General features: G+C 57.9%; 51 protein-coding genes and 1 pseudogene (1 of these 52 running past the window's edge). 19 read left to right on the top strand and 33 right to left on the bottom strand.

The window, feature by feature from the left end; genetic code table 11:
• The 11 genes and pseudogenes from EKK30_RS15885 to EKK30_RS15935 all read right to left on the bottom strand — a co-directional run.
• Positions 1-821 (bottom strand): alpha/beta fold hydrolase (locus EKK30_RS15885; RefSeq protein ID WP_290986539.1); only part of this gene is annotated, 821 nt, incomplete at its 3' end.
• A 400-nt stretch (positions 822-1,221) separates the two neighbouring features.
• Entirely contained in the window at positions 1,222-2,712 is a 1,491-nt protein-coding gene (locus EKK30_RS15890) for an FAD/NAD(P)-binding protein (protein ID WP_290986540.1), read from the bottom strand.
• A gap of 28 nt (positions 2,713-2,740) precedes the next feature.
• Positions 2,741-3,997 (bottom strand): SfnB family sulfur acquisition oxidoreductase, encoded by a 1,257-nt coding sequence (locus EKK30_RS15895; RefSeq protein ID WP_290986542.1) that lies wholly within the window; start codon positions 3,995-3,997, stop codon positions 2,741-2,743.
• A gap of 14 nt (positions 3,998-4,011) precedes the next feature.
• Complete coding sequence (locus EKK30_RS15900) at positions 4,012-4,848, bottom strand: ABC transporter ATP-binding protein (protein ID WP_290986642.1); 837 nt, start codon at positions 4,846-4,848, stop codon at positions 4,012-4,014.
• A 65-nt stretch (positions 4,849-4,913) separates the two neighbouring features.
• The gene (locus EKK30_RS15905) at positions 4,914-6,290 is read right to left on the bottom strand and encodes an ABC transporter substrate-binding protein (RefSeq protein ID WP_290986543.1); all 1,377 of its coding nucleotides are present in this window, start codon (positions 6,288-6,290) and stop codon (positions 4,914-4,916) included.
• 38 nt (positions 6,291-6,328) lie between these two features.
• The gene (locus EKK30_RS15910; protein ID WP_290986544.1) at positions 6,329-7,393 is read right to left on the bottom strand and encodes a branched-chain amino acid ABC transporter permease; all 1,065 of its coding nucleotides are present in this window, start codon (positions 7,391-7,393) and stop codon (positions 6,329-6,331) included.
• A gap of 2 nt (positions 7,394-7,395) precedes the next feature.
• The gene (locus tag EKK30_RS15915; RefSeq protein ID WP_290986545.1) at positions 7,396-8,292 is read right to left on the bottom strand and encodes a branched-chain amino acid ABC transporter permease; all 897 of its coding nucleotides are present in this window, start codon (positions 8,290-8,292) and stop codon (positions 7,396-7,398) included.
• On the bottom strand, positions 8,289-9,113 hold the full coding sequence (locus EKK30_RS15920) for an ABC transporter ATP-binding protein (RefSeq protein ID WP_290986644.1): 825 nt from the start codon (positions 9,111-9,113) through the stop codon (positions 8,289-8,291). The genes EKK30_RS15915 and EKK30_RS15920 overlap by 4 nt, the downstream gene beginning before the upstream one ends.
• 130 nt (positions 9,114-9,243) lie before the next feature.
• A complete protein-coding gene (gene sfnG, locus EKK30_RS15925) occupies positions 9,244-10,359 on the bottom strand; it encodes a dimethylsulfone monooxygenase SfnG (protein WP_290986645.1) in 1,116 nt (371 codons plus the stop codon).
• 177 nt (positions 10,360-10,536) lie between these two features.
• Positions 10,537-11,004: pseudogene (locus EKK30_RS15930) on the bottom strand (NAD(P)H-dependent oxidoreductase); the annotation flags it as partial.
• 451 nt (positions 11,005-11,455) lie between these two features.
• A complete protein-coding gene (locus EKK30_RS15935; RefSeq protein ID WP_290986546.1) occupies positions 11,456-12,733 on the bottom strand; it encodes a porin in 1,278 nt (425 codons plus the stop codon).
• 399 nt (positions 12,734-13,132) lie between these two features.
• On the opposite strand from EKK30_RS15935, the gene ssuD reads away from it, so the two are divergent.
• Positions 13,133-14,302, top strand: a complete 1,170-nt coding sequence (gene ssuD, locus EKK30_RS15940; protein ID WP_290986548.1) for an FMNH2-dependent alkanesulfonate monooxygenase — start codon at positions 13,133-13,135, stop codon at positions 14,300-14,302.
• A gap of 43 nt (positions 14,303-14,345) precedes the next feature.
• On the opposite strand, the gene EKK30_RS15945 is transcribed toward ssuD, so the two are convergent.
• The gene (locus EKK30_RS15945) at positions 14,346-15,287 is read right to left on the bottom strand and encodes a CysB family HTH-type transcriptional regulator (RefSeq protein WP_290986549.1); all 942 of its coding nucleotides are present in this window, start codon (positions 15,285-15,287) and stop codon (positions 14,346-14,348) included.
• A gap of 235 nt (positions 15,288-15,522) precedes the next feature.
• Here EKK30_RS15945 and EKK30_RS15950 point away from each other — a divergent pair, with 235 nt between their 5' ends.
• The 3 genes from EKK30_RS15950 to EKK30_RS15960 all read left to right on the top strand — a co-directional run bounded on the left by EKK30_RS15950 (position 15,523) and on the right by EKK30_RS15960 (position 17,059).
• Positions 15,523-15,699 carry a hypothetical protein gene (locus EKK30_RS15950; protein WP_290986550.1) on the top strand — a complete coding sequence of 59 codons (177 nt, stop codon included), beginning with the start codon at positions 15,523-15,525 and terminating at the stop codon, positions 15,697-15,699.
• Between the two features lie 250 nt (positions 15,700-15,949).
• Positions 15,950-16,507, top strand: a complete 558-nt coding sequence (locus EKK30_RS15955) for a DUF2726 domain-containing protein (protein ID WP_290986551.1) — start codon at positions 15,950-15,952, stop codon at positions 16,505-16,507.
• Between the two features lie 249 nt (positions 16,508-16,756).
• On the top strand, positions 16,757-17,059 hold the full coding sequence (locus EKK30_RS15960; RefSeq protein WP_290986552.1) for a hypothetical protein: 303 nt from the start codon (positions 16,757-16,759) through the stop codon (positions 17,057-17,059).
• A gap of 259 nt (positions 17,060-17,318) precedes the next feature.
• Here EKK30_RS15960 and EKK30_RS15965 read toward each other — a convergent pair whose 3' ends face one another.
• Positions 17,319-18,641 carry a DUF3754 domain-containing protein gene (locus tag EKK30_RS15965; RefSeq protein WP_290986553.1) on the bottom strand — a complete coding sequence of 441 codons (1,323 nt, stop codon included), beginning with the start codon at positions 18,639-18,641 and terminating at the stop codon, positions 17,319-17,321.
• Positions 18,642-18,816: 175 nt separating this feature from the next.
• On the opposite strand from EKK30_RS15965, the gene EKK30_RS15970 reads away from it, so the two are divergent.
• The 3 genes from EKK30_RS15970 to EKK30_RS15980 all read left to right on the top strand — a co-directional run bounded on the left by EKK30_RS15970 (position 18,817) and on the right by EKK30_RS15980 (position 22,358).
• The gene (locus EKK30_RS15970; protein WP_290986554.1) at positions 18,817-19,479 is read left to right on the top strand and encodes a transglutaminase-like cysteine peptidase; all 663 of its coding nucleotides are present in this window, start codon (positions 18,817-18,819) and stop codon (positions 19,477-19,479) included.
• 774 nt (positions 19,480-20,253) lie between these two features.
• Positions 20,254-22,089 (top strand): AI-2E family transporter, encoded by a 1,836-nt coding sequence (locus tag EKK30_RS15975; protein WP_290986555.1) that lies wholly within the window; start codon positions 20,254-20,256, stop codon positions 22,087-22,089.
• A 77-nt stretch (positions 22,090-22,166) separates the two neighbouring features.
• Positions 22,167-22,358, top strand: coding sequence for a CsbD family protein (locus EKK30_RS15980; RefSeq protein ID WP_290986556.1), 192 nt, complete (start codon positions 22,167-22,169; stop codon positions 22,356-22,358).
• A 332-nt stretch (positions 22,359-22,690) separates the two neighbouring features.
• On the opposite strand, the gene EKK30_RS15985 is transcribed toward EKK30_RS15980, so the two are convergent.
• From EKK30_RS15985 to EKK30_RS15995, 3 genes are all read right to left on the bottom strand, one after another.
• The gene (locus EKK30_RS15985; RefSeq protein ID WP_290986557.1) at positions 22,691-22,918 is read right to left on the bottom strand and encodes a hypothetical protein; all 228 of its coding nucleotides are present in this window, start codon (positions 22,916-22,918) and stop codon (positions 22,691-22,693) included.
• Between the two features lie 153 nt (positions 22,919-23,071).
• Positions 23,072-23,431, bottom strand: a complete 360-nt coding sequence (locus EKK30_RS15990) for a PRC-barrel domain-containing protein (RefSeq protein ID WP_290986558.1) — start codon at positions 23,429-23,431, stop codon at positions 23,072-23,074.
• 59 nt (positions 23,432-23,490) lie between these two features.
• Complete coding sequence (locus tag EKK30_RS15995; RefSeq protein WP_290986559.1) at positions 23,491-23,871, bottom strand: PRC-barrel domain-containing protein; 381 nt, start codon at positions 23,869-23,871, stop codon at positions 23,491-23,493.
• A 394-nt stretch (positions 23,872-24,265) separates the two neighbouring features.
• On the opposite strand from EKK30_RS15995, the gene EKK30_RS16000 reads away from it, so the two are divergent.
• Positions 24,266-24,577: a hypothetical protein gene (locus EKK30_RS16000; RefSeq protein WP_290986560.1), complete on the top strand. Its 312-nt coding sequence runs from the start codon at positions 24,266-24,268 to the stop codon at positions 24,575-24,577.
• Positions 24,578-24,635: 58 nt separating this feature from the next.
• Here the strand turns inward: EKK30_RS16000 and EKK30_RS16005 are convergent, their stop codons facing one another.
• The 3 genes from EKK30_RS16005 to EKK30_RS16015 all read right to left on the bottom strand — a co-directional run bounded on the left by EKK30_RS16005 (position 24,636) and on the right by EKK30_RS16015 (position 25,928).
• The gene (locus EKK30_RS16005) at positions 24,636-24,767 is read right to left on the bottom strand and encodes a hypothetical protein (RefSeq protein ID WP_290986561.1); all 132 of its coding nucleotides are present in this window, start codon (positions 24,765-24,767) and stop codon (positions 24,636-24,638) included.
• Between the two features lie 144 nt (positions 24,768-24,911).
• Entirely contained in the window at positions 24,912-25,157 is a 246-nt protein-coding gene (locus EKK30_RS16010; protein WP_290986562.1) for a hypothetical protein, read from the bottom strand.
• A gap of 78 nt (positions 25,158-25,235) precedes the next feature.
• Positions 25,236-25,928: a Crp/Fnr family transcriptional regulator gene (locus tag EKK30_RS16015; protein ID WP_290986563.1), complete on the bottom strand. Its 693-nt coding sequence runs from the start codon at positions 25,926-25,928 to the stop codon at positions 25,236-25,238.
• A 298-nt stretch (positions 25,929-26,226) separates the two neighbouring features.
• Here EKK30_RS16015 and EKK30_RS16020 point away from each other — a divergent pair, with 298 nt between their 5' ends.
• Complete coding sequence (locus EKK30_RS16020) at positions 26,227-27,339, top strand: putative zinc-binding peptidase (RefSeq protein ID WP_290986564.1); 1,113 nt, start codon at positions 26,227-26,229, stop codon at positions 27,337-27,339.
• 21 nt (positions 27,340-27,360) lie between these two features.
• On the opposite strand, the gene EKK30_RS16025 is transcribed toward EKK30_RS16020, so the two are convergent.
• Entirely contained in the window at positions 27,361-29,331 is a 1,971-nt protein-coding gene (locus EKK30_RS16025) for a glycosyltransferase (RefSeq protein WP_290986565.1), read from the bottom strand.
• Positions 29,332-29,341: 10 nt separating this feature from the next.
• Entirely contained in the window at positions 29,342-30,790 is a 1,449-nt protein-coding gene (locus EKK30_RS16030) for an HlyD family efflux transporter periplasmic adaptor subunit (protein WP_290986566.1), read from the bottom strand.
• Between the two features lie 530 nt (positions 30,791-31,320).
• Between EKK30_RS16030 and EKK30_RS16035 the strand changes: the two genes are divergently transcribed.
• The 3 genes from EKK30_RS16035 to EKK30_RS16045 all read left to right on the top strand — a co-directional run bounded on the left by EKK30_RS16035 (position 31,321) and on the right by EKK30_RS16045 (position 35,674).
• Positions 31,321-33,942, top strand: coding sequence for a TonB-dependent receptor (locus EKK30_RS16035; RefSeq protein ID WP_290986567.1), 2,622 nt, complete (start codon positions 31,321-31,323; stop codon positions 33,940-33,942).
• Between the two features lie 512 nt (positions 33,943-34,454).
• Positions 34,455-35,135 (top strand): DUF2076 domain-containing protein, encoded by a 681-nt coding sequence (locus EKK30_RS16040; RefSeq protein ID WP_290986568.1) that lies wholly within the window; start codon positions 34,455-34,457, stop codon positions 35,133-35,135.
• A gap of 308 nt (positions 35,136-35,443) precedes the next feature.
• On the top strand, positions 35,444-35,674 hold the full coding sequence (locus EKK30_RS16045; protein ID WP_290986569.1) for a general stress protein: 231 nt from the start codon (positions 35,444-35,446) through the stop codon (positions 35,672-35,674).
• A 48-nt stretch (positions 35,675-35,722) separates the two neighbouring features.
• Here EKK30_RS16045 and EKK30_RS16050 read toward each other — a convergent pair whose 3' ends face one another.
• Both EKK30_RS16050 and EKK30_RS16055 read right to left on the bottom strand, forming a co-directional pair.
• A complete protein-coding gene (locus EKK30_RS16050; protein ID WP_290986570.1) occupies positions 35,723-36,136 on the bottom strand; it encodes a diacylglycerol kinase in 414 nt (137 codons plus the stop codon).
• A gap of 102 nt (positions 36,137-36,238) precedes the next feature.
• Positions 36,239-37,657, bottom strand: a complete 1,419-nt coding sequence (locus tag EKK30_RS16055; RefSeq protein WP_290986571.1) for a coniferyl aldehyde dehydrogenase — start codon at positions 37,655-37,657, stop codon at positions 36,239-36,241.
• 153 nt (positions 37,658-37,810) lie between these two features.
• On the opposite strand from EKK30_RS16055, the gene EKK30_RS16060 reads away from it, so the two are divergent.
• Positions 37,811-38,356 carry a TetR/AcrR family transcriptional regulator gene (locus EKK30_RS16060; RefSeq protein WP_290986572.1) on the top strand — a complete coding sequence of 182 codons (546 nt, stop codon included), beginning with the start codon at positions 37,811-37,813 and terminating at the stop codon, positions 38,354-38,356.
• Positions 38,357-38,388: 32 nt separating this feature from the next.
• On the opposite strand, the gene EKK30_RS16065 is transcribed toward EKK30_RS16060, so the two are convergent.
• The 5 genes from EKK30_RS16065 to EKK30_RS16085 form a co-directional block, all read right to left on the bottom strand.
• Positions 38,389-39,639 carry a response regulator gene (locus EKK30_RS16065; protein WP_290986573.1) on the bottom strand — a complete coding sequence of 417 codons (1,251 nt, stop codon included), beginning with the start codon at positions 39,637-39,639 and terminating at the stop codon, positions 38,389-38,391.
• Positions 39,620-42,262, bottom strand: a complete 2,643-nt coding sequence (locus tag EKK30_RS16070) for an ATP-binding protein (RefSeq protein ID WP_290986574.1) — start codon at positions 42,260-42,262, stop codon at positions 39,620-39,622. The genes EKK30_RS16065 and EKK30_RS16070 overlap by 20 nt, the downstream gene beginning before the upstream one ends.
• Positions 42,263-42,265: 3 nt before the next feature.
• Positions 42,266-43,663: a class I SAM-dependent methyltransferase gene (locus EKK30_RS16075; protein WP_290986575.1), complete on the bottom strand. Its 1,398-nt coding sequence runs from the start codon at positions 43,661-43,663 to the stop codon at positions 42,266-42,268.
• Between the two features lie 132 nt (positions 43,664-43,795).
• On the bottom strand, positions 43,796-44,926 hold the full coding sequence (locus tag EKK30_RS16080) for a response regulator (RefSeq protein WP_290986576.1): 1,131 nt from the start codon (positions 44,924-44,926) through the stop codon (positions 43,796-43,798).
• 284 nt (positions 44,927-45,210) lie between these two features.
• Complete coding sequence (locus EKK30_RS16085) at positions 45,211-46,611, bottom strand: glutamine synthetase family protein (RefSeq protein WP_290986577.1); 1,401 nt, start codon at positions 46,609-46,611, stop codon at positions 45,211-45,213.
• Positions 46,612-47,086: 475 nt separating this feature from the next.
• Between EKK30_RS16085 and EKK30_RS16090 the strand changes: the two genes are divergently transcribed.
• The 5 genes from EKK30_RS16090 to EKK30_RS16110 all read left to right on the top strand — a co-directional run bounded on the left by EKK30_RS16090 (position 47,087) and on the right by EKK30_RS16110 (position 52,563).
• Positions 47,087-48,205, top strand: coding sequence for a polyamine ABC transporter substrate-binding protein (locus EKK30_RS16090; RefSeq protein ID WP_290986578.1), 1,119 nt, complete (start codon positions 47,087-47,089; stop codon positions 48,203-48,205).
• Between the two features lie 97 nt (positions 48,206-48,302).
• The gene (locus EKK30_RS16095) at positions 48,303-49,499 is read left to right on the top strand and encodes an ABC transporter ATP-binding protein (RefSeq protein ID WP_290986579.1); all 1,197 of its coding nucleotides are present in this window, start codon (positions 48,303-48,305) and stop codon (positions 49,497-49,499) included.
• A 7-nt stretch (positions 49,500-49,506) separates the two neighbouring features.
• Positions 49,507-50,409, top strand: a complete 903-nt coding sequence (locus EKK30_RS16100; protein ID WP_290986580.1) for an ABC transporter permease — start codon at positions 49,507-49,509, stop codon at positions 50,407-50,409.
• A complete protein-coding gene (locus EKK30_RS16105; protein ID WP_290986581.1) occupies positions 50,406-51,230 on the top strand; it encodes an ABC transporter permease subunit in 825 nt (274 codons plus the stop codon). The genes EKK30_RS16100 and EKK30_RS16105 overlap by 4 nt, the downstream gene beginning before the upstream one ends.
• Before the next feature lie 55 nt (positions 51,231-51,285).
• Positions 51,286-52,563 (top strand): FAD-binding oxidoreductase, encoded by a 1,278-nt coding sequence (locus tag EKK30_RS16110; protein ID WP_290986582.1) that lies wholly within the window; start codon positions 51,286-51,288, stop codon positions 52,561-52,563.
• A gap of 9 nt (positions 52,564-52,572) precedes the next feature.
• Here EKK30_RS16110 and EKK30_RS16115 read toward each other — a convergent pair whose 3' ends face one another.
• The 4 genes from EKK30_RS16115 to EKK30_RS16130 form a co-directional block, all read right to left on the bottom strand.
• Positions 52,573-53,214: an NrsF family protein gene (locus EKK30_RS16115; RefSeq protein WP_290986583.1), complete on the bottom strand. Its 642-nt coding sequence runs from the start codon at positions 53,212-53,214 to the stop codon at positions 52,573-52,575.
• Positions 53,211-53,768: a sigma-70 family RNA polymerase sigma factor gene (locus tag EKK30_RS16120; RefSeq protein ID WP_290986584.1), complete on the bottom strand. Its 558-nt coding sequence runs from the start codon at positions 53,766-53,768 to the stop codon at positions 53,211-53,213. Before EKK30_RS16120 ends, EKK30_RS16115 begins: the two co-directional genes overlap by 4 nt.
• Before the next feature lie 168 nt (positions 53,769-53,936).
• Positions 53,937-54,323: a DUF3307 domain-containing protein gene (locus EKK30_RS16125; protein WP_290986586.1), complete on the bottom strand. Its 387-nt coding sequence runs from the start codon at positions 54,321-54,323 to the stop codon at positions 53,937-53,939.
• A 180-nt stretch (positions 54,324-54,503) separates the two neighbouring features.
• Positions 54,504-56,636, bottom strand: coding sequence for a molybdopterin oxidoreductase family protein (locus EKK30_RS16130; protein WP_290986587.1), 2,133 nt, complete (start codon positions 56,634-56,636; stop codon positions 54,504-54,506).
• Between the two features lie 435 nt (positions 56,637-57,071).
• Here EKK30_RS16130 and EKK30_RS16135 point away from each other — a divergent pair, with 435 nt between their 5' ends.
• Entirely contained in the window at positions 57,072-57,263 is a 192-nt protein-coding gene (locus EKK30_RS16135; protein ID WP_290986588.1) for a hypothetical protein, read from the top strand.
• A 9-nt stretch (positions 57,264-57,272) separates the two neighbouring features.
• On the opposite strand, the gene EKK30_RS16140 is transcribed toward EKK30_RS16135, so the two are convergent.
• Positions 57,273-57,671 carry the end of a lysine-2,3-aminomutase-like protein gene (locus tag EKK30_RS16140; RefSeq protein ID WP_290986589.1) on the bottom strand. 672 nt of this gene lie beyond the right edge of the window, so only the last 399 of its 1,071 coding nucleotides appear in the window; its start codon lies beyond the right edge, outside the window; the stop codon is at positions 57,273-57,275.

A 57,671-nucleotide genomic window follows, 5' to 3' on the forward strand; every position in this document is an offset into this window, starting at 1 on the left:
AGGACTATTCCCGCAAGCAGCAAAACAATCCAGCCGCCGGTACTCGCCACCGGGGCATCGCTGGTTCTATGAAAGACACGGTCAAGCCAATCGCGCGCCTCGCGCAGCGCTGCCTGCGAATAGAGCACTGTGACATGCTCGACATGCGGGGCGACCGCCGCCCGGCGACCAGTATCTTTGGCCGGGTCGCCTATTGTTTCGCCCTCGTTGGCCGCTGGTTCGGCGAGACGGACATTCTTCAGCGCATCCTGGCGCAGATAAGTTTCCCAGGCGCCGGAGATTACTAGGAGATTTCGGGGTGCTGTGGGCGTCACGGCATCGGAAAACATCGAGATTGCGATCGTCGCAGCAACGCGCGGATCTTCCTCGGCGCGTCGCACGATGATGTCGGACGCCATCGAATGCCCCAGCAAAGCAACGCGACCGTCCACCTCTGGAAGGTCTAGCGCGACATCTGTAATGCGCCCGATTTCGCGCACTAGAATTCGAGTGGTGCCGTCGGGACGCGTTACGTCACCGGACATGGGCGTGGGGTTCCGGCCGTGACCGTCAAAGTCGAATGTGACGGCGATATAGCCCGCTTGCGCGAGTGTCAGTGCATACGCTTGCATCAGCTGCTGAGAACCGGCGAAGCCATGCGCGATGATCACCGCCGGAGCTTTTGTGATCTCCGCACGACGATAGATGGTCGCTGGGGTCTGACCGACCGACATTTGCGTAATCACGAGCCCTTGCCGCGCGCTCTCAAGACCCCACAGCCCAAGGGCGATCAGTACCAGACTTGCGAGCGCCACTAGCGAGCGCGATGCTGTTTCCGTCAATTGGTGTCCCGTTCACCCTTCCTATCGCATCGATCATAGCTGAAGCGGGAGCGACTTGACGACTGAACGTACGCTTTAGAGTAGGCCAGAATGGGGATTCCGTCAGAACTAAGTGGGGCACGGCTGCCGCGCTCGATGCGGCGACTGGCATTTATTGTTTCGAAGAGTCGGTTCCCAGCCAAGGGATGATGACTGCAGCGTTTATACAACTGAACCAACAATAGAGCGGTGAACAATCGCAAATCGGGCGATGAACTTGGCGTCTCTGGCGCTGGCGTTCCCGAGACTACTTGGAGGCTTCGAACGGCAGGTATCTCGAGCAAAGGCGTGGTCATCTCCACCCATAGCTCAGCGGCTGAAGCTTCGACGATCAATATCTGACCGTCATCCTCCGCTAAAATCAGCGCGCCTTGGCAAACTGCTCGGGCATGGGTTGGCCAACCATCCGCATCCGGTCGAGTTCCTGGATGACCTGATTGGCTATCTCTTGAGCGTAGCTCGTCACCTGCGGAAGTCCCATCAATTCGCCGAAGGTTGCGCGCGCCAAAGGCCCGGCGATCAGCAGACTGCTGACCGCCTGACCTTCGCGCGAAATAGCGCGGCCTTGCCGATCGCAGAATATGCCAAGCCCCAAACCATCCGCCCTGATCCACCCAGCGGATGCGAGCGAGTTGAGGTGCGGCTCCACTTCCACGGCCCGGCTGTGTGCTGGGCCCGTCGTGACGATGACGTAATCAGTCCGATGTTCCTCCAGAGCGCGTTTCCCCCGAGTGCGGAGCTGCAAGAGGATGTGATCGGCATTGGCTTCGGCGGCAGTTACCGACGCCGCGCGGGATGTGAACGTGCCTTCCGACCGGCGTCGCGCGATGACGCGTTGCACCTGCGGCGCGATTCGAAAGCGGTGAACATCCCAGTAAGGCCGGAGATGCTGGACGATTTTTCGCCGCTCGGTCTCCGGCAACTTCGGCCAAAAGGCGCTAGCTTGAGCCCGTACCTGATCAATCACGGCCTGCCACTGCAAATCGAGCGCGTCGGCCTCGCGGATCGTCGTGCGGATTTTCCGCAGGAGATCTAACGCGGAGTAGGGCGCGCTTTGGTCGAACTGTCCGAAGGGCTGATAGGGCACCGTTGCGTGCGGCCGAGACAACAGTCCACGACGTGAGATGGCAGTGATCGTGCCTCGATGGCCTCTCCGATCGAGCGACGCGACGGTATCGGCCATCGTGAGGCCCGTTCCGATGATCGTCACGCGCGCTTCCGGTTCAATTCCGCTGAGCGGCGAAACCGTCATCGCGTCGGAGATGATGAGCCGCGGATCATCCTTGAGGCCGTCGGCCAAAATCGGCGGTACTTCCGGTGCCGGGTGCGTCGTCGCGATAACGACGATATCGGCCAAAAGCGTTCGGCCCGATGCGGTTTGCAGAGACCAGTGGGAGCCCGCCCTTGCTATCGCGCGCACACTATCCCGTACATGTGCGATGCGACCGCTTGCGATCCAGGGCTTGAGGTGATCGAAGACATACCTGCCAAAGACGATCCGTCGCGCGTAGACCTCGCCGTTGCTGGATACAGCTTCGGGGTCATCCGCAATCGCGTGCGTTCGGGAAATCCAATCCACGAAGTGACGATCTTCCGCCGGGATGAGACTCATCTTCGCGGCGGGTACGTTGATCCGGTGTGCTGGATCGGGGGTACTGTAAGCGAGGCCCGCTCCGATTGTGGCACGAGGCTCCAATACCGTCAGCGTCGCGCTCGCATGGCGTCTCGCCAAATGGAACGCGACGGCGGCGCCGGATAGGCCGCCGCCGATGATGGCCACCGATGGATAGCTGTTATTGCCCATGCATTCCGCGCCGTTATCGGGAGCAGGCCTTGAAACGGGGTGATCCATGATCACCCCGCGCCGCAATCAATTCAGCTCAGCTCCATGCGTGGAGTGGCGGCTTGACGCCGTTGAGCGCATGGTTGCCGACGATTGCGTATTTCCAGCGAACGGGATCATGGAGTGTGTGCGTGCGCGCATTTCGCCAATGACGATCGAGGTTATGTTCCGCCAGTACAGACCGTGTGCCGCTGAGCTCGAAGAGCTTGTTCGATGCGTCGATCGCCAGCTCGGTGCTGAATATCTTTGATTCGGCGACCGCGATTTGTGCTGCGGCGACCGTTTCTGCATTGGGTTCCCGCACGGCAAGATCGACCGCGATGCCCGCGCGCTCCAGCAGAGCTTCTGTGGCGCTGAGGCGCACCTTCAGCTGGCCAATCGCTTGAATGACGTAAGGATCATCGGAATTGCGCTCAAGACCGCTGTCGATCCAGGGCCGTGACTTCGTTTTGATGAACGTGATGGCGTCGAGGATTGCGGCCTCGGCGATACCGGTGTCGACTGCGGCCTGGATGATCTGGAAGGTCGGGCCATCGGCTGTGGGATGATCGTATCCTTTATAACCTGGAATGAGGTGTGTCTTGGGTACTTTGACGTTATCGATGAGGACGGTGCCGCTCAGCGTTGTGCGCTGTCCGAATGCAGACCAGTCATCAATAACCGTCAGTCCCGGGGCGCCGCGATCGGCGATCGCGTACCACGCGCGACCCTGGTCATCGATGGCCACGATGGGGACCAAGTGCGCGAGAAGGGCGCCTGTGGAATAGAACTTCTTTCCGGTGACAACGACGTGATCTCCAGCGTCTACGAACTTCGTCTCAAATTCAGCGGCCCGCTTCGATCCAAACTCGGAGAAAGCGTTGCCCAATCGCGTTCCGCTCAGAACTTCGGCGAATAGCAGTCGCTGCTGTTCCTCACTCGCGGTCGTACGAATGGCCGCGATGACGCCCAAATGGTTTTGTGGGATTTGCGCGAGCGAGGGGTCCGCGGTCGCAATAATCTGGATGACTTTCGCCAGCGTCGCGTAAGAAACTTCCGGGCCGCCGAATTGCTTCGGTACATTGATCGACCATAGCCCGCTTTGCGAGAAGGTATCGAGTTCCTCTACCGGCCATTTCCGCTCGCGATCCCGCTCGGATGCGCCGGTAGCAAGATAAGCTGCGATGCGTTTTGCGACGGCGATCGCTTCGGCATCGTCCTTGATGACGTAAGCGCGATCCTTGGGGCGAGGCACGGGAGGAACGCCTTTCAGCGCTTGAGGATCCGCGGGTGGGTTGACGAGAGCGAGGTTCATGAATGTCTCCAATGTTATTCGGCTGCGATTGTCTGAAGCTCGTCAGATGTCGAGACGGCGCTAGGCTGCTGCGGTCCTGCTTCGCGTTTAATTCCCGTGGAGACGTTGGAGCCGAGATAGAACTCCTTGACGTAGTCTCCTCGCCGAAGTGCGTCGGCGGTATCTGATAAAACATCTGTGCCGTTCTCGATGACGGTCGCCTGGTCGGCATAGCGGAGCGCGATAGCGGCGTTCTGTTCGGCCATCAAAATGGTGAGCCCGTCGTTTCGATTGAGCGCTCTGAGCGTTTCGAAGATCCCCTTGACGACAATTGGCGCAAGCCCCATCGATGGTTCATCGAGAATAAGTAAGCGCGGTCGGGACATTAGTGCTCGCCCAATGGCTACCATCTGCTGCTCGCCGCCGGATGTCAGTCCTGCCGCGATCTTCCGCTTCGGAAGGAGCGATGGGAAGAGGGCGTAGATCCGTTCGAGGTCGGCAGATAGCTCGGATCGCCGTGAACCGCGCGCGAGACCGCCCACAATCAGGTTTTCTTCGACATTGAGCGATTTGAAGACGTGGCGGCCTTCAAGAACAGATGCGAGGCCAGCCTGAACGAGCGTTGATGGCGGCATCTTGAGGACATCCAACCCGTCAAACACTATTCGTCCCGAGGTGACGGAGCCTCGCTGTGCGCCGAGAAGGTTTGCGATCGCTCGCAGCGTCGTCGTTTTGCCGGCTCCGTTGGCGCCAAGCAGCGCGCGCACCTCGCCGGTGCGAACCGACAGACTTACCCCGTGCAAAGCGGCGACAGAATGATTGTAGATCGCGAAGATCCGATCCACGCTGAGCAGCTGATCGAAATTCGACATCGCACCCTCCTTCAGGACGATCGCCGCTCCTTGGCCGCGCCAAGGATTGGCGATCGCAAAGGTTGTCAATTCTTGGTGCTCTCGCCTTTGACGTCGATCGACGTAACTTTGTCGGCGTCGCCCGCAGAGCGGATTTTGAGGCCCTTTTCCTTGGCATAGGCCTCGGAGGACTTTTCGATGATCGGCCGCAGCAGCTTCCAATCAGGCGCGATCCAATCGGAGACCACCTTCCACTTTTTGCCGTCCCATTGCTGGAACGTCACGCGACCATCCCCTTCGTGATTGTCCCAAGTGACGTTGATCGAATGAAAGAGACCCTTAGCGCCCAAGTCCGCAACGCGCTTTTCGTCAAGGTGCAGATGTTCAAAGCCCCAGCGAACTTCATCGCCGGTAAGCGTGCGCTTTCCGAATTTCTCCTGAGCGATGCGGACGGCTTCGACGTTGAGGATGCCATTCACGATACCGAGATTATGATAGACGCTGCCGATCCGCTTCTTGTCTTCGAGATTGCCTTTACCGCTGTCGTAAAGGGTTTTTACGATCTCCTGGAGAACGGGATATTCGGCACCCGAGGCTTGCGTCGTTATCGCCGTATAGCCGACAGCGGCATCGCCTGCCGGTATGACGTCCTCTTCCGAATTGGACCAGACGTTGCCGATAATGTGGTCGGCCGGGAACCCGGTTTTCTGCGCAGTCTTCAGCGCCACGGGGTTCATAACGCCCCAACCGCGCAGGACTACATAATCCGGTTTCGCCTGGCGTATGGTCAGCCATTGCGCCTGCTGTTCGTTGCCGGGATGCGGCACCTCAATCTGCTGGACGGTAAAGCCCAACTTCTTGCTCAACAGTTCGTAGATCGGGATCGTCTCCTTGCCGTAAGGCGAGCCGTGGTAAAGGACCACGATCTTCTTGCCCTTCAAATTGGCCTCGCCGCCTTCCTTAGCGGCGATGTAATTGATGATTCCGGAGGTCTCGCTGTAAGGGTTGAGAAGGAGCGGGAATACATAGGGAAAGACGCGACCGTCGGTTGAATCCGTTCGCCCGTGATTGATCGTGATAAGCGGAACCTTGTCTTGCGTGATACGGTCGATCATCGCGTAAGCGATACCCACCGACAACGGATTCCAAGCGGCGATATTTGCGTGGCTCTTTAAACGCTCGTAGCACTCTACGCCGCGTTCGACTTCGTACTGCGTTTCGCACTCATCCCACGTCAGCTTGATGCCGTTGACGCCGCCGTCACGGCTGTTGATCAAGTTGAAATAATCGATGGTCCCGCCGAAGAAACCTGTGCCACCGGCGGCGTAAGGGCCGACGCGGTAGCTCTGGAGCGGAAAAAATTGTTCATCGGCGGAAGCGCTCGTCGTCAGCGCGCCAGCGAAAAGCGTGAGAGAAGCAGCGAGTCCGGATAGGAAAGAAGTTTTCTTGCGATGACGTTCCATGCGAGGTGCCCTTCGTTTAAATGCGAGGTGGAGAGTTTTCATGCGGTGACTTCCCGTGCTGGTCGGCGGCTGGTCAAGGCGCCGAAGAAGCGGTTGCGCGCTCGAATCCAAAGCGCCGCCAGGCCATCCGGTTCTACGATCAGGAAGACGATGATGAGCGCGCCGATAAGAATGCGCTGGCTCATATCCAGGACGCCCGAGTTGAAATAGCCGCCAAGAAGAAGAGTGCCGATCCGGGACAACACCAGCGGTAGTACAACGATAAGAGCCGCTCCCAGGAACGCGCCTCGCAGTGTCGCCAGTCCGCCGATGATGATGATGAAGAGGATCTCGAATGAACGGTCGAGGTTGAAGCCGTGAGGCTCGACTGTCCTGAGGTAGGCGAAGGCCCATAGGATGCCCGCAATGCCAATGATGAACGATGACACGGCGGCCGCGAGAAGTTTGGTCTTGAACACCGGCACGCCAATGATGCGCGCAGCGGTTTCATTGTCCCGTACGGCAATGAAGTTCCGTCCGGTCTGTGTGTTGACGAGCCGTGCTGCGAAGGCACTCAGGAGTAAGACGACGGTAAGCGCGAAGTAATAGCGCCCGCTCGGACCTGAGAAAGGTACACCGAAAATGACGATGGGCGGCGCATCGATCACGCCCGACGAATTGTAGTTGGAGAACCAGTCGAATTTGGTCAGTGCCCATTCGACAAAGAACTGAGCCGCGAGCGTTGATAGTGCAAGGTAGAAACCCTTGAGGCGCAGGCTCGGTAATCCGAAGACAACGCCAAAACCGGCCGCGGTCAGTCCTGCGAACAAAACGCTCAGGATAAAGGGAAGGCCATCTATTCGAAGATTGAAATTGTAAGCCGCGAAGGCGCCGACTGCCATGAATGCCGCCGATCCGAGCGAAACCTGGCCCGCGTAGCCCGTCAGCAAGTTCAGTCCAACAGCCGCAAGGCTCAGAGCAAGGAACGGCGCGAGTATGGCGTCATAAACGTAATCAGAGGCCAATAACGGGACGATGCCATAGGCCACGACACCGATGCCAAGGAGATAGCCCCAAGCTGGCAAAAGCCCTCGCGACTGTTGAGCGTCATATGCGTTCGTCATTGTCAGGCCCTCTCGACAAGCCGTTGTCCAAAGAGCCCCTGGGGCCGAATGAGAAGCACGCCGAGCGCAAAAACGTACGCACACCAGCTTTCGATGCCGCCTCCGACGTAGCCGCCGAGATAAACTTCCGCGAGTTTCTCTGTTGCGCCGATCAGTAACCCGCCAACGATGGCGCCGGGAATGGAGTCAAAGCCGCCGAGCACGAGGACAGGCAACGCCTTCAACACGACGAGGGACAAGGAGAATTGCACGCCGAGACGCGCGCCCCATAGTAGCCCGGCAATCAGAGCGACGAACCCCGCCGCGATCCACACGGCCGACCAGATCACCGGCAGTCGCAGTCCCACTGCAAGCGCGGCGAACTGGTCGTCCGCGACCGCACGAAATGCGAGGCCTATGCGCGTTCGCTGGAAGACGAAGGCAAGCAGAGCGACCATTCCGGCCGCCACCGCCGCCGCGAAAAGATCGAAAGAACTGATGAGAACGCCGTGGATGATGAAGGGCTTGTCATCGATTCCGAGTTCGAGCCCGTGAACCTGCGTTCCCCACAAGAGCTGGGCGCTACCTTCGAGCACGTATGCAAGGCCGAGCGTTGCCATGAAGAGGGTGATCGGCGGCTTGTTCACAAGCGGTCTTAGAACGGTACGTTCGATAGCAATACCAAGTAGGGCCATCACCGCGAGCGTGACGAGGAAGGCGAGAGCGAACGGGACACCCTTCTCGACCAGACTGACAAACGTCAGCGCCGCGAACAGGAGCATCGCTCCTTGCGCAAAATTGAATACGCCAGATGTCTTGTAGACCAGCACGAAGCCGATCGCGACGAGGGCGTACATAACCCCGGACAAGAGGCCGCCAACGAGAACTTCGACGAAGAATGCCGGATCGAAATTCGTCATTGGGCCGGCGCTCCTGCATCATCTTCATGAGCGACTCCGAGATAAGCGTCGATGACGCGCTGATCGTTGCGGACGTCTTCGGGGCTGCCGTCGGCGATCTTGCGGCCGTAATCGAGAACAGCGATCCTGTCGGAAATTCCCATGACGACACCGATATCGTGCTCGATCAGAATGATTGTCGCGTTGAAGTCATCCCTCGCAGAAAGGACGAATTGCGCCATGTCCTGCTTCTCGGCGCTCGTCATTCCGGCCATGGGCTCATCGAGGAGAAGAAGCTTCGGTTGGGCGACGAGCGCGCGCGCGAGTTCGACGCGCTTTTGCAGGCCATATGGCAATGTGCCGACGGGGCGCTCTCGAATGGCTTCGAGATGCAAGGCGGTAATCACCGTATCCGCGCGTTCGCGGGAGTCCCGCTCCTCTGCTGGCGAGCGCCCGACGCCAAGAACTTGCTCGATAAACGTTGAGCGGACCGTCGACGAGCGCCCCGTGACGATGTTTTCGAAGACCGTCAATCCCTTGAAAAGCGCGAGGTTCTGATACGTTCGAGCAATGCCGAGCTTGGCGGCCCGGCTCGCCGGAACCGCGGAGAACACCTGGCCATCGATCGCAATCGTGCCGCGCTGGGGGCGATAGAGCCCACTGATCAGGTTGATGAGAGAGCTTTTGCCGGCTCCATTCGGTCCGATGATCGCGCGAATCTCGCCGGGGAAGACATCGAGATCGATGTCCGAGACGGCTTTGATGCCTCCAAAGCTAAGCGTCAGGCCGCGCAGGGATAGAACAGTTCGGGCTTTCTGGGCGTCGAAGGCTGGGGCTAACAGCGCTCCGGCGTCCGAGGTCACCTGCGTGTTCCGATCGTCGGCCGCGGCGAGACTACCTGCATAGGCGAACGCGCTCACCGATGCCTCCGTATCCGGCACAGCCTCAGGAAGGGTGGCTCTGACATCGTGCTCATTCCGCGGCCTGAAAGTGGGGAGTTCCGCGAGCCTCCAACTCGCGGACTAGTGGAATGACGTCGCGACCGAAGGATTCGACATCCTCTTGGAAATGCAGGAAGCCGAGCAGGACGAGATCGACGCCGATGTTCTTCAACTCGACAATGCGCTCCGCAATCTGAGTCGGCGTTCCGATGAGATTGGTTCTGAAGCCATCGTTATATTGAACGAGATCATCGAAGGTGGATGTGGACCAATTGCCTTCTCCTTCCGGAGAAGCCTTGCCGGCGTTCTTCACTTCGTGCCCAAAGGCATGAACGGCTTCCGGGTTGGCTTTCGCTATGATCTCGGCGACAACTGCACGAGCCTCTTGCTCTGTTTTACGAACAATGCCGAAGGCGTTGACGCCGATCTTAACGCTTCGACCATGTTCCCGGGCCTTGGCGCGAATATCGTCGACCTGCTTCTTGATCTCTTCGGGCGTGTTTCCGTTTGTGAAGTACCAGTCAGATACCCGGGCCGCCATGTCGCGCGCTGCGCGTGAGCTTCCGCCCTGGAAAATTTCCGGTAGCGGGTCGAGCGGTTTTGGCTTCAGGGAGTAATTGTTGAACCTATAAAAATCACCGCGGAACGTGAAGTTGTCGTCAGACCAGATCCCGCGCAAAGAGCGAATAAACTCCTCAGAGCGGCGATAGCGTTCGTCATGATCCAGCCAAGGTTCGCCAATGGCTGCGAATTCGCCGCGAAACCAGCCACTGACGATATTCACCGCGATGCGGCCGTTTGTGTACTGGCTGATGGAGGCAATCTGCTTGGCGGCCACGGCCGGATTCCAGGGACCCGGCAGAAGCGCGGCGATCACTTTGATGTTCTTGGTATTGTGCAGGATGGCTTGACTGAACGACACCGGCTCGTGCTGAAATTCTGCGCCGTACCCCGCGGTAAATCTTATCTGGCTCAAGGCATAGTCGAAACCCGAGTTCTCGGCGATTTGCGCGAGTTTGATATTGTAATCGAGCCCCCAGTCGGTTCGCTGCTCGATATTGGAGATGACAAGGCCGCCGGAAACGTTCGGCACCCAGTATGCGAATTTGATGTTGCTGGGTGAGGATGGGGGCAGCGGTGCTGGCATGCTTTTGCTCCGTGGGGCTGTGCCCGTAGGCTTGGCGACGAGACTGAGTTTTGCAGGAGGTTCGCTACGCGGTCTGACGCTGGCTGCGAGCAGCGCTTCGTCAACCGCCCGCTCGATGCGGTCGGAAATCTGCTCGTTTTTCAGTTCCGTGTAGTCGAGATCACGATCCGTGGCGTAGATCGTGGTTGGAACAGGTGCGGCGTTGAAGAAGCTGAACAGCGGGCGAAACTGGTGGTCGAGAGCGAGCGCATGACGATCTGATCCGCCGGTGGCGCTCAAGATTACCGGCAGACCACTCAATGCCGTTGGCGGGATGAGATCGAAGAAATGCTTGAAAAGGCCCGTATACGAAGCCTTGTAAATGGGTGAGCCCACAACGAGTAGATCAGCGGTTTCAACGGCTAGGAAAAGCTCTTCGACGCTCTGTGGTATGCCGTCGCGCGAGATGAGCGGCGCGATTTGCGCCCCGGTCTCCGCCAAATCGATCGTTACTACTGCTGCGGATCGCCGTTTGGAAATGGAACGAACGATTGCGTCGGCAAGCGTTCTGGTGCGAGACGGCGCTTTCAGGCTGCCACTTACGAGAACGACTTTCAGCGCGTGCGCGTCCGAGAGATCAGACGCAGCTTGTCGGCTTGCAGGCATAAACTTCAACCCCACTTTCCGGAGCGACCCGGAACATGTTCAGTTGTCGCATTTCTAGTTTTGATTGGGCTTTAAGCTGCGGCGCCCTCGTGGCCGCGTATCGTAAGGTCTTCGTGCGCTGGATTCCGAGTAAGCGCATTTCCGCATTTTGCGTGCGAAACAGAGGCGCCAAATTTTAATTTCACCTGCACGTCGCGCCGTCCTCAAATCCCCGCTGCAATCGAGTTAGTGCCCAACCGGCGCGAGGGTCAAATATCAATTTCTCATTTGTTTTTCCTGTTTAGCGATCAGCGCGAAATCGCGATTACGATATGCGCAAAAATGCATATTGAATTTCAGAGACTGAGCGGCGCTGGAGACGGTAAAGGCCCGAGCCTTGGTGACTCGAGCCCAGATAACCGTGATGCCGCTTCAAATTTTATCAAAGCTGGGATTTGCGACAGCGGTGGCGCTAGAACGAAATCAACGCCCCGCCCACGACTTCGGTGAAGTCGTCCGTGCTGAGGCCTCCAGTAAGCGAGCGTGGAATATCCGCCGACAGCACCCTCGCGCGAAGCCACACTTGCATCGCGGCGGCATCGATGTCCTGCGCTATGCCGGCGCCGTAGAACGTCTGACTCGCGCCAGGTGCAAAGTTGCCGTCATTGTCGTAGATGCCGTTGTTGGCGCGGAGATATTCACCATACGGACGAGTGACGCCGAGGGACGTCAGCTTTAGCTTGATACCCGCTTTTGCGTAGTAGACGTCGTTGGACTCATATCCCTTGCTGTCCATGTGACCCCACTGGAAGTTGCCCCAGATGCCGGTGGGCACATGTTCCAGATAGCCGGCCAGCTGAAGATAGTGGGAACTGGGTTGAAAGTCTGCAACAGCGGGGTTAGCCACGACCAGGTTCGGATCGTTGGTTCCGGAATACGAGGCAACACCTTTGACGAGGAAGTCTCCCCAATTGGCGGTGTAGTAGCCGGTGACGCCCCATTCGTCATCCTCACCCCAAGAAGCGACCAGCTGAACGCCTGCGATTACGGGTGAGTCATAACGGACCTCGTTTCGTGGCGAACCTACGCAGTCGCCTGGCCCGCCGCCCCAGCCATGGCATTGCCCGCCAGAAGCGTTCTTCCCGCCACCCCAGGTGAAGTTCGAAAAGCTGCCATTGCTTAGCCGAATTCCAAAATCCCATGTGTCGTATGCGACCCAATATGCGGCGGCCTGGGTCCCCGACAGATCGGAGTTGAAATTGGCGTTGTCGCCCGCGGGGCTCTGCTTTCCAACCGCGACTCTGCCATAGCGGTCGCTTTTGAGATACCAGTACGATTCGTTGGCGTTTACGGTATTTGCGTCGGTGGAATCCGCGCGGTTCTGATTGATCGAATAGATGTTGTTGTCGCGAAGCTCCAAGTGCAGCACGTATCCGGCGGAATAACCTGGAGCGATCTCAGCGGAGCCAACGAACTGAACGTTACTGGCGTAATTCGTGCCGAGGCCGATGACGTAGGTGTTCCATTCATGCCCATCGTCCCACCACATGACCTGTTCGGTCACCCAGCCTGTAACTGTCAACGAAACTTTGCGATTGCCCTTTCGGGCGGTGGTTGCTTCGAGCTCCGCGATGCGTTCCTCGAGATCGGCGCAGCAGTTGCCGCCGAGATCTGCCGCTTGCGCGAGACTTGAATTCCAAATCAAGAGCGACCCTGCCGCACCGATGACGGCAAGCACATTTCTCGACATCCTCACTCCCCCAATGCATTGCTGTTACGCCGCCGTTCACGGCATAAAAGTTTGAAAACAGTGGTCCTGCTGATGTCATTCCCCCGATCAGCAGTGCACGGCTCGATGGAGGCGCAAGCCTTCGGCCGCTTCGGATGATGTGTAAAATATTTGTTTTCGCTAAAGATATTCGGCGATTACCAGCTGCAATTGCAGACCGCGTCTGAGCCGTAATTTTCGGGCCGCCTTTTCTAAGAGCTCGCGGAACGAAGCGTATCGGCCTTTTTGGTGATCGACGGCACTCTCGGCGAATTAGAAAATCGGATATGCATTTCGATTTTTCTTCTTGGACCGGTCCGGTCACGCCCATTCAAAACGGGAGGCTCAACTTGCCAAAAACGGCTTCTCGAAAGATACGCGATGAGCGAAGACACTTCCGCATCTGGTCTCAATGTACTTTGGTTTCTTCCGACGTTTGGAGATGCACGGTATTTAGGGACGGCGCTTGGTGCGCGTGAAGCGGACTACAATTATTTGAGGCAGGTCGCGCTTGCCGCAGATGCGCTTGGCTACTACGGCGTTCTCTTGCCGACGGGGCGAAGCTGTGAAGATTCTTGGATTGTCGCTGCCGCTCTTGCGCCACAAACCACGACTTTGAAATACCTTGTGGCTGTCAGACCTGGACTGCAATCGCCGACAGTGGCGGCGCGCATGACAGCGACACTCGACAGGACATCTGCGGGCCGCGTCCTCATAAACGTAGTGACAGGTGGCGACCCAGTCGAAAATCGCGGGGAGGGATTGTTTCACGATCACGCAGAGCGATACGAGCTGACCTCCGAATTTCTGCGCGTCTACCGGGCGCTGCTCGATGGCGAAACGGTGAATTTTAAGGGACGCTTCGTGGAGATCGAAGACGGGCGCCTGCAATACCTTCCGGTACAGAAGCCGTCGGTACCACTTTATTTCGGTGGATCCTCCGACGCCGGGATCCGTGTTGCTGCACAGGCTATCGATAAATTTCTGACGTGGGGAGAGCCGCCGAAAGAAGTTGCCGCGAAAATTTCGTCGGTCAAGGCTGCCGCAGCAAAAGAAGGTCGACGACTGAGCTTCGGCATTCGCCTTCACGTAATCGTCAGAGAGACGAGAGAAGCCGCATGGAAAGCAGTAGAGAGTTTGATCACGCATCTGGATGACGACGCGATCACCGCTGCTCAGAAAATTTTCGCCCGGATGGATTCGGTTGGTCAGAAGCGAATGACGGCGCTGCATGGAGGCCGTCGCGACAATCTTGAAATCAGTCCGGATTTGTGGGCTGGTGTCGGCCTTGTGCGAGGCGGTGCGGGCACCGCACTTGTCGGCGATCCTGAGACTGTCGCAACGCGCATCAAGGAATATGCTGCACTCGGCATCGATACGTTCGTGCTCTCAGGATATCCTCATCTGGAAGAAGCATTCCGGTTCGCGGAGTTGGTGTTTCCTTTGCTTCCGCTTTCACATGCCAAGGCACGCTCGACAGGAACGGTCAACACCGGGCCATTCGGAGAGGTCCTAGTGCGTAACGACTTGCGTCAGGCTTCGCAATCGTAGGCGCTCCAACTAGGAGCGCTATTTGGAAGGCGGAGGCAGAACTTTAATCCAGGCCGCGCACGTTCGCCGCTTCTTCCGCCGCCTGAACAACTTCCTTTGTCACTTTCGGAGCGCACATTTCAATAAAGCGATAAGCGTAATCTTTCAGAATGCGGCCGCGACGCACAGCAATGCATGTTGTGGACGGCTGAAACAAATGCGCGGCTTTCAGCTTCTGCAATTTCGTGTCGCGGGACGGGATGAAAGCCATCGACGCTATGATGCCCACTCCAAAGTCCAGTTCGACATATGCCTTGATGACATCGGAGTCTATGGCGGCCATAGTTATGCGTGGCCGAAGTTGATGCTTCTGGAAGGCCGCATCGATCTGACGGCGTCCTGTCAATCCAGTATGATAGGTAATGAGGGGGTACTCCGCTAATGTCGCGAGCGTCACTGCCGACTGCTTGAGGAGCGGGTGGCCCTTGGGCACAACAACGCAGTGCTCCCATGAATAGGACGGGAACGTCAGCAGATCCGGATTACCTTCGAGCGTGTCTGTTGCGAGCCCGATATCCGCACGGCCCTCGATCAGAAATTGGGGAACGTCACCTGGATGCGCCTGCAGCAGCACCACCTCGACGTTTTTGTAGATTTTGCGGAACTGTGTGAAGACCTGGGGAAGGGTGTAGCGGCTTTGCGTATGCGTCGTCACGATGGTCAGCGTGCCGCCTTTGTCGTCCGAAAACTTTGACGCCACCTGACGGATATTGTCGGCCTCGAGGAGGACCCGGTCAACAATGCTCAAGACTTGAGCGCCCGGCTCTGTAAGTCCGAGCAGCCGCTTCCCGCGCCGCTCGAATAGCTCCACGCCGAGCTCGTCCTCGAGATCTTTTATGTGCTTACTGACCCCGGATTGGGAAGTGTAGAGTGCTGATGCTGCGTCCGTCACGTTGTATTTGGAGCGAACGATCTCTCGGAGAATACGAAGCTGCTTGAGGTTCATTCTCGATGCCAGTGACCCGCGCAGTGCGCGTTGGCGCGTTTAGCGGAAAGCTGGCGGTATTCAAAAGACGGATCTATGATTCCGTTATTACATACACCGAGGTGTACGCGCGTGCGTTGAGCAGATCGGCGCTGACAGCTTGCGGGCAGAAAAAACTAAAAAAGTGATCGTGAGCTGTGTGAACTTGTGATCGGAACGGTGGTTCATCCTCCACAAAGGAATGGGAGGAGCAACCATGCGTAAGAAGATGGTCGATCCAATCTACCGCCTGACGCGATCCGTCGAGCACTTGGAGAGCCTCGCGGCCTCAAGGCCGGACTTGGGGTACATTGCTGACGAATTGCAGAAGGCGAAGACGAGGCTGAGCCAGGTTCTCGCCGTAACCAACTCGCGTATGACCAGGGTCGCCTGAAGGCGAGCAGGGTGCGAATGCGGTTGTCAGCGGAGCGTTGCCTCTAGGTCCACCGTAGCGGGGGCCGCTTTTTGGTCGCGGGTAGCGCTACAGGATAGCTTTCTCAAAGGAGCCGCGCCCTCCCTGCGGGGGGCTGGGGGACTTATCAAGATCGTCGACTCCTGGCACAGCACTTACGGCTCGCGGCCTTGGCCTCGGTTCATGCCCGAGGGATCCCGCCTGAAATCAACTCATCCCTACCCAGCAATTCATGCCCTCAGGACTGCACAGTTTGCTCGGCTGGCTATTAGGTGTCGCGCTGGCCCTTTTCGTCGCGTGGCTGCTGCTGCGACGCCGGTCGGCGCAACCACCAAACGGTGTCAGCGACCCTAAGAAGCAATTGGAATTCGTCTCGCGGGTGGAGTTCGAGCGGCAGCCGCTCATCAACAAAAGCGAGTTCCAGGTCTTACTTGTGCTTGAAGAGGTGGTGAGAAGCTGCGGGCGCGGTCACAGGGTCATGGCGCAGACCGTGCTCGGCGAGTTCTTGCGCCCGAAACCAGGAGGTGGCGCTGAGGCCGATCTCGCGTATCGGTCGATCAACTCTAAGCGCGCCGACTTCGTGGTTGTCGACTCGCGAGGCTACGCGGTACTCGTCGTGGAGTATCAGGGTTCCGGGCACTACCAAGGCACGGCGAACCTGCGAGACGCCGTCAAGCGAGAAGCCTTTCGTACCGCTGGTTTGACGCTGTTGGAGGTGATGCCCGGTTTTTCCAAGGCGGACGTGGCGGCGAGGGTGCGGCAGGCGTTGGGCGCTTCGGGTGTGGCCTAGCAGGTAGCGCGTCAGGAACCTGCCGGCCGCGCCGACGCGGGCTGACAACTTCGGCCATGGGTTCTAGTCAGCCGCCCGCAGGTGCTTTCGGTGCGACTCGTGATAGGCATTAAGGCTGCCTGGGGTGGCAAATCCGGCACGGTTTCCTGTTCCTTTCAGGAGAATCGGCTTGTGACGGGGCTGTTCTGTTGTCGGGGGTTACGCGCTCAATTAGTTTCCCGACTGGATAGATCATTTTTGGAGGGGCAAATGCGATCTTTGAAACTCGGCTTGGCCGCTGCGGCGGTAATGTGCGGCCTTTCGGCGACGGCTCATGCGGACTGCGTCAAGGTAGGGGCCGTTGGCGAAGCTGTGACCCACGATATCGCTTATCTCTTTTCGACACATGGTCTTGCCAACGTCATCTATGGGCAGGGCCGCGTAGGTAAGGGTCCGGTCCATACGAAATGTGATGACGGCGCGGGCACGTCGACGTGTCATTCCTCGCAATTGGCGTGCAAAGTGACGACGCCGAAAACCTGCCTTGGCGCCTGGCTCTGCTTCCCTGCCTAGTTCGCACGCTCGGCGAATAGGCAGATTAGAGTGTCTTTCGCAGATCCGGCCTGAAGACCTCTGCCCCGTTGGTCGGTAAAAATTGCAAACCAGTTGAAGCCGCCGGGCGGCTCCAGCTGGTTTTTTGCTTTTGAGCAAAAAGGTGAGCGAACCTCAGAGAGCTGGATATTCCGCCGCCCTTCCAGGAACCACCAGTGGACCGGACCGTCGGCCGGCGGATATTTGTTATGCGTCTGCCGGAACGGACTGAGGCCAGCGGTCATGCGTTCATGACGGCTTGCTGCCCTATTTCGAGTTCGTTCGCGAAGGGGAAGAAATTATCCCAGCGTTGGTCGAGAACGAAGAGCGCCCTATCGGGAGGCAGGACAGAAAGATCGTTTCCGTCTCGCAGGAGAAGTCCAAGCCGGTCAAGTTTGGCAAGCGCATCATCGACTTCGAAATCGATATCGAGTTTGAATTTTTCCTGGAGCCAAGCTTCAATGCGTCGGTCGATTTCCTCCTGCGCGACGCGTCCATTCGATGTCATGAGAAAATAGTACGCAAGAAACGCCTCCTTGCATTCCTGCTCTTCCGCAGCGCCGACCACAAAATCAAATATGCCGATGTTGTTGCTGACGTTGCGATAATAGCAATGGTCGGAAATCTGCTTCTGATATTTCAGAGACAAACGCTCGTATTTCAAACGCTGCCTCATGACGAGCCCAGCGAGGGCGGAAACCCCACTCAGTGCAGCGAGGGCTTTGACGACTTGCTCGTGCTCAACCGGCCCAGTTAGCCCGAGGTAAAACCCGGCTACGAGAAAAAGCACGGTGAGGGTGGGCATGGCGTTCAGCAAAAGCGGGATGCCACCGGCGAGCGCTGGAACTGCAATGGTCATCTTGTCGTAGGTGCCCATGACCACGCGCACGCGAGGCAGGAGCATGTGCAGGTCCGACAGGGCAATTTGGCGGAAATATTTGATCAGGATTGTACCGGGTCGAAGCTGATTGACCTGAAGTGCTTTGGCCTGTCGTTTCGATTGCAACTCGCCCGGCAACTTTACCGTGACCATCATGATCACGTTGTCGAATACTCTCGTTCGAACGATCCGAGTTCTCAGTCCTGCCCACCGGCTGTGCTTTACTTCTTCGATGCGATGGCCTCGGCGGAAGAAGCTGACCTTGTGATAGTTCTCCGTCGTCGCTTTGACCTTGACCCGCAGGCTCGGCCGATCCGAGTGGGCTTTCTCGATCTCTTCCAGCGAGATCTCTTTATAGTTTGCACCTTTTAGAACCTGGTCGAGGGTTTCCAGGAATTCAGCTCTCGCTGTGGCAAGGTCCGGCGAGTTCGCTTCCGTATTAGAATCCAAGTCCGGATTGAAATAGTGGTAATCATCACGCAATTTTTCGAGAGCTTCGAAATACTCGTAGTGAAAAATCGCCGATAACAGGCGGCATAATTGTTGGAATTGCTCATGGAGCGCCGGTGCCCGTATTAGACAGTCGCTGAGCAAAGCCTGCACGAGCTCTGTCTTGCGAATGGGGATGAATTGGTCTCGGTCATCCGTCGCGAAGGCGTCCGTTGCTTCCGTGCTGCTCGCCATGTCCCCTCCAGGCGCCATCTGGTGTTGGCTCAAGGCGAGCATCGGTAAGGGCCACGATGACATTCGGCCAAACGGCTAGTTCATTCGGAAATGTTCACGCGCCATGATGTTAGTTGTCTCTTAAGAGCCGTCCTCGATCCTGCGTCTGACTGAGAGTGGTCAAGGGGTCCATGCGATGCGTTCTGTTGTTTTGATGCTCGCGGCGCCGCTGGCGTTGATCGTTTCACAGCAGACGCGCGCCGATGAAGCAGGCGTTCGCCCGCAACGTGTCGTCCGCTCGCTGTTCATGCAAGAGTACGGACCAGTCGCGGCACCGCTGGCTTTCTACCGGTTTTGCTTCGAAGATCCCGCTGAATGCCGACAACACGGCGCTGTTCAGAACTTCGCGGAGACGGCGACCCGATTAAAGCAACTGCAAGAGATCAATCTGCAGGTCAACCACTCGATCCTCCCTGAGACCGATATCGAACATTACGGCATCGAAGACTATTGGACGATCCCGAAGGATGGGAGGGGTGACTGCGAGGATTATGCTCTTCTCAAGCGACACATTCTGATCGCCTTGGGGTGGCCATCCAGTGCGCTGTTGATGACCGTGGTGCGCATCGAGAATGGAGAAGGTCACGCCGTACTTACGGCTCGAACGAATTTTGGCGATCTCATTTTAGACAACCGGACCGACGTCGTGCAGCCCTGGTACAAGACGGCTTACAGCTACAAGATGAGGCAGTCGTCATACAATCCGAAAATCTGGGTCGATCTTGATCCAAACGACGACGTTTTGCCTGCGCCGATTGCCGTACCCGACTTCACGGACGGCTCAATCACGTCACGATGACCAGTTCCAACAATGATCTTTGGTCTGCCCCAGCAACACAGTTGAGGCTTATCGGTCTCGTACTAGAACGGGTTTATGCAGCGCCGTGATCACGTCTACGCCATCCTGACTCGGCCGCGACTTTGACCGCGATTGCAGTTCCAAACGTTCGATCAGTGTGAGAGGCCGCATGTCTCGATCCTGCTTCGCAACTCTGAAATTTACCCAGACAACATTGTCACCAAACATCTCGGTCCTCGTGCGTTCACATGACCAACGAACGTGCGACGCAACTCGTTGTTCCGCTACCGGTATCTCCAGGAGGAACTTCGCCGTCGGTCGTCACGTTGGCCCTAAGCATCGGCACTTAGCGAGTGTGGTTGAGCACGGAAACGAGCGGAAGAGCGTGAATGGAAGCATCGATCAATAGAATGCTTAGGCCTATCGATGACATGTTGGAGCAGCTCATCCAAATCGTCGGACCCGCAGCCTTCCTCCTGCTTGCGTGTTATATCTTGGTCGCTTTTGTTCGACCGGTGCTTCAATCCCGATCGGGAGCGGCGCGGTTTTTGCTTCCTCGTATCCTCGGTCAGTTACGGACATAGCGGTTGAGCGTGTTCCCGTGTTTGAACGCACGCACGTGCCTGCCGTAATTTTCCGCCTTGAGGGCCGATTTTCCCGCCCACATCGCATCGTCATCGGCCTGCGGGCACCTCCGAGTGTGCCTGCCGAAAGCGGCAGAGGGTGAGCCGGGAACAACACTGCGCCACCTGACGTTAGAGGTCGACGCCCCTCGTGAGTGCAAACACCATGCCGTTGCTCGCAGATACCATTCGAAGTCTATCTGCCAGCCTCGTAACGGCTGCTCTCATCATTTTGGCGCTCGTTTGGGGCCGTGATATACTTGTGCCTCTCGCGCTTGCCGGCATCTCATGCTTCGTGCTGGTGCCTGTCGTCATCTGGTTGAAAAAGCAGGGCGTTCCTAATGGTTTTGCCGAGGGAACAGTACTGCTGCTCGTCGTAGCTTGTCTAACCGGAGCATCAATCGGCTTAAGCTCGCAATTGCTGTCGCTTGCCGCAGAGCTTCCGCAATACCGAACCAACGTTTTGGAAAAGGTGCGAAGCATCGTCGGTTCGTCGGTGCCGAGCGGGGTTGTCGGACGCGCGATCGATGCGGTCGAAACTTACCAGAAGATGATCAATCACGAACTGCAGTTTGGGACTACGTTTCCGCCGGACACGCCTGCACCGGAGACAAACAAGCCGGAAGATCAGCAAAAGGTCCACTTCGTAAGAGATGACAACGAGAGCACCGCCCTCTACGGACTGCGCATCTTCGCCGAGCCGCTGACGCAAGTCGCGCTAACCTTCTTGTTCACTCTCTTTTTGCTGATGCAGTTTCGCGATCTTCGCGATCGCGTCGTTCGTATCTTCGGTGTCGAACATATGACGGAAACGACCGCTGCCATGTCGGATGCGGGGGATCGTCTCATAGCGCTATTCACCGGGCAGCTCGTTCTGAATGCAGCGTTCGGAACGTTCGTCGGCTTGGCTCTGCTCGCCCTAGGCGTTCCGAATGCTCCCCTCTGGGGCGTCGTTGCTTTCATCATGCGCTTCGTACCATTCGTGGGTGCCTACATTGCGGCAGTTCCGCCAATTTTGCTAGCTGCTGCCGTTGATCCTGGTTGGACGAAGGCTCTTCTAACGCTCGCGATTTTTGCAGTCGGCGAGCCGATCATGGGTCAGGTGCTCGAGCCGTTGGTGCTGGGGCGCCGCGCGGGTCTGTCACCCTTTGCCATGGTCGTTGCGGCTAGCTTCTGGACGCTGACCTGGGGTCCAATTGGGCTTGTCCTTGCCGCGCCGATCACACTGATTTTGGTTGTGTTGGGAAAGTATGTTCCGGATCTTGAATTCGTGACGGTGCTCCTCGGGGACGAGCCGCCGCTTTCGGAACAGCAAAATTTGTATCATCGTTTCCTGTCGAATGACGTTTTCGCGGCAACCGAGCAAATCGAAGATGCCCAGGAGGAGGCGCCGTATCCGGAAGTTCTCGATGCGCTCGTCTTTCCCGCGATTGCTTTGAGCGCGCGAGATCGTCGACGCGGCCGCCTGGACAAGGAGGCGATTGGCGAATTGTCGAACACGATCGGCGCCGTCGCGGGAAAGGCAAAAACTGAAAAAGTGAATGAGGATCCTAAAGTCATCTTCGTTCCTGTCCGTGGTGAGTTCGACGAATTGGCGACGCGGTTCGCCGTATCGGCAATCAACAATGATCATCCGGCAACATCCTGCGCGATGAAGGAGGCTTCAGGGCTCACTGCCTTGGCCTTTCTCGCGGATGTCGGCTATGAAAATTTGCAGAAGATCGTGCTCATGACAGTCACTGGTCTAGCGGAAGGTGGCATCCGAATTTTGGTCGATCGTGCGCGCCAGCTGTTTCCAAGCACCGAAATCATTCTTCTTGACCTCTCGGCTCGCCAACTATCGCCGCCACCCTCACGAGCACATTTCGATGCGCCGGAGATTTTCACATCGTTCGCCCGTTTATCGAAGTCTATCGAGATCTCGCTTTCCAACGAGCGCGATGTGTCAGCGCCCCGACAACTCGCGGTCGTTAGCTTGAAGAATTGAGCTGCCTTACAAGAATATGGGGGGAACGCGGAATAGTTTCGCGCGTTGGTATGGGCCATTGTTCAAAGGAGGCTCAGATGAGCGAATTAAAGGGCAAGATCGACACCGCCATCGGCAAGGCGAAGGAGAAGGCGGGCTACGCGATTGGATCGGACAAGCTTCAGGCCAAAGGCGCAGCGCAAGCGGTCAAAGGCAAAGTAGAGACCGCAGTGTCCGAGAAGGCGAATAAAGTGCGTGACGCCGTCGATAAGGCAACAGATCAGCTCTAGCGGAAGTTTGGCGGGTCCTAATTAGACCCGCCGCTCCTTTTTTAGTGTTGCGATGGTGAAGGCTCTCGCGACCAATTGCGAGCGGTGGCGATGGCAGCCTGGTAAAACGCTGATTCCTCGGACTCGTCGATGTAATACGAATTGCCCTGGGCGTCCTGAATCCTTCCGACGAGTCGCTTAACGGTGACGCCATCGACATTCGTGCGAAAGGTTCGCCAAGCCGGCTCCTTATCCCAACGCAGCCTTTTAGCTTCCATTTCTTGTTGAATGCTTGTCTGATAATCATCCAGTTTGCGGGACATGCTCACCTCAACTACGGGATTGAAGATCCTTTACGCCGCCAGTGGCTCTGCTTGATCTGCGGGGCAGAGAAGGGTTCGGACGTGGGCTTCGAGCGCCGGCAACTCGGAAAATCTTTCGGCGGCGTCTAAGATCGCCATCACGATTGGTGCACGGACTTTATGGTTGGGATCAAGGCTCAGCACCCCGTTATCCACTTCATCTCGAAGACGGATATAGAGGTCAACCAAGATGGTCGCAGGAAGGGTGTCCGCTGACATTTTGAGCCCCTGGCGCAATGATGCGGAGCAACAACGCACGGACGGGCGATTCGGTTTCCTCAGGCTTGAGAACCAACCCAGTCCCTTGGTTTGTTTACGTAAAAAGGTTGGGCAGTTTCACGCCCAACCTTTTTCATTGCCCACCAGGCAGTCTCAAGCCGTGCTCAGCCAGGAGCCGTAGTAGCCTTCAATCTTTTGCTGCAGTCCGGTTTCCCAGGGTGCGCCGGAGTTTTCAATGGTCGGACCGTCCATCAGGGCGTCCTTGGGAATACCAACAACATAGCCGCCGGCTTCAGGAACATACTTCAGGGCAAGCCATGGCAGGGGATGATACTTCTTGCCAATCCCGAGCACGCCGCCAAACGACATGATCGCATAAGCGACCCGGCCAGTGCGCTTCTCGAGCATGACGTCGTAAATCTCGCCAAGGGAATTCCCCGACGGATCTACAACGGGCGTGCCTTGCACCTTTCCCGCGGAAATAAGTGTGATGCTCTCGTCAGGTGTGTCCATGCATTGTCCTTCAATTCAGAAGAATAAAGCGGGAAGGCGCGAAGCCTTCCCGCTCGGCTTTACGATTTGAAGAAGGTGTAGTCAGGGAGAGCCTTCAACGAATCCTTGGTTCCGTCGGTCATCACCTTCAGGCTGCTGCCATCACGGCTGACCTTCAGAGCGCTAAAGGGCATCGAGACATATTTATCGCCAATGCCAAGGAAGCCGCCGACGCTCAGGACAACCTCGTCCAACGAGCCATCAGCTTTGAGAATGATGTCTTCAATGCTGCCGATATTTTCGTTGGCGCTATTGTAAACCTTCGACCCCACCAACTTGCTGGTGCGATATTCGTCCGCCGCTTGGGCATTGTCGGCGGCGAAGGCCGGAATTGTCAGAGACGTAGCGGCTGCCGCTAGAATGCAGGAGCCCGCAAGGATGTGTGTCGTAAGTCGTTTCATCTTTTTACCTCCACCAGAGTGATGCACACAAAGGTCTGGCGGCAGACATTGGTTCCCGCATCGAAGCTGTGAGGTGTTAACCGGGTAAGTTTCTGAGAGCGGAACCATTTTCATCAGCGAACCGTTCGCCGCTAAAAGGACATCGCCGATGAAACCAATCTTGATAATTGCCTCGTTGATAATGTCGGCTCAAGCCGGCAGTGCCTTCGCCCAATCGACGGCGAACCCATCCAATACGAGTGGCTCGAACCAATCCACGACGAGCGGCAACAGCGCTTTGCCTGAGAGCATGCGCATTCAGCAGAGCGTTACGGAGCAAAACGCTGCTGACAGCGCCAACGGAACACTTTCTCGCGCATCGCGCCCCTCTGGGGGCGGAGGGGCCGGCGCATCCATGGAGAATAATCGTCTCGATCCATCGGCGCCCAGCCCGCACCGCCTGCAGATCGATGACGGAGCAAGCGCGGCCGTTCGCAACCCAGATGTGGATACGGTCCATCCGGGCTACACCGGAGGTTCTTACAACACGATCGTCCGGGGCGCGCCGTCAACAAGTGGCGTGAATACCGTATCGTCCACCGGGGCAAGCGGCCTGTCTGGCCGAGCAGGGTCGTCGAGTGGAATGAGTGGCGGCGGTCTTGGCGGTGGTTCAGCAGCAGGGGGCTCTAGTGGAGCCAGCGGCGGATCATCAGGCGGTGGCAGGTGAATTAAGTGAGACGAGCAGCGGCTGCATCAAGCGGCCGCTGCTCGTGCCCAGTCACCGGTCAGTTCTTTCCAAGCGCTTCCAAAAGCAACACCAATCGCGAAGGAAGTTCGTCCCAGTTCTGATCGAACATCTCTCGGAGATGCGGTCGCGCCTTTTCGGCAAAGCGCTCGCCCCAATACTCATCACACATCTGAATTCCCCGTCTTAAGTTCGACACCAGAAGAATTCATCGAGGACTCGCAGGTTCCAGGAAACACGCCGGATATATTTCCGCTTATGCCGCTAGCTTTTTAAGAGAATTTCAAATGATTCCGCGGTTGCCTGCGGGCCAAATTCAGGCGACCTCGCCAATGACTCCAAACAGACGGAGCGCGATAGGCGTCATCTCTGCCGGCTCGAGGTCTGATCGTGCCGTCGCGAGTGAAAGAACTATCGTCGCGAGCATCTCACGGCGCTGTGGTCGATCCCCACGAGGAATGGTCGGCGCGACGGTGGCCCAAGCGTCATCAAACACCTGTTGGACGCGGGCAAAATCCTCAGGCGTGAAAGCACCGCGCTGAAGGATACGTATTGCGCGCATTTCACCCTCCGGGTTTCAGAACGCCCGGAATTTGAGAAACTGCACCCCACGACGTCTGTCCGATACCTGACAGACCTACTACATTTTCTGCGGGAGGAACCGCTCGTAAGCGGTCCGAACCATCGCATAACATTCACACGACGCGGCCTCGAGCCCCTCGCGATTCAGGACTTCGATGGTCCCGCGCCGGTAGGAGACCAGTCCGGCCTCCTGGAGCGCTCCGGCCGCCAGTGTTACCGACTGCCGGCGTACGCCCAGCATTTCGGCGAGGATTTCTTGAGTCATGACGAGTTTTTGCCGTCCCGAGCGGTCCTGCATCTGTAGAAGCCACCTCGCGAGGCGCTCGTTCAGGCCGTGGCGACCGTTGCAGGCGCCGGAAACTAGAATTTGATAAATGTATGCCTGAAGATAATTCGTAAGCACCTCTTTGAACGAGGGGAGTTCGGTCATCAACCTTTTTAAATCGGGCAATCGAAGTGCCAGCGCCTCGCCTTCGGATTGAACGAGTTGCACCGCGAGTTCGTGTTCGCCGCCGCTGATGATGCCAATGCCCGTACATCCCTCATTTCCAACCGTCGCCATCTCGATTGTTCGCCCGTCGCGATAGCGCGCGATCGTGGACACGACACCTCGAAGCGGAAAGTAAACGAATTTGGGAACGGTTTGAGCTTCGATCAGCACATCTCCAAGGCTTAATGGGACCTCATCGCAGCTGTCTATGATGGTTTGTCGATCCGCCGCATCCAATGCCCCAAGCAATTGTGAAGTCATTATTCCTTAGTCATCCTCCGTTGCGCGTTGGCGTTCGGGCCAATTCTGAAAGTTGGTGCTAGAAAAACCGATCGGAGATGATCTCTCCCGTGTAGGATAACCCCATCGGCACTATCCTGGTTTCCGACTAAAGGGGTGCAATCGTGCACGATCACCTTCCCGACGACAGAAGGCGGTGTACGATGTTCCTCGCGGCGGGCGTCAAATTCTCATTACGTGAGCAACTTCTGGGTTGGAGCGGCGTTGCTGCGCGATAGCAGCGTACGGAAAAATTTGCCGGATCCCCGGGGAGAGTGCCTTGAAATTGTTCGAATGCCAGAATTGCGGGCAGGTTCTATTTTTTGAGAACACGCATTGTGAACAGTGCGGTCTGAAGGTCGGATATTACGCTCATAAGGAAACGATGACGTCGGTTAAGCCCGATGGCTCGAACTGGATTGCGCTAGCTGATCCCAATGCCCGTTACCGCTTTTGTGCAAACTGGGAACTGCAAGCATGCAATTGGCTGGTCGAGGACGGTTCCGAGGACCCATATTGCGCGGCCTGTCAGCACAATCGCACGGTGCCCGACTTGGCAGATCCCGCCAATGTTCCCCGGTGGCAACGGATCGAAGAAGCGAAGCGTCGCTTGATGTATACACTGCTGAAGCTCCGCTTACCGGTACCGACGCGCGCTAGCGACGACCCGGAGCCCTTGCTGTTTGATTTTCTAGCGGCCGCGCCCCAGGCGAAAGTGTTGACCGGGCATGACAACGGGATCATCACCATCTCCCTTCCGGAGGCTGATGACGTTGAACGCGAAAAGCTTCGGGCGCACCTGCATGAGCCCTATCGCACGTTGCTTGGACACTTTCGACATGAGGTCGGTCATTACTATTGGGACCGTTTAGTTCGCGATGGCGGCAAGATCGATGAGTTTCGTCAAGTTTTTGGCGACGAGACGCTCGACTACAACGCTGCGCTGCAGGCTCATTATCAAAACGGTGCGCCCGCCAATTGGCAGGAAAACTTCGTCAGCGCCTACGCCACCATGCATCCATGGGAAGACTTTGCGGAAACCTGGGCGCATTACCTCCACATCATCGATACGCTTGAAATGGCGCACACATTCAATCTCAAGGTTTCGCCGCGATTGAAGTCGACCGAGGGTCTCAGCGCGACAGCGGACCGGGATCCTTATACGATCGACGATTTGGCCGCCTTGATGGCTGAATGGATTCCGGTGACCTTCGCGGTCAACAGTCTGAACCGGAGCATGGGGCAGCCGGATCTATATCCGTTCGTTCTCTCGCCGGCTGCGATTGAGAAACTCGGCTTCATTCACCGGTTGGTCCGGAATTCTGCTCCAGCCGGGAAGCGACCGTCGGAAACGCGGCAGCCCTTGCTCAAGAGATTGTTCGCCAAGGGGTGAGCAGAGTTTGCGCAAAAGCGCTTAGCCGAATACGCGAGCTGCGATCGCCTTTGCGACGAGGTGGGGTTTGATATCTTGCACCGCGCTTGATGTCTTCCCGGAGAAAATGAACTGGAGCAAAGGTGCTTTCGTCCGTTCGGTGACTTCGAGCTCCAGGCCGAAGCCGCTTTGCGTCGATCGTCTGATATGTGCGTCGAACGTTAGCCCAGCAAAGCTCACGCGCACGGGACTTCCTAGCGGAAGTGGCGGGGTCCCGAGCAAATGCATGCCGCTCGCCGACAGGTCGGATGCTTCGAAATTGAGAACCCGGGAGCCGCAGGTGATTTTAACGGGAATGCGTATGTCAAAACGTTGCCCGATGCGCCGTTGCCGTTGCTCTGCACAGACGTAACAACACAGCGTCAGCACGATCATATTGTACCAACTCCAGAAGAGCGCGACGGCGCTGGATTCTGCGAGCGGGCGCGAGGGATTGAGGAAGAATGCGGTCGCGATCCCCAATATCGTCAAAGCCAGCAGCGTTCCGAAAATCCGGAGCAACGGCCATTGCACGAACTGTTTGCTGCGGTCGCCGCCCTTAGCTGTGACCTTGAATTTCTGCCCCTTCGGGCGAAAGAGCCCTGTGGCGACGGCCTTCAGAACCTCGGTCGAACAGAGCATCTGGTAGATGTCGGTCATCAATGGAAGAACGCGACCCTCAGTCAGCCAAATGAAAATGACCGTTTGAGCCACGAGGAACGGTGCCAAATACCATATGGCGTCGATCACGTTGGTATGGACGGCTTCGATGTCCATGAGGAGATAGAGCACTGGTACGATCACGCCAAGCAGGCGGAATAGATGCGTGGCAGACCAATGCAAGAATGTCTCGCAAAGCATAATGCGGTCGACAATCGGCAAGTTGTTCTTGAAGTTTAGGGGCCCGCTTGAGCTCCGGCAAATTTGCACGAAGCCTAACGCCCAACGGCTGCGTTGGCCGCTGTATTCTGCCAGGCCTTCGGGTGCGAGCCCCAAAGATAGAACTTCATTCAGGTAGATCGTTCGGAAACCCTTCTCGCGAAGGCGCAGAGAGACGAGATAGTCTTCGGTCACCGAGTCCGTCGGGAATCCTCCGACGCTTTGCAGCGCGCTAAATCGGATGAGGGAAGACGTGCCGCAGCAGAAGGCAGCGTCCCAGGCGTCTTTCGATGCCATGACGATATCGAAGAAAAAGCGCTGCTCGTCGGGCCAGACGCGAGTCAGGGCGAGATTGCTCTGAACGGGATCAGGGTTGAAGAAATGCTGCGGCGTTTGAACGACGCCGATATCGCGCTCCATCGCCAGCGAAACAGTTCTTGTCAAAAATTCGGGAAGCGGAACGAAGTCGGCATCCAGGATGGCCACGAAATCTGGCTTGTCATCAAGTGCCGCGAGCTTTTTCAGAGCTGCATTGATATTGCCTGCCTTCGCATGAGAATTGTCGCTCCGCGTGAGATATCCGACGTGGTATTTCTCACATAGCGCTTTCAGCCATGCACGCCTCCCGTCGTCGCAAACCCATATACGGAAGTTGGGGTAGTTAAGCCCTTGCGCTCCTATAATCGTGCGCTCGAGTATGCTTTCGTCTTCATTATAAGTGCAGATCAGAACATCGACGCGCGGCAGAGCCGGCAGGGCGAGCAATCGCTTTACATTGCGATCGGCATCGGCAGACCTGTTTCGGGTTCGCGTGAGAAACAACTGCGAGATTGTGGCGCCGACCATTGTCAGGGCTTCGACGGCGGTGAAGATCACGCCCGTCGCGAAATTGATAGGATGGTCAGCCGAAGGCACCGTATCGAAAATTCGCCATGTCATGTAGCGCCAGCCGAGCGCTATGCCGATGAGGATAGCAGCGGCCCGAATGGCGGTGTTGTTGCGGTTGACCCAAGGTAGGACCGCAGATCCCAGAAGTGCGATCACAATCGATGGCAGCAGAGCATCGAAGTAGCTCATTCCCGATGCCGATGTCATGATCGGATTCCTATCGGGACGCGTTTTCGGTCGTGGGCGTGCTCGTGTCAAACTTGACCAAGCCAGAGCGCCCGACGCGACAGTCAAACCCCTTTGTCAGCTCCGGGAACTTCAACGTGACGTGATAGGGCTCGCGCGACAAGGCGCTGGCCTGGACCGCGGTATTCGAATTAACAGCGGATAAGCCGTTGAGGCTGACGACTGTGCCTTTCAGCTCGGGGCCGCCGTCGCGCGGGATGAAGGTCGCTGCTTGGCCAATCGAAAGTCTCTCGTAGGCCGTCTGACTGACGCTTGCGGTGACGAAGGCACTCCCGCAGTCGATGAGCTTGACGAGATCCTGACCGATATTCACGTGTTCGCCCGGCGCGGTCAGCATTTCCCAAACGCGTCCATTGACGGTGGAGCGAATGTCTGTGTCCGTGAGCGCCTTCTGGCGTGCTGTCTCCTTAGCAATCGCGGCCTCGGTGGTGGCGAGTTCCGTACGGCTACCTGCAAGCCGCGCTTCGACGTCGGACAGTTCAAGTGAGGTTTGCATCTTGCGCTGCGCAGATTGTGGCGTGTCGTTATAGCTGTCGCCGACGAAGGTTCCTTTCTTCGCGGCTTCAAGTTCGACGAGGATGCCCTTCCTACGTTCGATCTGGGCGCGGATGGCGCTCTGTGCGACGCGGGCTTCGCCCTGGGCCTTATCTAGGAAGGCCTGGCTTACGGCATCCGTTTTCCGCAGGGAGTCGGCGCGCTTTAAGGCGTCGGCAGCTACAGAATATTGAGCCTCCGCGGCGGCGATATCCGCATCCACTTCGCGCGTTCTCTGATCAATTTGCTGGATACGTCCCAGGCGGAAGCGTTCCTGCTGTGTGTCGAGTTCCTTGAGATTGCTCTCGAGAAGCTGTTTCTTAGCCTCGAGGGCAGAGATGTTTGTGACGAGCTGCCCACGCTGTTGAGTGAGCGCAGCGAGCGCCGAAGCGTCGGCTCGCGGATTGTTGATGGTCAGAATGCTTTGGTCCCGATCGAAGGGCGTGCCGATGTCGGTGCCCCCATGCTTCATGGTGACTTCGCCTTCGATCGGCGCACGCAGCGTTACGATGCGTGCGTTGACTACGGCTTCCGCGCTTGTGGTTGCGAGAAGTCGCTGCACCGGAACCCAACCGAGTGCGGTGGCCAGTGCAATCGCAATGCAGGATTTGACCACAGTTCCCGGCTTCAGAGCCTGGCGCGGCGCCAGGATTGGAGCCGAATCGAGGGGAGGCTCAGACTGCGCAGGCACATCTTCCGGAGCCCGCGCCTTCGTCCATTCGCCGAGCGCGGATTCAAGATACGCAAGTTGAGCCGTTGCCCTGAACTCCTGGTCCTTTGCTTCTTCGGTCGCATGGTCAGCACTTTTCGAAGAAGCAGGATCGGGTTGGACGATTTTTGCGTCTCGCCCGGAGGACGGTTGATACTTTAGTGAACTGGTAGACATCGCGACCCGCGCCTCTGCAAAACCAGTGCGCAGGTTAATTCCAATAGATAAATTAAGCTCTCATATTGTCTAAATGAGGAATTAAAAGCCAATTGAAATATGGACACAATTACGCGAGACAAACCGTTAATTGATCTTCCCAGCCAATTGTGGAGATCCGAGAGCTAGCTGGCATTCCCCGGGAGCGCTTCGGGAGTTTGCCGGTTGCCGAATGCAACGGCCGCGTTGGAGATACGTGCGCCTTCCTTGTTTCTTCCTCCAAGTTGTTGCCCGTGATGGGTGAGAGTTGGAATTCCTCCCGCAATCATCGGGAATTGTTCCCGATATTTCGATTGTCGTTGCTACAATGCAACGGGAGATAATGGATTGATATCGTCGGGAAAAAGTCATGCCCGACCGCGGATTGACCGTCCTTTCCAAAGTCCTTTTTGCTTGCGCGGGGAAAATGGTCCGAATCGAGACCAGCGTTTTGTGTTGCTGTTTGGGATGGCCCTCGAATTAGCAGCGCGCGAATAAAGGGGATCGGGGGAATGAAGCGTAAGCTATTGGCTTCGGCGGCGGCGGTGGCACTTTTCGCGGCGCTGGGCGCGACAGAAGTGAGCGCGCAAAGTGCGACCGGCAACAGCACGGAAACGCCACCCGCGAATCCTCCGGCGGCAACTTCGCCTCCGAGCGGCAATACATCGCCTCAGGGAAGCGGTCAGAACCTTCCTGAAGTTCAGGTCATCCAGCAAAAGCCGAAGCCGCAGGCGACCCCAGTGAAGCGCGCAAGCAAGCCGAAGCCTCCCGCAGCGGCGACGGCAGTTGCGGCACCGTCGGCTGTTGCTCCCGAGGGGGCAGAGGGAACGGTGCAGGGAGCTCAGTTCGCAGAGCCGGCGGAAAGCAACACCGTGAAGATGTCGCCGATCGGCGGCTCAATTCCCGTGGAGAAGGTCCCGGGCAGCGTTTATCAAATGAACTCGGCCGACCTGAACAGAACCGATCAGGTCATCCTGCAAGACGCGCTGGTCACCCAAATTCCAGGCGTGATCATCAACGATCTGCAAGGCAACCAATTTCAGACGAACATTCAGTTCCGCGGCTTCGAAGCCTCCCCTGTGAATGGCGTGCCGCAGGGTCTTGCCGTCTATCAGAACGGCGTGCGCATCAACGAGTCGTTCGGTGATATCGTCAACTGGGACTTCCTGCCGTCGAACGCGATCAACAACGTCGCGGTCGTTGTCGGCAATCCGGTGTTCGGTCTGAACGCTCTCGGCGGAGCGGTCGTTGTCGATATGAAGGACGGGTTCAACTTCCAAGGTTGGGACGTCGACACGACCTTTGGTTCGTTCGGACGCAAGCAGGTTTCGACCGAAGCCGGCTATCGCAGCGGCAATTGGGCAGCATACGGCGCCTTCGAAGCCATCAATGACGACGGCTTCCGCGACTTCTCGGATGCCGAGGTTCGCCGCGGCTATTTCGACCTGGGTGTGAAGGGCGATAACGCAGAGTTCCACTTCAACTTCACAGGCGCCGACAACCATGTTGGTGTCACGGCGGCGGCCCCCGAGCAGCTGCTCGACATCAGTCGCAGTCTGACGTTCACATCGCCGCAGACGACCGACAACACGATGCAAATGTACTCGGTGAACGGCAAGGTGAGGGCGACGGATACGCTGACGTTTTCCGGCGTCACCTACTACCGTCACTTCAATCAGAAGCATGACGACGGCAACCTGTTCGACGATCCTAACAACTGCGGCGGAAATCTCTGTTCCGGAGATGATGAGGTCGTCAATGCGGCGACGGGCGCGACTATCCCGTTCAACGGTGACGTCGCTTATGCCTCGATCGATAAGACGTCACAAAACGCCGACACGGCTGGCTTGTCTTTGCAGGCTCAAGAAAATTCGCGGCTATTCGGTCATACCAACCAGTTCATCGCCGGCGTGAGTTACGATCACGGTCGCGTCGGCTATACGGCGCAGAGCGAACTTGGTTTCATGCAGCCGCGGTTCGTGGTTGCGGGGCAGGGCATCACGCTCGGCGGCTCGGATGATTTCAATCCGCGTTCGCTGACGACGACGAACGATTACTTCGGCGCCTATTTCACCGACACGTTCGATATCACTGAAGCTTTGGCCTTGACGGTCGGCGGCCGCTACAACTATGCGCGGATCCAAATCCAAAATACAGGCGACCCGGCAAACGACGATCTCAACGGTACAAACAAGTACAACCGCTTCAATCCGTCTGCGGGCTTGACCTACAAATTCGGTCCGGCGCTGAATTGGTATGGCGGTTATTCGGAAGCGAACCGCGCGCCGACGGCTGCAGAGCTTGCCTGCGCAGATCCGGAAAATCCGTGCCTGATCGAAAGCTTCTTGACCGCCGATCCGCCGTTGAAGCAGGTCGTCTCGCACACCTGGGAAACGGGCTTCCGCGGAACGATCAAGAATTGGCAGTCGAAGTCGCAATGGGACTGGGGGGTGGGTCTATTCCGCACGCTCAACACCGACGATATTTTCGACGCAGCTTCGACCGACGTAGGCCACGGATATTTCCAGAACGTCGGCAAGACACTGCGCCAGGGTGTCGAAGCAAACCTGTCTTACCGTTCGCAACGGCTCTTTGCGTACACCAACTACACCTACACAGACGCAACGTTTGACACCGATGCCATCTTTCCGTCGCCCAATCACCCGGGCAACGGCACGGTCGAATGCGGCGACGCCGGTGGTGGCGGAGACGACGGCGGTCCGGGCAAGTGCTTCCTTGTTCGCAAGGGCGATCGTCTGCCGGGCATTCCCGCGCATACGTTCAAGGCCGGGATCGACTATTGGATGACGACGAAGTGGAAGGTGGGTGCCGATCTCGTGGCTGCAAGCAATCAGATCTTCTTCGGAGATGAAGCCAACCTCGACCGTCCGCTACCTGGCTATGCCAAGGTCAACCTGCACACGTCCTACGACGTTACAGATCACGTCCAGATCTACGGCCTGTTCGAAAACCTGTTCGACAAGAATTATTCTGTCTACGGCACGTATTTCAGCGTCGACGACGCAAACGACCTTTCGGACGTGACAGGCGTTACGTTCAACGAAAACAATCCGCGGACCGTCGTGCCAGCGATCCCGTTTGCCGCTTATGGCGGCGTGAAAGTGAAATTCTAGCCTGCTCTCTACTCTACTACCTCATCCCGAAACTCGAAGCGGCGGACACCCCTATGTCCGCCGCATTCTTTTTGGTTCTTTGGAATGCCGACGGTAGCGCCGGATTGGATCGTGCCGCTGACGGAACGAAGGTCAGAACCGGCCGTCAGCCATGTGGAACACGGTCACGCAAATGGCGACCGTAAGAAGAAAAATCAACGAAATTGCGATCTTGTCCATGTCGAGAACCTCCCCAGATGTTTGTGCGTTCTGAATACACGATTGGCGTGGTTGGGAGAAGAACGGACACGCACCATCCATCCCGTAGGAGGGCAGGGCAACGAGGCAAGGCTGGCGGTCTAAGACATACGGCTGATCTGCCCTCGTTCATTACCGCGCCATCCGGAATCTGCATGATCAGGTGACGGAAATGTAATTGACCCCCTATGTCCATTTCCGCGCCGATTTCCTACATGAACGGCGTTGCATAAGGATCTGCCATCGGCAGAGGCGTTTAGCGGAGGCGAGAGCCCATGAACCGGGAAGAACAGCAGCTTATCGAAGACTTGTTTGCACGCCTCCGCAACTACGGCGGGTCGGGCGATAAAGACCCGGATGCGGAGCGGCTGATCGGTGACCTGATCCGTCGGTCGCCGGACGCTCCCTACTATCTGGCGCAAACGGTCATCATTCAACAGCAGGCACTTGAGCGTGCCGAAGCTCGCATGCGCGAATTAGAAGAGGCCGCGGCGTCCAGGCAGTCGCAATATGCGCCGCGCGGCGGCAGCTTTCTTTCGGGTGGATCGGTACCCTCGGAGGGTGGTGGCCGCTATGCCTCGCCGCCGCAACGCGGGCCAGACCCGGCAGATGGGCCGCCGAACAGTCCGTGGTCTTCGCCTGGCCGGATGGGCGGCGGTAGCGGCGGTTTTCTGTCCTCGGCGCTTTCAACCGCAGCAGGCGTCGCTGGTGGCGTCTTCCTGGCGGATGGGATCCGCAGCCTGTTCGGTGGCCACAGTGCGTCCGCCGCATCCGGATCAAGCGTCAATGACCAGTCGACTATCGACAGTCTTCAGGACCAGCTGCAGGACGCGCGCGATGACGACGATCAGGCGCGCAAGGACCTCGCAGCCGACGATGAGGAGCTGGATCGGGCGCAGGATGCGCAGGACGACGATGACGGGTCCTGGACCGACGACGACAGCATGGACGTCTAAGCTGCGCGTATCCCTCCAATAGAGGTCTACGGCGACACCCGCGCGAAGCGGTGTGTTGCCGTTTCTCTATGTGCTGTCCGCTCCCGTAGTGGATGTTCATTTGTTCGGCTGGCCTCGCGCATCAGCCCATTCGGGAGGTTGGGTGAACCTTGCCAAAACGTCACGTCATTCGCTGCTTGTCGGTCGGAACTCTCCGGCAGAGGGCATGTTGGCCATTTAGTCGGCGAGGCGGTGCTAAAGCGGCCAGTAGCGTCGATGGTTGCCCCAAACTCGAGGCAGACAGCAACACGAGCGAAAGGTGATTGATCATGGGTCAAGACGGCACGGCAAAGCGCGGCTTCGCGTCGATGGACCAGGCTAGACAGCGCGAGATCGCCCAAAAGGGCGGGGCGAGCGTTCCTGCCAGCGAGCGAAGTTTTTCGCGCAACCATGAGCTGGCGGCGGCGGCTGGTCGTAAGGGCGGGCAGGAGAGTGGTGGGAACTTCCGGCACAATCCGCAACGCGCCGCGGAGGCCGGACGCAAGGGCGGCCAAAATTGATCTTCAACCTAGCCGGGGCATCAACCCAGGGCGTCCCCATTCGCCTGATCAACCCGGCTGATTACCGGCGGTAAGCCACTTCGGATTGAACCAACGATCGGCGGGCCCGTCATAGGGTAGTCGCGTCACGTCCCAATGACTGACGTACTTGGCGTAGACGTCCCACACGGGTGGGCCGCCGCCAATGAATACAACGCGGCCTGCATATTGTTTCAACGTCGCTTCTGGATCCATGTGTGAGCGCAGCACCACCAGTGTTCGATCGCGACGCGCGAACTCAGGCACGGCTCCGATCGTTTTCGGTCCGGCCATGAGTACGTGGCCGCGCGTGATATCGAAAAAGCGGGCCACATCTGCGACGTATTCCGGATTGCTATTGCCTTCCCACGGCAGCTGACCATGCAGCCCCAGCTGGCCAGATTGGCCGATCGCACAGATCACGCGAACAACCGTTTCCTGCATGCTTCCCCCAATTTTATAATGGCCGGTCGGGCGTGAAGGTTCACGCCTACCGGGGCCGATATTCAACAATCTGTCTGGAAACTAAAGCCGCTAGTGCGCCGGCTATCTGAGAAGATACCGGATGACGAGATCCGACACGCGACTGAATGGCGGGCGGAGAAGCCATCCAAGATTCCAGCGGTTTTGTTCGAAGACACCCTTCGCATGACTGAACGTCTTGAAGCCTTCGACGCCGTGATAGGCGCCCATTCCCGACATTCCTACGCCGCCGAAGGGCAGCGCATTTTGCACGTAATGCATCAAGGTGTCGTTGACGGTGACATTGCCGGTGACCGTTCGCGTGAGCACCTTTCGACGGTCTTCCGGGCTTTGGCCAAAATAGTAGAGCGCCAACGGGCGCGGCCGGCGATTGATGTAGGAGATGGCTTCGTCGAGCGTTCGATAGGTCACGATCGGAAGCAGCGGGCCAAACACCTCTTCCCGCATGATGGTCATGTCGTCCGTCACGTTGAGGACGATCGCGGGCAAAAGCTTGCTTGAGGCCGATCCCGTTTCTTTGCCAAACGCGACGATCCGCGCGCCTTTGTTCGTCGCATCATCCATAGCGTTCTTGAGCCGCGTCGCCTGGCGGTTGTTCGCAATAGCGGTGTAGTTCTGATCCGCCGCGCCATTTGGATAAAACGTTTCGGCAAACTCACCGTAAACGGCGACGAACGTTGCCACGTCCCTTTCCGGAATGAGCACGTAGTCCGGCGCGATGCACGTCTGTCCGGCGTTCGCCAGCTTCCCGTAGGCCACGCATCCGGCAGCGGTTTCGACATCGGCATCAGGACCGATGAGGGTTGGCGACTTTCCGCCGAGTTCGAGGGTGACGGGTACCAGGTTCTCGGCGGCCTCTTTCATCACTAGGCGGCCGACGGTCGTGCTGCCGGTGAAGGCGAGATGATCGAAGGGCAGGCGGGAGAAGGCGATGCCCACTTCCGGGCCGCCTGTTACGACGGCCACTTGGTCTTCCGGGAAGATGTCGCGAAGCATCGACTTGAGCAATTCGCTGGTAAGCGGCGCCAGTTCGGAGGGCTTGAGTATCGCCCTGTTCCCCGCGGCGATGGCTGCAATCAGTGGCATCACCGCCAGCGAGAGGGGATAATTCCACGGAGACACGATACCCACTACGCCAAGCGGCTGATAATGGACGCTCGCGCGGCCGGGAATGAAGTGGAGTGATATGCGCCGGCGTTCTGGGCGCATCCATTTCGCCAGATTGCGCCTGTAATAATTGATCGACTGGATGAGCGGCACGATCTCCATGATCCGGGTCTCGTAGGCAGACCGGTATCCGAAATCGTTGCTGATCGCGGCTTCGAATCTGGGGCGATAGGAAAGCAGGGCGCGCTTCAGCTTGCGGAGATTGGCGCGCCGCTGAGCGAGGGATGGCGGCTCGTCCCGCAGGAAAGAAGCCCGCTGCTTGCTGAAGAGAGCACTCAGCAGGAACTCTTCCTTGACCGGAACATGAGCAGTCATTAATCGATCTCCAATGTAGACAGCGGAAACATGTAGGTTGATATGGGGCTGCCGGTTTCCCCTGCCATCACGTGATGCCTCCGTAATCCCGGTGTCGCCTTGAGCGAACCTCCTGAACGACCATACCATCACGGCGATCTCAAGCGCGCTTTGATGGAAACGGCGCAAGAGATGTTACGTGAAGCGGGGGGATGGCGGTTTACCCTGCGCGAATTGGCGCGTCGAGCCCATGTGAGCCACACCGCGCCTTATAAGCATTTCGCGGATAAGTCGGAACTTTTGGCCGAAATATCAATGCATGGGCATCGGCAACTTTGCGACCGGATCAATTCCGCCACTCGCCGCGAAAACAAGCCGCCTCACGCCGAGATAGTTGCAATTCTTCGGAGCCACGTTGGTTTCGCGCTTACGAATGCGTCGCTTTACCGCCTCATGTTCAGCTCGGAACTCGCGGCACTCCCGGCCAACGAACCGGAACCGGTGCGGCAATCCACGCGCCAGGCTTTATTGCAGTGTGTGAGTCGTGGCCAAGAGACGGGAGATTTCAGGAGAGGATCCGCCGAGGGGCAGGCAAGAGCCGCGTGGGCGTTTGTGCACGGGCTATCGTTGCTGCTCATCGATCAGGATGAAACGGAAGACAGGAGTGGGGAAGCGATCGACGATGCGATCTCTAGCTTCCTCAAAGGTGTTCTGGCCTAGGGGTTCGATAATCGGCTGCTGGTCGCGTCTGCTCAGGCAGCCATATCGAGGGTTCCGAGAACCCATTTCTCATACTCGTCACTGAGATCCTGCAGCCATGCTTTCGGCATGCTGGCAATCTTCTTGGTTTCGGAGCTTGCCCGGATCGGGAACGAGACGTGCACGCGCTTCAAGCCGTTCTCCATCGGCGGAGAAGAGATCATCCCGCCGATGTGGCCGATGGCAAGGGATGCCTTCAAATAGTCGCTGGCGCGCTTTGGTGCGCTATGCAGGGGAGGAGTGAAAAGCACGGAATCCTGCATCGAGCGCTGGGGCTCGCAGTTGCGCAACTCGAATTCGACGCCGACGGCTGTACCGGCCTCTGTGCCTTCGCTTCGTACGTTGACATGCACGTTGCTGCCGGCGGCTGGCCACGTGCTCATGGGCTCCATGAGCATGTAGAAAATTTCGCGCATCGTTGCGGGATTTGCATCGATGGCCAAGCTCGATTGCTCGGCAGTGACGGAAATCTGCGCGGCTCCGGCGTCACGATTGATGCTGTCTGCGCATTCGGTTATGACTGAAACAACGTCGGTGCTATTGAGGGCACCAGTGGAGGCGTTAAGAACAGGCGTCTTCAGGCTCTCACTCAACTCGATCGTGCGCTCGGCCTCCTCGACCGGGATACGCCAATGGTCGCGAACGCGCAGCTGTGACCAGAGCTTCTGCGCCGACGGGCGCCAGGCTGTTTCCGCGACCGCGTCCTTGAGATAGCGATACATCGTCAGCGGCGCATTGTTGTACGGCAACAGCCCCGACAACATGGCTAGGTCATTCATCCGGTCGCGAAGAAGCGTGCGGTGCAACGCGCTGAGCTTGTCGCGCAGAAGCATGTCATATTCGTTCTTGAGGAGATAGAACGTAATCGCCTGTTCGATCTCGGCCTCAAGGACGCGCAGATCCCAGGGCTTCGAAATGTAGCGGAGGATCTCGCCTTTGTTCACGGCGTCGATGGCGCTGTCGAGATCGGCGTAGGCGGTCGTGAGCATGCGGATGATGTCCGGACGCTCGTTGCGAATGCGGTTGAGCAGGCTTACGCCGCTGCGGCCCGGCATCCGCTGGTCGGAAATGACGAGTCCGATGTTGTGGTCGCCGGATAGAATGAGCGTTTCAGCTTCGTCGGCGCTCGTCGCGGTCAGGACGTCGTACTTCGCGCCAAAGGCCTTTTTGAAGTACTTGACCGCTTGCGGCTCGTCGTCGACGATCAAGATCTCGACGGGCTGGTCAGTACGAAGCGAGTCCATAAGCGACCTGGTCTTCTTTTTCCGAGGCGATCGGCAAGTTGAAACGGAACTCGGTCCACTCTCCAAGACTACTCTTAACACTCAATGAACCCCCATGGTTGGCAATGATGCGGTGGCTGACCGCAAGGCCGAGTCCCATGCCTTCGCCGACGTCTTTCGTGGAGAAGAAGGGGTCAAATATCTGGCTCTGAATTTTCGGATCGATGCCGGTTCCGTTGTCACGAACGGACACAATGACCTCGTTACCCTCGATTTTGGAGGTAATCGCAATTTCCGGCGTACGTTCTTCTTCGACGGTTCTTACAGCAGCGACCGCGTTGACGATCAGATTGACCAGAACCTGAGCGATCGTCGACTGCGAGCCATACACGTCAGCGTTGGCATCGATATTCTTCGTTATGGTTATGCCTTTCTGAACGTGTGCCGTAAATCGAAGCGCGTGGTCGATCGCGGATTCGATGCGGAATGGGCGAGGGTGCTCAGGCCGGTGAGGTGCGGTGAAGCCCCTGAGGTCGGTTACGACGCGATGGATACGCTCGTAGCCGGCGTGGATGTCCTTCAATGTATCGGCTGTGTCCGGATCCGATTGAATGGTTGGGTCGCGGGCCGCAAGCTGTAGCGCCGTGCCCATGAAGTTCAGTGGGTTGCCAATTTCGTGAAGGAGTCCGGCGGCCATGGTTCCGAGCGCGCTCAATCGTGCGTTCTGGACAAGGGCGGCCTCGGTTTCGCGCAACTGCTGCAAGCTCTGCTTGAGCTCGGCATTGGTGCGATGGAGATCGCTTTCGAGCTGAGCCGCACGGATCAAATTCGCGATGCGCGAGCGGACTTCAAGCCCGCTGAAGGGTTTGATCAGGAAGTCATCGGCACCGTGCTTCAGGGCGATGATCTTGGCATCCTCATCGGCGCGTGCCGTCAGGATGATGATCTTTATGGCTCGCGTTGCGGGCTCTTCCTTGAGAGTACGGCAGACCTCGAGGCCCGTAATGCCTGGGAGCATCACGTCCAGTAGCATCAGATCAGGCTTGTATTCTCTGGCCTTCTCAACCGCGCCCACCCCGTCCGACGCTTCGATGATGCGATAGTTCTCGCGCAGCATCGACGCCAGATAGCGGCGCATATCCGGTTCGTCATCGACGATCAGCAGAAGTGGCAATTCATGCGCCTCGGGGGCGCTTGCGGGTTCCTGCGTAGTGGGCGGCGGGGGCAAGGCTGCTGGGGCGTCGGGCACGAGGATGGCGCGGGCGGAAGCCATACGGTCGAAGGTGCGCAGGGGATCGTCTGCCAAGCGATCGGGCTTCTCCTCCGAATCCATGTCGAGTTGCGATGCCTCCAATGCATGCGGCAGGCGCAGAATGAATGTCGTGCCGTGGCCTGTATCGCTCGTCGCCGATACGTCGCCGCCGTGACGGGTTATGAGTTCGCGAACGAGCGCGAGACCAAGACCCAGGCCTTGGTGGCGGCGTGTGGCCGAGCCATCGACCTGGTAGAAGCGATCGAAGATGTGAGGCAGCTGTTCGGCTGGAATACCGATACCGGTATCGGAGATCCTGACGATTACCTTCTGGTTCTCATTCCAACCCGAAACGTCGATCCGTCCTCCCGGCGGCGTGAATTTGATGGCGTTGGAGATGACGTTGCTGACGATCTTTTCGAGTGCGTCGGGGTCCGCGTTGATGAGCAGGTCGCCGGTGGGTTCTTCGAGATTTAGCTCGACGCCCTTCAGAGCGGCGAGATGCTTCATCGAGGCCACCGTATGTTTTAGAAAATGCCCCATGTCGATCGACTTTTTCGACAGCGCGGCGCGGCCTTCCTCAAGCCGGATGAGACTTAGGATGTCGTTGACGAGACGAAGCAGGCGAAGCGCGTTGTTTTCGATGACCTCCAGGAGTTCCTGGGACGCAGCGGAAAGATGGGTCGAGTCCGACTTCAGCTTTTCGACGGGGGCAAGGATCAGGGTCAGCGGCGTGCGCAACTCGTGGCTGACGTTGGCGAAGAACTGAGACTTCAGCCTGTCGAGGGCCGACAATTCCTGATGCTGAGCAGACAGTTTGTACTTGAGCCGGAATTCGTTGAAGCGGCGACGGTAGTTGAAGTGGACGGCGGTGATCGAGATTATGCACGTCAAAACGAGGAAGTAGAGGTTGTTCAAAAGCGTGTTCATCGTCTCCGAAGCGCTGGGCACCCGCGAGCATGCGACGATGTAGATGCCGAGTGTAGAGATGCACAACAGCGCGGCTTCGAACGGCTGCATCGGCGCCAGGACGCCAACGGCGAACAAGATCAGAAACAGGCCGTTATAATAGGTCGAGTTGGCCCCGTCGGTGATTCCGATGATGACGGCAATCGAGGCGACGGCGATGAGCAGCCCTGCCATCGTGAGATATCGGACGTAGATGGCGGTCCGGTGCCAGAAGTGAAGGGCGTAGAGGACGGCAATTAGGCCTGCCGCGATGAGCCGGATAGCCGCGAGCGTCTCGAGCTGACCGGCATACGTGATGTAGTCGAGAGCGATACCTGCCGGAATAAGCACGATGCCCAGGATGCACGCAACCTTCGACTGCCTTAGCCGAAGCTCATGCTCCTCAGCCTCGAAGGCGTGTCTCAGGTCGTTGCTGTCATCCATGCTTCAGCTAGGTGGTTTGTCGATCTCCAGGAATACGTTGATACCGGTCTGGTCTGTATAAATCTTTAGCGACCCGAGATCTGGTGCGAGCCTGGTCATGTCGGATTCATCACGCAGGACGAGATGCCACTCCATGACGTGCTCCATCAAACCTTTCACAGGGTTTGACGAGTGGACGTTTGTGACAATGACGCGACCACCGGGTTCGCACCACTGGTAGAAGAGACGTACCAGCTTGGTACAGACACGATCGGACAGGTAATCAAAGAGGCCGGCGCAATATATGATGTCGTAAGTCTTAGCGGCCTCAGGCAGCTCGATCGCCTGGCGAAGTAGCTCCTGGACGGTCTTGAGGATGTAGGTGACCTTGGGTGGGTCTTCCTGACCTTCCGTGACGTTCTCGATTTGGCGCTTGGCGTATGCGAGCGTCTCGGCGTTGAAGTCGAGCAGGTCGAACGAGAAGCGTGATGCTTCCTTGTTTTTAGCGAAAAAGAGCTGCAACTCTTGGACCGGCCCGCAGCCGACGTTAAGGACTCGGACCTGCCGTCCCGCTGCAGCCGCTTCTTCGGCCGCGCGGCAAAGCATGTCGTCCAGCATGTAGATGCGGTTGCGATGGGCCTCGGGCGGGCCGCCGTTCAGTAGCCAATCGTTAATGATCTGCCCGAATGTGGTCTTGCCGCCGCGCTCCTTGCGGAACATCATGTTAACCATTTCGTAGTCGCCGGCGTAGCCAAGCGGCTTCGAATAGACTCGGTTGAAGAACGGCGAAGCCATCATCAAGGGCAGCAGATCGCGCTGGGCGAGCTGCTTGTGGTTCTCGACCTCATCCACTTCGAGCTGACGGCAAGCCTCTTCCAGCTCAAGGAAAAGCTGGGTGAGACGCGGCATGATCGGGGCCTTGATTTCCTCGAAGCGCTCGGTGTCCAGCGGCGCGGCGAGGGTACCGGGCTCTCCTTCGATAGCCAGGTCGACCTGGTCCAGCCAGAAGCTAAGATCGCTCAAAAACGATCTCAGGTCAGCAACCTTCAATTGGTAGTTTGGATCGAGTTTGTTGCCACGATCCCATTCGTCCACGAACCGGCCGACTTCGGAGCCGAGCCCAGCGGGATCGGACACAATGCCGTCGATCGATGACCACTGATTAACGAGCGTTGCGGACACCACAACGAGGATGCTCGTGGTCACGACGCCGGTGACGACAGCATCCCCCTGGTAAACAAGGTTCTTGCCGCGCCTGACCTTGAGGTCGCTCAGAACCTCACTTGTTTGGACCGGGGAGATCGGATTGTAGATCTCGAAGACGATATTTCGTCTTGAAAGCTTGCTGAGGGTGCCCCGGAAAATACCCCCCTGGCTGCTTCTAAATGAGACCGTGCGATCAATATCTCGCTCGATGCGCAAGGGACCCGCTCCTGCCTGAACAATGTCGACTGCCTGGCAGGAAGGTTACCACAATCGTTCAATTTTGAGCCGCGTGATTTGGAACCAGTAGATATAATTTTTAGTTGTCAAGGCCTTGGTGATACATCTCGGCTACGCTGCTTTGGAAACGCACACCACCAGCATGGGTCTGCCTGATTTTTCATCCAGCCTGGTCTGAAGCTCTCCACCGAAGGCCCAAAGCGCGCTGCGTACAATGCGCCAAGACTGATCGTCGGCGAGGGCGATGGCCCCCTTATCCTCGTTGGATCCCAATGTCAGCTGAACCTCGTTATGGCTGGGTGCAGCGAATAGCTTGATCTCGGAATAAAGCCCGGCGTTCGCCCGCCCCGTGTCTCTGCGCAAAACGCTCGACAGTACAAACTTCATGATTTCGCGAGGGATGCGATAGGTGAAATCCTCGCGGGCATCCAAAGGGGACTGATTGGCAATAGGCAAGCCGTTGAGTTCGATGACCTCCCAAAGGGTATCTGCCATCGAGGACAGGGGGGCGGTCATTGGACTGGCGAGGTTTCGCGCGAGATTTTTGATCGACTTGGCTAGGGATCGGCAACGCTCTACATCCCGGCGAACCTGATCGGCGGATGCGGAAACCTTCGAGCCGCGCAACCTGCTTGACCAGTTGGAGATGTGCGATCCCGTGGTCGGGAGGTTGTCCAGGGGAGACTGGCCGCTGAGATGGGTGAGCTGAAAAGCCTCGGTCTCAAGTGAGTTCAGTGGCGCGTCGAAGCCGCCGGCTAGGATTGCGAGCAGGGCAAGATTTGCGTCGTGCGCATCGCCGGTCGGCACTGGGCCAAGCACAGGCTCAGCTACGGCGGTAGCGGTGCGCTCTGCTTGTAAAGCGTCCTGCATGGCGACGCACAGTTCGTCGAGATTCCATGGCTTCGGCACGAAGCGGTAGATCGCGGCTTCATTGATTGCATGCTGCAAATTGTCGATGTTTGCGTAGGCGCTCGTCAGTACGCGGATCGTTGAGGGCCATGACCTGCGAACGTCACTCAGGAACGACACACCGCTTTCGCGGGGCATGCGTTCGTCGCTGACGACGACTGAAATGTCTTCGCCTTCGGCCTCGAGAATTTCAAGAGCGGCGTCGGCGCTGTTGGCCGTTCGGACGTTGGCGTATTTGCTCACGGTCGCCTTGAAGTATTTGAGCGACAAAGGTTCGTCGTCGACGAAAAGTATCGTCGGACCTTTCTTATCGAGCTGCGTTTCCGCCTTCATATTAAGAAAGTTCCCGCTCGCCTCAATGCGGCGATAGCTGAGTAATTTCGTGATGCATTGCTGGGCAGGTATAAGTCTCGGCCAGCCGTCAAAATGGGCGAACAAACTTTGAAATCAACATAACAATTGCCTGCAAATTTAAAGTGTTCTCATGCAGGACTAAAAAATCGTTACGGCAGGTGTCACCCTGGGGCGAGAGGCTCGCGCTAACCATGATTGGCATGTTTCGAGCAGGCGACCGAAAAAGTTCCGGTCGCCTGCTTGGTAAGCAATGTCAGTTAGCGTCAGACGCTCAGCAGGAGATGCTCGCGTTCCCACGGGCTGATAACGCGCATGAACTCTTCGAATTCGCTGCGCTTCAAAGCGAGATAAACGTGGCAGAAGCGCTTGCCCAAGATCTCGTGCAGCGCAGTGCTCTCCTCGAAATCAGTCAGTGCCTCAAGGAGGCCACGCGGCAGCTGGTGATCGTTGCGATACGCGTTGCCGACCACCGCTTGCCGGGGTTCGAGCGCATTTTTGATGCCGAGATATCCGCACGCCAAACTCGCAGCGAGCGCGAGGTAGGGGTTGGAGTCGGCACCTGCCAGCCGGTTTTCGACGCGTCGAGCCGCAGCCGGTGAGATCGGTACGCGCAAACCCGCGGAACGATTGTCGTAGCCCCATTCAACGTTGATCGGTGCAGCGCCGTTGGGAACGAGACGACGATAGGAGTTCACGTAGGGCGCCAAGAGACACAAAGCTGCCGGTAGATACGTCTGTTGGCCGGCGAGGAAGTTGAAGAACAACTTGCTGGGCTCGCCGTTCTCCGCAGTGAATATGTTCTTGCCGGTCTTTGCATCGACCACGCTCTGGTGGACGTGCATGGCGCTGCCCGGTTCGTTAGCAAGCGGCTTCGCCATGAACGTCGCATAGCAGTTCTGAGCGAACGCGGCTTCTCTGATCGTTCTTTTGAAAAGGAACACTTGGTCAGCGAGGTCGACCGGATCGCCGTGAAGCAGGTTGATCTCGAGCTGCGCGGCGCCGCCTTCCTGAATGATTGTATCGATCTTCAGATACTGGCGTTCGGCGAAGTCGTAGATGTCGTCGACGATCTTGTCGTATTCATCGACCGCACCGAGGCTATAGGCTTGGCGACCGGCGCCTGGACGCCCGGAACGTCCCGTCGGCGGCTCGAGAGGATAGTCGGGGTCGGGGTTCGTTTTCGTTAGATAGAATTCGAGTTCGGGCGCCACGACCGGCACCCAACCTTCCTGCGCGTAGAGATCGACGATGCGCTTTAGCACGTTGCGCGGCGCGATCTCGACAGGCGCGCCGCTCTGCCAGGTCGCATCGTGAATAACCTGCGCGGTTGGACTTGATGCCCACGGCGCGGGTCTGATGGTCGACAAATCGGGGACCATCATCAGGTCGCTTTCAGCATAAAGCGCCTGGCCATCTTCTTCGAAACCGACGTAATCGCCGGTGATGGTCTGATGGAAAATCGAGATCGGCAAATGAACCGGGTCGAGCTTTCCAAACTTCTCCGCAGGCATTGTTTTGCCGCGAGCAACTCCTGCGATATCAGGTACCGCGCAGTCGATTTCCTCTATTCGATGTTCGCGCAGCCAGTCGCGAAGGCGCTCTGGCGTCGAGCCTGCGCCGAAATCACTGTCCTCGTTCAAAGGCCGAGTGGGTGGGGCATTCATATATCACCTGGTTTAAGTTTTGGCCGCCGTCAGTTCCGAACGCTGTCGCACGACAGGGCGGAAAAGAGCCGTAATCTTCACCGTCGGATCAAACCGCAGGTTTCGGTAAACAGCTCATAAGTCTGTTCGCGCGATGGCTGAGAGCATCGCAGGGCCGGGCATTGATGGATGAGACTTACCTCATTCGATAGGCCGACCTCAATAGCGGCACGCGAACTATGACACTGTCCATACCATGGTGCATGCCGCCGAATAGGGCATTTCCCTGACTTCGTATCGGGCAAACAAGCATTTGCCGCCTGAGGATTCTACATTCTCCGCACTGCAAACATGATTTCTCTGTCGAGCCCCGTTGTGCTTCGCAATTTAAATGCGCAGTATGGATAGCGTTTAGCAAAGCTTTGCGCCGATCGCGCGGAGCTTGGACCGGCGGTTCCCGCCGCTGGTTAAAAGACTGATCCGTGGAGGAGTTCGGATGTTGTGGCTCGAGAAGGCGGCGCGTCGCGTCGCGTACTCTATCGTTGCAGCAACTGCTGCAATCGCGTTTGCCGGTCAATCAGCACAAGCAGAAGAAAAGGTCGTCAAAGTCTACAACTGGTCGGATTACATTGATCCAACGATCCTGACCGACTTCACGAAAGAGACGGGAATCAAGGTCGTCTACGACGTCTTCGACAGCAACGAAGTTCTGGAGACGAAGCTTCTTGCCGGCGGCAGCGGATATGATGTCGTAGTGCCAACCGCCTCGTTCTTATCGCGACAGATCAAGGCCGGTGTTTTCCAGAAGCTCGACAAGGCGAAGATACCGAACCTGAAGTACATCTGGCCTGAAATTTACGAGCGCATCGCCAAGTATGATCCGGGCAACGAATACGCCGTGAACTGGATGTGGGGCACCACTGGTGTCGGCTATAACGAAGCGAAGATAAAAGAGCGTATGGCCGATGCGCCGGTGACGTCTCTTGATATGATCTTCAAGCCCGAGATCGCCGCGAAGTTTAAGGATTGCGGCATCTACATGCTCGACTCGCCGGAAGACATTATTCCGGTTGTGTTGAACTATCTCGGCCTCGACCCGAACACCACAAAGCAGGAAGACTTCGACAAGGCCGAGGCGGTCTTGTTGAAGATCAGGCCGTATATCAAGAAGTTCCATTCGTCCGAATACATCAACGCGCTGGCCAATGGCGATGCGTGCATGGCGCTCGGGTGGTCTGGCGATATTCTTCAGGCGGCTTCTCGCGCGACCGAAGCGAAAAACGGTCAGGTCATCAAGTACAACATCCCCAAAGAAGGCACTCAGATGTGGTTCGACATGATGGCGATCCCCGCGGACGCCAAGGATGTCGACGCAGCGCTGACCTTCATCAATTACTTGAACCGGCCAGAAGTGATGGCGAAGGCTTCCAACTTCATTCAGTACGCAAACGGCAATCTCGGTTCTCAGAAGTTCATCGACGAGAGCGTTCTGAAAAATCCGGCGGTCTATCCGGATCCGGAAACGATGAAGAAGCTGTTCGTCCATCTCACCTGGGACAACAAAACCCAGCGTGTCGTCACTCGAATGTGGACGAAAATCACGACGGGACAATAATCCAAAGACCGCGCCAGAACACTCTGGCGCGGTTTTTTCTTAGCTGCATCGCCGGTGCGCCGGCGAATAATCGGGAACATTCTTAGGGAACGTCACAATGGTTCTCGCAACTGCCCAACCGCAGGCGAACGCTACCGCATCTCCGCAACGCGCTGGACCCCGCACCGCAGCGCCGCAATCCGGGTTTGCACCTTGGAAGGACCCGAAACTTGCGCCCATCGTTCGCTTCGAAGGCATAACCAAGCGGTTTGATGACTTCGTCGCGGTCAATGAGGTGACGCTCGACATCTACGAGAGGGAGTTCTTCGCGCTGCTCGGACCCTCAGGCTGCGGAAAGAGCACGTTGCTGCGCATGCTGGCAGGTTTCGAGCGGCCGACGGATGGCAAGATCATTGTCGCTGGGCAGGATATCACCGCGCTGCCGCCCTACGAGCGGCCGGTCAATATGATGTTCCAATCCTACGCGCTGTTCCCGCACATGACGGTGGAACGGAACATCGGCTTTGGGCTTCGTCAAGAAGGGATGCCCAAGGACAAGATCGCGGAGCGTGTCGACGAAGCGATGGCGATGCTCGAACTTCGCCAATTCGCAAAGCGCAAACCCAATCAGCTCTCCGGTGGGCAGCAGCAGCGCGTCGCGCTCGCCCGGGCCATCGCGAAAAAGCCCCGCATCGTGCTTCTCGATGAGCCGCTCGGAGCTTTGGACAAGAAGTTGCGGCAGCAGGCGCAGTTCGAATTGATGCGCATTCAGGAAACGACCGGCACCACCTTCATCATCGTCACTCACGATCAGGAAGAGGCGATGACGGTCGCTAGCCGCATCGCCGTGATGGAGAAGGGCGTGCTGGTGCAGGTCGCGACGCCGGGCGACATCTATGAGAATCCGAAGACGCGCTACATCGCTGGCTTCATTGGCGACGTGAACGTCTTTGAAGGCACCGTTTCTAAAGTCTCCGACGGCTGCATCGAGATCGATGGCAAGGACGGATACAAATTCAAGACGCGAAGCACTGAGAAAGTCTCGGTCGGCCAGAATGTCGGCTTGGCTTTGCGGCCAGAGAAAATCCGGATCGGCCGCGAGAAGCCCGCGACCGACCTCAATGTCATTCCGGGGAAGGTCGAAGACGTCGGGTATCTTGGCTCGATCTCGCATTATCATGTGCGCACAGCGCCCGGTGAGCGGGTGACGGCGCTACGTGCCAACTCTGCGCATACTGTCGAGCAGTCGATTACCTGGGAAGATCAGGTGTGGCTCGATTGGCCGGTCGATGCCGGCGTTGTTTTGACGGGCTGAGGTTCCAATGACAGCAAAGACTGCTGACTACAGGCGCTGGTACGTCATCGGACCGCCGTACCTTTGGTTGCTCGTTCTGTTTCTCATTCCGTTCGTCATCGTCTTCAAGCTGTCGCTGTCCCAGGTGGCGACCGCTATCCCGCCGTACACGCCGACGTTCAGTTGGGCGACAGGACTAACTGCATTCATTTCTCAGCTGAACTTCGACAACTACTCTTTCATCTTCGGCGACCCTCTGTACATAAACGCGTACATTTCGAGCCTGAAGATCGCGTTCCTGTCGACCCTGCTGACGCTGCTCGTCGCCTATCCAATGGCTTATGGCATGGCTCGGGCGCCTAAGTCCTGGCAGCCCACGCTGATGATGCTCGTGATCCTGCCCTTCTGGACTTCGTTTCTGATCCGCATCTACGCGTGGATCGCGATCTTGAAGCCCGAAGGTTTCCTGTCGATCTTTCTGATCAAGCTCGGCCTTATCAGCGAACCGCTGCAGATCATGAATACGACGACGGCCGTCTATATCGGCATCGTCTATTCCTATCTGCCATTCATGATCCTGCCGCTCTATGCCAGCCTCGAGAAGATCAATCCTTCACTGCTGGAAGCGGCGCAGGATCTGGGCTCACAGCCGTGGCGCGCCTTCTGGCAGGTCACGTTCCCCCTGTCGCTTCCCGGCGTCTTCGCGGGCTGTCTTCTGGTCTTCATTCCGGCAGTCGGTGAGTTCGTCATTCCCGATCTGCTCGGCGGCTCAGAAACACTGATGATCGGTAAGACGCTATGGACGGAGTTCTTCAATAACCGCGATTGGCCTTTAGCTTCCGCAGTAGCCGTGCTGCTGCTGCTCGTGCTCATCATTCCTATCGTTCTCTTCCAGCGCCAACAGGAACTTGAGCGGGAGGCCGCACGATGAACGGACGCTTTTCGTGGTTCAACGCGACCTCCATTACGCTCGGATTCGCGTTCCTTTACATTCCCATCCTGCTGCTCGTGATCTTCAGCTTCAACGAGTCGAAGCTCGTGACCGTATGGGCCGGCTGGTCAACCAAATGGTACGGATCGCTTCTCCAAAATCAGGCGTTGAAGGACGCGGCCTGGGTGACCATACGGGTCGCGATCGTATCGGCGACGGTCGCGACGGTCTTTGGAACGCTCGCTGCTATCACGCTCGTTCGCATGGGGCGCTTTCCTGGACGCACGCTTTTTTCGGGAATGATCTTTGCCCCTCTCGTCATGCCCGACGTCATAACAGGACTGTCGCTTCTTTTGGTGTTCGTGGCTCTGGGGCTCGATCGCGGCTTCTGGACGATCACGATCGCCCACATCACGTTCACGATGTGCTACGCCGCAGTCGTCGTGCAGGCGCGGCTGCAGGACTTCGACAAATCGGTCGAAGAAGCGGCGATGGATCTTGGCGCGACGCCGGTCGGCACCTTCTTTCAGGTTACCCTACCGATCATCGCGCCCTCCGTCATATCGGCTTGGCTGCTGGCCTTTACTTTGTCCCTCGATGATCTCGTGATTGCGAGTTTCACCACGGGTCCGGGCGCTACGACGCTACCGATGAAGATTTACAGCCAGGTCCGGCTCGGGGTGACGCCGGAGATCAACGCGATCTCGACAATTCTAATTGGGATTGTGACAGTCGGCGTTCTGTCGGCAGCGTACTTCACGAAGCGTCAAACGGAACGTGTCGAGCGGGAGAGGCGGAAGGCCTTCGGCGCGGCGGGCTGAAGATGACAAGACGCATTTGTCTTTCGCGCTGGGCCGCGCTATGGAGCGGGCCATCGTGACAGCGCAAGATTACATACGCTCCTATTACGCGGCGACGGCGAATGACCAAACGCGCTATCCGGCGCTCGAAGGTACCGTCAAGGCCGATGTATGCATCGTCGGCGGAGGGTTTTCCGGCGTCGCAGCGGCGTTGACGTTGGCGGAGCGCGGCCGCTCAGTCGTCCTTTTGGAAGCCAATCGCATCGGCTGGGGTGCATCGGGCCGCAACGGTGGCCAGATGATTGGCGGCATCAGTGGAGAGGATGCGATCAAGCGGCAACTGGGCGAAGCGGGTGCCAAGTTGGTGCGGGACATTCGCTATCGGGGTCACCAGATCATCGAGGAGCGCGTTAAAAAATACCAGATCGCTTGCGATCTCGCCTACGGCTGGATGGAGGTTGCTGCCCGCCCGCGCCACATGGAGCACATGCGTGCTTACGTCGAAAGCCGCGTTAAAGATGGGGACGGCGACCAGATCGCGGTGATCGAAAAGCATCAGATGCCGGAGGTGCTCGGGACCGAGTCATACTACGGCGGATACATCGATCGCCGCAGTGGCCATCTGCACCCGCTCAACCTTTGCCGCGGTGAGGCGGCTGCTGCCACTTCGCTTGGCGTCAAGATTTTCGAGGGCACGCGCGTCGTCAATCTTTCTGGCGGTGCGAAGCCTTGGGTGCAGACCGAACGCGGCAGGGTCGAGGCCGGGATCGTCATCGTTGGCGGCGAGATCTTCAATCAGTTCGGCCAGCCAGGGCTAAAGGGGCTGATGCTGCCTGCCGGGAGTTACATCATCGCGACCGAGCCGTTGACCGGGACCGGAACCGCCTCGGTAAATCCGCAGAACCTCGCCGTCGCGGACAGCAACGTCGTGCTTGATTATTTCCGCATGTCGGCGGACCGGCGCATGCTGTTCGGCGGACGATGCAACTATACGAACCGGGATCCGCGTGACATCGCGGCCGTCATGCAGCCGCGCATGGTTGAGGTTTTTCCGCAGTTGAAGGATGCCCGCGTCGATTTCAAATGGGGCGGCACCATCGCCATTGTCGTCAACCGTGTACCGGCTGCGGGTCGTCTGGCGCCGAACCTCTATTTCTTTCAGGGCTATTCGGGACACGGCGTGAACGCCACGCACATCTTGGCAGAAATCGTGTCGGATGCCATTTGCGGTACGACGGAGAAGTTTGATCTCTTCGCCCGCATCAAGCACTTGCGGCTGCCTTTAAGCGACGTCTTCGGCAATTATATGCTTGCACTCGGCATGCTCTATTATCGCATGCGTGACCTGATCTAGCTCGCCAGCCTACCAGCGCAGCATGCGCGAACCGAGCAAGGCGCCGACGCCGGTCATAACCACCACGCCGATCGTGTACCAAGCGGCCAGAAACAGGGGACTATCGTCGGGGCAGTGCGCCGCATAGAGCGTGGCTGCGATGCCGGCGGACAGAAGTCCACCTACCGCACCAGCCGTAACTGGGTGTGTCGGTGCGCCCTTGCGCAACGCGTAGAGCACCGCGGCGAGCGGCGCCAGCGACAGGATCGGGATGACGATCAGACAATAGACGGAGTTCTGCCCGATCATGCGCGCTTTCCAAGTGTCCGCGGGCAGTACCATCATCTCGCCGATGATACCCGCAAGCAGCAGCGCGGGGGCGAGCGCCAGCCACCACAGCCTCCCATCAGGCTTGAAGTCGGGGCGGGCGAGGCCGCGCACCAGCAGGAACGCGGGGATGGCGACGCTGAGCGTCAGAACGAACTTGAACGCGAAGCGGACCGATGTGGCGATGCTGTCCATGAAGTTATCGCGGATGCCAAGAGCCCACAGGAACAGAAGGGCGGAGATCAGCGTGCCAGCGCCGACCGCCATCGTCAGCGTCTGACCGATGGGAGGCTCGACGGTTTTGGCGTCGGCGGCAATGGCCTTGATTAGATCGTCCGTCCTCATGTGTTCTTCTCTTGATAGGTCGCTGCCAGCGCTTTCAGGCTACGATGAAGCGCCACACGCACGGCAACTTCGGTCATGCCCAGCCGTTCCGCGACCTCTTTGGCGGAGTGTCCGTCGATGCTGATCGAGCGCACGATGTCGCGATTTTTGTCCGATAGGCCATTGAGCACCCGGTCGAGATCGCGGGCATCGATCGAGGCTTGCTGATCCTCGCCCTCAATCTCGAACTCGCTGAGGTCGACGGCCACCTCCGGACGGCGACCCCGACGTCGCAGGTCGTCGATCATCTTGTTGCGGGCGATGGCCGACACCCAGGGGCCGAGCGGCATCGATCTGTCCCAGGTATGGCGCTTCAGATGAATTGCAAGCAGTACGTCCTGCACCACGTCCTCTACATCGTCACGCGGCACTCCAACGCCAGCGAAACCGCGACGGACCACGCCGCGAAGCACCTGCGACAGCTCAGAGAGGAGCTTACGGTAAGCGCTCTCGTCGCCCGCGATCGCCGCGCGCATCAAATCCGACCATTGAGCGTCTCGAGCCTTACGGTCCAAAGTGCGCCTTTGAAGTTGCTTACGAGCCGGGCGAGGAAAACGTTACGTTGTGAAAAACGACAGAAATTCCGTCTCCGCGGGATTGATCCCGAGAATCCGGCCGACGGGCATATGGCAGAGGCAGTTGGGCGGGCGCAAGATGACAGAAGTGAAAAATGGCCTTTTCGCTCAATTGGGCGGCAGCCAAATCCACAAGATCGCGACGTAGGTCAATCCGTGGAGCAGCTGATCGAGCCCGAATGCCCACCAGAAATAGGGTTCTCTGGGCGTCCAGCCGAAATGATGAACGACCTGCTCCTTGGCCCAATCGAGGTGATAGTGGACCAGAAATTCCGCTGCGAGCAATCCGACAGCTAGGGTCGTGCTCCCGCCTGGAAACAGCAGAAAAATGGGGGCCGTGAGGGTGATATGGATCAGCGCGTGCAGCAGTCCGCCGGCCGCTCCATACCGTCCCTTCTGGCGAAAGATGGGGTCGCCCTGGAGGACGAAATCTGCGATCGCGTGCTTGGCGAGGAGATATGATATTGCGGCTAAAGCCGCATGAACCGGTGACATGGCTTCCATCGCTGCCTGGACGACCCCGTACTCGGACCGTTCCGGGCCGGGACTTTCGAACGCCCACCTACTTCCCCGACACCATATTAGCCGGAGGGGGATTTCGCAGATGTCACCTGGGGAACAGAGACCTGCGCAACCTGATGTCGCGCAGGTCCTTCAAAGTAGAGTAGGCGTTCGTCAGTTAACCCGCTGGACCTCAACCAGATTGTCCGAGAATGTCGGTGCGCGGCCGAGTCCGCTCCAAGCATCGGACGAGATGCAGTTGACGGAGCCATCCGAGCGGTTGAGCGAGCGCCAATAGCCGAGCGTCGCCACCACCACGCCATCGGGCACGTCATCCGTCACACGCGCGACCCCTTCGAAATCGCCGCGATCATTATAGACGCGCACAGGGTCGCCATCGCGAACCGAACGCCGGTCCGCATCTCCCGGTGAGATCATCACGAACTGATCGCCTTGTGCTTTGATCTTATGTGGTTCGTTCGCATAGCATGAGTTCAGGAACGCGTGGCTCTTCGGCGAAATGATGTTGAGCGTGTAGAGCTTGGCGCGCGCCGGGTTCGTCTCGGGCGTCTCGCGGGGCGGCACATACCCTGGAAGCGGATCGACCGGTTCACCCGATTGCTCGCCTTCGTACATCGCCCGGAACGGACCGGCGACGAAGTTCTTGGCATCGTGCAATAGGAACTCGACCTTACCGGAAGGTGTCGGGAACTTGCCTTCCGCATGGGGGGTGCGGGTGTCAGCCGGGCCGACATCGATCTTGAAGTAGCCGTGCTTCTTGAAATACTCCATGTCTATGCCGCCCATCTTCGGGTCATCCCAGTTGATGTATTCGGCACACAGCTCGCTGTCGGTCATTTTGAAGACCGGATCGTCGAAGCCCATTTCCTTCGCCAAAAGACGCCAGAGATCGCTCGTCGGCTTGCATTCTCCCGGTGGCTCGACCGCCTTCTGATTGTAGGTGAGGTAGAAATGGCCCCACGACCACATCATGTCTTCTGCCTCGCCGGCCATCGCCGCAGGCAGCACGATATCCGCGTATCTCGCCGTGTCGGTGAGGAAGTGCTCAGCGACGACCGTGAAAAGGTCTTCGCGCTTGAGGCCTGCGACGATCTTGTTGGTCTCCGGCGCTTGGCTGACTGGGTTGGTGCAGAACACGAAGAGGCTCTTGATCGGCGGATCGAGTTTCATCTCGCCGGTCAGCGCTGCCCCTAGCCGCAGGTTGTTCACTACCCGCGTACCGGGTTTGATCCAGTCGGGACGCGCCGCCTTGGCCCAATCGATCGGGAAATCCCAGAGCGGCATCTGCAGGAGGCCGCCGCCGACATAACGCCAGGAACCAACCAGCGCGGGAAGGCTGCAGACCGCACGGATCGCCTGACCGCCGCCGGCGCTGCGCTCCAATGCGACGCCGAGCCGAATGACGGATGGCTGAGCAGTCGCGAATTCGCGGGCAAACTTCCGAATGTCTTCTGCGGAAACGCCCGTGGTGCGTTCAACGTATTCGGGCGTGAATTCGGAAGCGCGGGCTTTAAGTTCGGCAAAACCGTGGGTGTAGTTGTCGACGTAGTCCTGGTCGACCAGCCCTTGCTCGACGATGGAGTTGATGACGCCCATTGCCAGCGCGCCATCGGTGCCGGGCTTCGGGCAGATATGCCAGTCCGCAGCCTTCGCTGTGCGCGAGCGGTAGGCATCGATGACGACGAGCTTTGCGCCACGTCTTTGCGCTTCGAGCACGAACGGCCAATGATGGAGATTAGTCGAGATCGAGTTACAGGCCCAGATCACTATGTATTTGGCATGCACGAAGCTCTCGGGATCCACCGCACCGGTAGGGCCGACGGTGAGAAGCCATGCGGTCGATGAGCCGGACGCGCAGAAGGTCTTCTCATTCACCGTGGTGCCGAGTCGGTTGAAAAACGGATCGCCCGAATTGATGCCCTGCACGAGTCCCATATTGCCGAGGTAGCTGTAAGGCATGATCGCCTGGGCGCCGTGCTCGGCGATGATCTCGCGCCAGCGCGCGCCGATCTCGGAGATGGCTTCGTCCCACGAGATCCTCTTGAACTCTTTCGAGCCCTTGGGGCCTGACCGCTTGAGCGGATAAAGCAGACGGTCTGGATTGGCGTGATGGTCGGCGAAGTCCTTCAGCTTCACACACAAGCCGCCCCGAGTCATCGGATGCTCTTTATTCCCACGAACCTCGACGAGGCGACCCTGCTGGGTCTCGTAAATCATCGCGCAGGTATCGGGACAGTCATGGGGACATGCGCCAAAGAATTTTTCCCGAGGGAGCAGTTCGTTCATTTCGTTCCTCCGAAGCAGTCCCGCCCGTTTGCCGGGCATGTTTGATATGCGTCAGTTTGGCACCGAACCCCTAGGACAAGCAACCAAAAGAGTTTTTGGCACCAATGAGGAGATCGAGCGTTTCAACAGTCACCCAGGCCGACGGGTACCGATTGAATTCCAATGGAACTTCGAGGATGACGGCTTCGGGGCTGGTTGATTTCTCTTGCGGTCGCAAGAGAACGCTCAAGCCCCGTTGGGAAATGGGAGCGTAGGTTGTCTCGAGCTCTTTTTCCGGGCAGGCGCGTGCTCTGGATGCCATTAGAGGCTGCCTGGTCGGCGAGTCCTTCTGCGCCGCATTGCTGCGCGTCCATGGTCAATGCACTTAGGTTCGAGTGCCCGGAACATTCCGATCCGTTTGCATGTGGAGATTCCCTCGTTGTCTACAACGAGATCATGAACGAGTACGGCCTCATTATCCACGACGGTACGGCGTCATATGTTTTGATCGACCGATGCCCTTGGTGCGGAACGCGGTTGCCGCCGAGCTTGCGCGACGAGTGGTTCGATGCCGTCGATGCACTGGAGCTTGACGAAGGAGAAACTCCGCCGGCGCGCTTCCTGACGAGGGCCTGGCGCCTGGGCTAATCGCTGCGATCAAGGCACGTCAGGTGCCGCGCACGCGTCCTCGTAATGATGTGACCGGCCATGCCTGTCCCTGAAGAGGTAGCCCTCCGTAGTGTCTGAGAGCGATCCGCTCTCTACCGGGACTTTACCGTGCGCTCCAGGCAGGTCGAGCACGTACGTCGGCAACGCAATGCCGGACACGCGTCGTCGCAGCTCGGCCATCAGCTGCCGGCCATCTTCAATCGTGGTGCGAAAGTGCGTTGTTCCCGGCGCAAGATCGCCGTGATGCAAGTAGTACGGCTTTACCCGAAGCTCCACCAGTTGACGCATCAAGGCTTCCAGCGTATCCGCATCGTCGTTGACGCCTTTGAGCAGCACCGTCTGGCTGAGCAGGGGAAGGCCTGCGTCAGCGAGGCGCGAGATGGCGCT

The sequence above is a fragment of the Hyphomicrobium sp. genome, assembly GCF_003987855.1.
Classification (GTDB): domain Bacteria; phylum Pseudomonadota; class Alphaproteobacteria; order Rhizobiales; family Hyphomicrobiaceae; genus Hyphomicrobium_B.

Bases quoted from the DNA above. Each gene is read 5' to 3' on its own strand.
- EKK30_RS15890 (WP_290986540.1), bottom strand. From the start codon at position 2,712: ATGGATCACCCCGTTTCAAGGCCTGCTCCCGATAACGGCGCGGAATGC.
- EKK30_RS15895 (WP_290986542.1), bottom strand. From the start codon at position 3,997: ATGAACCTCGCTCTCGTCAACCCACCCGCGGATCCTCAAGCGCTGAAA.
- EKK30_RS15900 (WP_290986642.1), bottom strand. From the start codon at position 4,848: ATGTCGAATTTCGATCAGCTGCTCAGCGTGGATCGGATCTTCGCGATC.
- EKK30_RS15905 (WP_290986543.1), bottom strand. From the start codon at position 6,290: ATGGAACGTCATCGCAAGAAAACTTCTTTCCTATCCGGACTCGCTGCT.
- EKK30_RS15910 (WP_290986544.1), bottom strand. From the start codon at position 7,393: ATGACGAACGCATATGACGCTCAACAGTCGCGAGGGCTTTTGCCAGCT.
- EKK30_RS15915 (WP_290986545.1), bottom strand. From the start codon at position 8,292: ATGACGAATTTCGATCCGGCATTCTTCGTCGAAGTTCTCGTTGGCGGC.
- sfnG (WP_290986645.1), bottom strand. From the start codon at position 10,359: ATGCCAGCACCGCTGCCCCCATCCTCACCCAGCAACATCAAATTCGCA.
- EKK30_RS15935 (WP_290986546.1), bottom strand. From the start codon at position 12,733: ATGTCGAGAAATGTGCTTGCCGTCATCGGTGCGGCAGGGTCGCTCTTG.
- ssuD (WP_290986548.1), top strand. From the start codon at position 13,133: ATGAGCGAAGACACTTCCGCATCTGGTCTCAATGTACTTTGGTTTCTT.
- EKK30_RS15945 (WP_290986549.1), bottom strand. From the start codon at position 15,287: ATGAACCTCAAGCAGCTTCGTATTCTCCGAGAGATCGTTCGCTCCAAA.
- EKK30_RS15950 (WP_290986550.1), top strand. From the start codon at position 15,523: ATGCGTAAGAAGATGGTCGATCCAATCTACCGCCTGACGCGATCCGTC.
- EKK30_RS15955 (WP_290986551.1), top strand. From the start codon at position 15,950: ATGCCCTCAGGACTGCACAGTTTGCTCGGCTGGCTATTAGGTGTCGCG.
- EKK30_RS15960 (WP_290986552.1), top strand. From the start codon at position 16,757: ATGCGATCTTTGAAACTCGGCTTGGCCGCTGCGGCGGTAATGTGCGGC.
- EKK30_RS15965 (WP_290986553.1), bottom strand. From the start codon at position 18,641: ATGGCGAGCAGCACGGAAGCAACGGACGCCTTCGCGACGGATGACCGA.
- EKK30_RS15970 (WP_290986554.1), top strand. From the start codon at position 18,817: ATGCGTTCTGTTGTTTTGATGCTCGCGGCGCCGCTGGCGTTGATCGTT.
- EKK30_RS15980 (WP_290986556.1), top strand. From the start codon at position 22,167: ATGAGCGAATTAAAGGGCAAGATCGACACCGCCATCGGCAAGGCGAAG.
- EKK30_RS15985 (WP_290986557.1), bottom strand. From the start codon at position 22,918: ATGTCAGCGGACACCCTTCCTGCGACCATCTTGGTTGACCTCTATATC.
- EKK30_RS15990 (WP_290986558.1), bottom strand. From the start codon at position 23,431: ATGGACACACCTGACGAGAGCATCACACTTATTTCCGCGGGAAAGGTG.
- EKK30_RS15995 (WP_290986559.1), bottom strand. From the start codon at position 23,871: ATGAAACGACTTACGACACACATCCTTGCGGGCTCCTGCATTCTAGCG.
- EKK30_RS16000 (WP_290986560.1), top strand. From the start codon at position 24,266: ATGGAGAATAATCGTCTCGATCCATCGGCGCCCAGCCCGCACCGCCTG.
- EKK30_RS16005 (WP_290986561.1), bottom strand. From the start codon at position 24,767: ATGTGTGATGAGTATTGGGGCGAGCGCTTTGCCGAAAAGGCGCGACCG.
- EKK30_RS16010 (WP_290986562.1), bottom strand. From the start codon at position 25,157: ATGCGCGCAATACGTATCCTTCAGCGCGGTGCTTTCACGCCTGAGGAT.
- EKK30_RS16015 (WP_290986563.1), bottom strand. From the start codon at position 25,928: ATGACTTCACAATTGCTTGGGGCATTGGATGCGGCGGATCGACAAACC.
- EKK30_RS16025 (WP_290986565.1), bottom strand. From the start codon at position 29,331: ATGACATCGGCATCGGGAATGAGCTACTTCGATGCTCTGCTGCCATCG.
- EKK30_RS16030 (WP_290986566.1), bottom strand. From the start codon at position 30,790: ATGTCTACCAGTTCACTAAAGTATCAACCGTCCTCCGGGCGAGACGCA.
- EKK30_RS16035 (WP_290986567.1), top strand. From the start codon at position 31,321: ATGAAGCGTAAGCTATTGGCTTCGGCGGCGGCGGTGGCACTTTTCGCG.
- EKK30_RS16040 (WP_290986568.1), top strand. From the start codon at position 34,455: ATGAACCGGGAAGAACAGCAGCTTATCGAAGACTTGTTTGCACGCCTC.
- EKK30_RS16045 (WP_290986569.1), top strand. From the start codon at position 35,444: ATGGGTCAAGACGGCACGGCAAAGCGCGGCTTCGCGTCGATGGACCAG.
- EKK30_RS16050 (WP_290986570.1), bottom strand. From the start codon at position 36,136: ATGCAGGAAACGGTTGTTCGCGTGATCTGTGCGATCGGCCAATCTGGC.
- EKK30_RS16055 (WP_290986571.1), bottom strand. From the start codon at position 37,657: ATGACTGCTCATGTTCCGGTCAAGGAAGAGTTCCTGCTGAGTGCTCTC.
- EKK30_RS16060 (WP_290986572.1), top strand. From the start codon at position 37,811: ATGGAAACGGCGCAAGAGATGTTACGTGAAGCGGGGGGATGGCGGTTT.
- EKK30_RS16065 (WP_290986573.1), bottom strand. From the start codon at position 39,639: ATGGACTCGCTTCGTACTGACCAGCCCGTCGAGATCTTGATCGTCGAC.
- EKK30_RS16070 (WP_290986574.1), bottom strand. From the start codon at position 42,262: ATGGATGACAGCAACGACCTGAGACACGCCTTCGAGGCTGAGGAGCAT.
- EKK30_RS16080 (WP_290986576.1), bottom strand. From the start codon at position 44,926: ATGAAGGCGGAAACGCAGCTCGATAAGAAAGGTCCGACGATACTTTTC.
- EKK30_RS16085 (WP_290986577.1), bottom strand. From the start codon at position 46,611: ATGAATGCCCCACCCACTCGGCCTTTGAACGAGGACAGTGATTTCGGC.
- EKK30_RS16090 (WP_290986578.1), top strand. From the start codon at position 47,087: ATGTTGTGGCTCGAGAAGGCGGCGCGTCGCGTCGCGTACTCTATCGTT.
- EKK30_RS16095 (WP_290986579.1), top strand. From the start codon at position 48,303: ATGGTTCTCGCAACTGCCCAACCGCAGGCGAACGCTACCGCATCTCCG.
- EKK30_RS16100 (WP_290986580.1), top strand. From the start codon at position 49,507: ATGACAGCAAAGACTGCTGACTACAGGCGCTGGTACGTCATCGGACCG.
- EKK30_RS16105 (WP_290986581.1), top strand. From the start codon at position 50,406: ATGAACGGACGCTTTTCGTGGTTCAACGCGACCTCCATTACGCTCGGA.
- EKK30_RS16115 (WP_290986583.1), bottom strand. From the start codon at position 53,214: ATGAGGACGGACGATCTAATCAAGGCCATTGCCGCCGACGCCAAAACC.
- EKK30_RS16125 (WP_290986586.1), bottom strand. From the start codon at position 54,323: ATGTCACCGGTTCATGCGGCTTTAGCCGCAATATCATATCTCCTCGCC.
- EKK30_RS16130 (WP_290986587.1), bottom strand. From the start codon at position 56,636: ATGAACGAACTGCTCCCTCGGGAAAAATTCTTTGGCGCATGTCCCCAT.
- EKK30_RS16135 (WP_290986588.1), top strand. From the start codon at position 57,072: ATGAACGAGTACGGCCTCATTATCCACGACGGTACGGCGTCATATGTT.